Raw genomic sequence first — 57671 nt, 5'->3', positions numbered from 1 at the left:
ATAACACGGGTAATAGCCGCTTTCTATGGCAGCCGTGTACAGGAACGGCTTAAAAGTAGAGCCCGGTTGCCGTGCCCCCTGCTTCACGTGGTCATACTTAAAGTGCTTATAATTGATACCTCCTACCCAGGCTTTGATATGGCCTGTCTGGGGCTCCATGGCCATAAAACCAGTCTGCAGGAAGTGCTTGTAATGCTTGAGCGAATCCATCGGGCTCATCATCACCTCTTTTTCCCCTTCCCAGGTAAAAATGGTCATCGGAATTTTCTTGTTGAGGTAGTAGTTGATGGAATCTTCGTTTCCTTCAAACAGCTGGTGCAGGCTGCGGTAACGCGCCGTACGCTTAATAGCCTGCTGCGGGAAATTCTTGATCTCCTGATTTGTCTGGTCTACCCACGGATTACGGCCCTTCCAGTGCGCATAAAAAGCTTTCTGGCGGTCCTTCATATGCTCTGCCACTGCCTGCTCCGCATACTGCTGCATGCGGGAGTCGATGGTGGTATAAATTTTCAGGCCATCGCCATACAGGTCATAGCCATTCTCGCGGCACCACTGCCGCAGGAACTTGCTGGCCTCGGTGCGGAAGTAAGGTGCCATACCCACGTTCTGGTTCTCTACCTTGTAATCCAGCTCAATGTCCTTTTCTTTCAGCTTATCGTATTCAGCCTGCTCCAGGAAGCCGTATTTCACCATCTGCGATAGCACCACGTTGCGCCGGCGCTTCGAGTTTTCAGGATTGTAGCGGGGGCTATAGTAGGTTGGGTTTTTGAACAGGCCTACCAGCACCGCCGACTCCTGCACTTCCAGCTGCCCTGGTTTTTTGTTGAAGAAGGTTTTAGAGGCAGACTCTATTCCGAAGGCATTGCTCCCGAACTCGAAGATGTTGAGGTACATGACCAGAATCTCGCGCTTGGTATAAGACTGCTCCAGCTTAACAGCCATCAGCCACTCCTTAGTCTTATGGATAAGCGTACGGATGCCCGGCACATCATTCAGAAGGCCATTGTTCAGCTCATCGCCACGGGTTCTGAAAAGATTCTTAGCCACCTGCTGTGTCAGGGTACTGCCACCCCCTTTTGTGCGACCCGTTACAATGGCAGCAGCCACACGCGCCATTGCCTCCGGGTCGATGCCTGAGTGCTCTTCAAAGCGGATATCCTCTGTTGCTATCAGGGCGTTTATCAGGTTCTCCGGCAAGTCTCCGTAATCCACAGGCGTGCGGTTCTCACGGAAGTAGGAACCCAACTGCACGTTGTCGGCAGAGTACACCACGGAAGCCAGTTCACTTTTAGGGTTTTCTAATGCGCGCGTGTTGGGCAACTCCCCGAACAGGTTCAGGAAGTTAATGCTAACGGCGTATAAGTAGAGGATGAAGAGCGCTAAGCCGCCCACAAAGAACAGCCAAAGCGCAGTGATTACTTTAGGATAAACTTTACTTGTAGTAGTGGGTGCAGATTTCTTTTGACGCGTAGCCATTTACTTAATAATTATTTTTAAAGAAGGCTATATAAGCCTCCAGATCTTTCTTCTGCAGGAACTTCTGGTAGTTAGCAGAAGAGATAACAAAGGTAGTGAAATCTACTCCTCTAATTCTACCTACCGGAGCCTGCGGAGCTTTTTGTTTCACGTTGTAGGCCAGTGCCTGCTTCGAATCACCAAAAGGGCCCATTCGTAACATTGTTTTGCCACCTGCCAAAGCCACAGAATCTACCTGCAGGTTCTGATTTTTGTAGTAAGTGCTGTTATACTTCTCATACTTCGGCTGCACATCTTTGAAAGCGGCAGCATCAGAAGGGTACACGAGTACAAAGTAGAAGGCTGAATCTTGCGTAGCCTCGTAAGCCAAAGGGTCTACAACCGGAGCAGCAGGTGCCGTAGGAGCGCTTGCTGAATCTGCTGGTACGGCAGTTGTAGCAACAGGCTGCTGGGGCTCAGCAACCGGCGGTGTGGCAGTGGCAACTTCCGGCCTCTTCTGCTCCACCTGTTCTGCCTGTTGCTGCGGCTTTGGCTCTTCTACCTGGGTTACAGGTGCAGGAGGCAGTGACTGTGGTGTTCCTTTTGCCATCGACGCTGTAGCTGTAGCAATATTTATGCTAACTTTTTCAGGCGAGAGCGCAACGGCAGTCTTGGGCTCTTTTGGCTCCGGAGGTGCAGGCGCTTCCTGGCGCAGCTCATTTTTCTTTTCAAGCTCCTGGTAAGTAGCAAGCAACTGGTCTGCCTGTGGCAATAGCGGGCTTTTCGGATAAGCCGCCTTAAACTGCTGCAGTTGCTGCCGTAGCATTTCCGGTTTCTGCGTCCGTGCTGTTACCATTGCTCTCAGGAAAGCCACCTTGTCCTGGATATCGTTCAGCGGGTACTGGCTGATGACCTTATTCAGCATTTCAGTGGTCATCTCGTATTCTTCCGCATCATAAAAGCTGTAAGCAGAGTCGTAGAGTGTGTGCGCCTTCAGGTTCTCTGCCGCATTCTTCGACATAAAGTTCGAGTCGTCGAGCAAGCGGGCATAGGTTGTATTAGGAAACTCCTGCTTTACTTTATTATAGTAAACCCGCTTTTGCTGTTCATCTCCGGCCTTGCCATACAGCAAATACAAGCTGTAATATGACTCTGCGGCATGCTCTGATCTCGGGAACCGCTCCAGCAAAGCAAGGTATGTCTGGATAGCGCGCTCCTGGTCGTTCAGGCTTTGGGCATAGATATTTGCCAGACGGAAAAGCGCCTCCTCCATCAGTTTTTCTGAGCGCTGCATGTCTGCCGTGGTCACGGGTACGTCTTTCAGATACTGCTGTACCTGAGCCAGCGCACGCTCTTCCGGCGATGGCTGGTTCTCCTCTGGTGCTACCGGAACAGGGGCAAGTGCTACATCCGCCTGGTTGGCCGCCTCACCACGGCTGCGGTTTCGCCAGAAGTCCTGCAAAGGCCTGTCGCCCCAGCGGCGCACAAACTCAGCCCGTGCAGAAGCCATAGCGGTAGGGTTGTCGAAATACCATACGCCGGTGGTGCTGCTGGCTGCTGCAAAAGCATCGGTGTCGTTTTGATTGCGCCTGTTATTGCTTCTGTTGCTTTCTTTCTCGGCTATCAGCTGTTGCTCCTGCTGCCGTGCCATTTCCTGCTGGCGCGCCTCCTCTTCGCGCTGCACCAGCGCCTTTACAAACTCCACCCGCTCGGCCTCGCCCATACGGCCCAGGCGTTGCAGGCTGTCCTGCGTCTGAATAGTGCTGTACTGCTTTGCAAAGTCAGCTAAGATATCCCGCCGCTCGGCCACTGCCTCATACTCCGGCGCTCGCTGCGGGTATACCTGCACGGCGCTGTCGTAATAGGCAGCAGCAAGGTCATACTTGTGCAGCTTATCAAAGTAAATTTCTCCTGCCGACAGGTAACTGTAAGCTTTCTGGTTAGATAGTGTTCCTTTTGTTTTCAGCGACTGCTGCAGCAGTTCCAGTGCCTTGTCGTAGTTTTGCTGCCGGAGCTCAAACTGCGCCATCTCATAATAGATCCTGTCGCGGTACTCCAGGTTCTTATCGTCTTTGAGCATCTTCTTGTAATAGCTGGCAATGCGCTCCTTGTCCTGCTCATCCGATAGCTCTGTTACCTGCCCCAAGTTTAGCCTGCTGAAAAAGCCAAGGTCGTAAGGCGGGTTGCGGCGCAGTATCTTGATGTATTGCGCATAGGCCTCTTTATTCTGTTTTGTGAGTTGGTAAAGCTGCGCCAGTATAAAGCGCGCACGCGACTGGTCATCCTTCTCATCGAAGTTAGGGAGCGAAAGCGCCAGATTCTCTATTGCCTTTGTGGTATCGTTCTGCAGGCGGTAGTACTGGGCACGTGCCAAGTATAGTTCGCGAGCACTGGCCTTGTTCAGGCGCTCCTTGCGCAGGAACTCTGACACCTGCTGGGCATTCTCCATCTCATCCAGCTGCATAAATGCCCGCATGAGCCACACCAGCGCTTCATGCCTGTCAGCGGCATCCTTGCTCGTAGCGTTTACATATTTAAAGGTGCGCACCGCCTCGGCAAAGTTCAGCTGGTAATAGTTCGCCTTGCCTATTTCAATGTAACTATTATCTATCCACTTGCTGTTCTGGTGATACTGAATGGGGTGTGAGGCTTTCTTCTTCACATCCTCCAGGTCAGCTTCAAAGGCCGTGGCTGTGGTAGAGTCTATGAGCGGGTAAAGGGGGAGCACCTGGTTGTAATCGTACTGCATCTGGTCCTGCAGCCCCTTTTCGATCAGGCGCATCTTCTCTCTGGCAAGGAAGTAGCCGTTATAACGGGCAGTGGTGTTGTGGTAAGTCTTGCTAAGCGGGTTGTTGCGCTCCGCAGAGCATGCCGCCAACAGCATACCTGCCAGGATAAAGAGTATGTGCAGTGAAGTTTTATTCAAGGTAGTAGCGTGTGCAGGGTGTTTTAGCACTTTATATATAAGGTATAAACGTTGTAGCCTATGCTTAAAGTATGAAGCAACGCAGCCTGATATGCCTTGATTTCGAGCCAAAAGACAAAGCACCTCCAACAAAAATACAACAATCTGCCAACTTTAAACAAGCGTCTGTTTTACAGCCTGCTATTGAACTAAGCAAAAATGTAAATGGTTTCAGACCGGGCGACACTTTCTATGTTTGCTGCCTTTGTGCGTGCACAGCAGAGATCAGTATAAAATGAGTACTTTTGTAAAAAATCTGTGACAGATGGAGAACAAGCCAGAGCAGAAGCCAAAGCCTTCGCGTGAGGACAGTATAAAGCCCTATGTGAAGTACTCCGGCATGGCCTTTCAGATGATCGGAGCCATGGTACTCGCCGCCCTGGCAGGCAGGTGGCTGGATGGGTACTTCAGCACTGAAAAGCCCTGGTTCACCATTGTGCTGCTGCTGGTGGCAGTAATAGGCACGATGGTGCTGACGATTATATCCATAAGTAAAAAGTAGTATACGTGAAATTCTATAGAGACTTGGCCATCATAACGGCTGTACTTTGTGTTGCGATTGGTGCCTTGCTGCAGTTTACCGGCTATACGGTGGTGCATCCGCTCATCTGGCACACACTTCTTTTCTTCGTCTTCCTTACAGGCTTTACCTATTACCTGATTGAGCTGGGAAACAAAAACGATCCCGGAAACCTGCATGTCTATTACCTGGCTTCGATGGGTTTCAGGATGGTGCTTAGCATAGGAGTGGTGCTACTGTATGTTTACTTCTTCAAAGAAGACCGTTTAATGTTCGTTTTCAACTTCTTTGCCTTATATTTTCTCTTCACTGGGTTTGAAGTTTACAGTTTGTTGAGTAACTTGCGGCCCAATTTGAAAAAGCAGGAGTAACGGTTCAGTGCTGCTTCTAAAACATTACTTCTAAATCATTCTTAATGAAGAGGTTATTCGTTCTATTGTTTTCTTTCCTGACGCTAAATGCGTTTGCTGAGGCACCTGTTGAAGGCGGCGAGTTCAAGCCCGGCGATATGATCACGCATCACATTGCCGATGATTACAACTGGCATTTTGCCGATGGCGTTGTTCTTTACCTGCCGGTTATACTGTTTGACAACGGTGAACTGAAGGTTTTCTCATCCCATAACTTCTATGACGAAAACCACGAGACTGTACCTTACAATGGTTACGTAATGGAGCATGGCCATATCTATAAAGCCAACGCCGCAGGAGAGCCTGTTGAAGGTTACTCTGGCCTGTATGACTTCTCTATCACCAAAAACGTAGCTTCTCTTTTTATTAGTGTGGTGCTGCTGTTCGCGGTTTTCCTGACAATAGCTTCACGTTACAAAAAGAACGCAGGCAAAGCGCCAAGAGGTATACAGTCTTTCTTCGAGCCCATCATCATCTTTGTACGTGACGACATTGCCAAGGGAAATATCGGCCCGAAGTATGAACGTTATATGCCGTACCTGCTTACCGTGTTCTTCTTTATCTGGTTTAACAACCTGCTGGGCCTGATGCCGGGTGGCGCAAATTTAACAGGTAACATCGCGGTAACGCTGATACTGGCCCTGCTTACGTTGCTTATCACGGTTTTCAGCGGAAACAAGAACTACTGGAAACACATTTTTGCTACACCAGGTGTGCCGTTGTGGCTGGCGCCCATCATGATTCCGGTGGAGTTGATCGGTATCCTGACAAAGCCTTTCTCGCTGATGGTACGTCTTTTTGCAAACATCACAGCAGGTCACATCATTATCCTGTCGCTGTTCAGCTTAATCTTTATTTTCCAGAGCATTGCAGTCGGACCGCTAAGTGTGGCCTTTGCCACCTTCATGAACTTCCTGGAGTTGTTCGTGGCGCTGCTGCAGGCTTATATCTTCACACTGCTTTCAGCGATGTACATCGGTGGCGCGGTAGAGGAGCATGACCATGTGGGTGATTTAGGCCATGGTGACGCACATTAATTCTGAATTTTTATTTTTTTAACTATATATACTACAATTATGTTATTAGCAATTTTGCTTCAAGCAGCAGCAGTAGCGACTGATTATGGTCTGGCTATCATGGGTGCCGGTATCGGTGCAGGTTTAGTAGCCCTTGGTGCTGGTTTGGGTATTGGTAGAATCGGTGGCTCTGCCATGGAGTCTATCGCTCGTCAGCCAGAGGCTAGCGGACGTATCCAGACTGCAATGATTATCGCTGCTGCCCTTATCGAAGGTGTTGCACTTTTCGGTGTGGTAGTTTGCTTGCTAATCTCTTTCTTAGGCTAATCAGCTTAAGTCTTGGTCTCACGTCCAGACGAATGGTCTGGACGTTGAGTCCAAAAATGTAGGAATGTAGTTAAATAGTAACTTAGGCAAACGTGCTGCAATGGCAGACAGAGCCGGATAAAAAGGATATCATTTTCAAATTATAAAACAATGGAATTAGTAACCCCGGGTATAGGTTTGATTTTCTGGCAGACGATCACATTCCTGATCGTGCTGTTCCTGCTTAGCAAGTTCGCCTGGAAGCCAATCATGAAAGCGCTGAATGAGCGTGAGGCATCCATCGAAAGTGCTTTGAGTGCTGCTGAACAGGCAAAACTGGAGATGCAGGGCCTGAAGGCTGAAAACGAGAAGCTGTTGGCGCAGGCGCGTCTGGAGCGTGATAAGATATTGAAGGATGCTACAGAAGCAGGCAATAACCTGATTGAGACGGCTAGAGAGAAAGCAAACGAAGAAGGTGCCCGCATGATAACCATAGCCCGTGAGGCGATAGAAAACGAAAAGCGCGCTGCTATCGCAGATGTGAAAAACAAAGCTGCCGCACTTTCTATTGAAATCGCAGAACGCATTCTCAGAAGAGAACTAAGCGATCCGCAGGCACAACAGGCGCTGGCACAGAGTTACGTAAGCGAAGTATCCCTTTCCTAAACATACTAAAGCTTAATGGTACCGGACATTCGTGAAAGGTACCATTTATCATAAAAGAGACTATGTCAGATATAAGAGTTGCTTCCAGGTATGCCAAATCGCTGATTGAACTGGCGGACGAGAAAGGAGTGTTAGAAGAGGTTCATAACGACATGCTGCTGTTCTCCAAAGTCGTTCATCAGAACAGGGATTTTGAACTACTGCTCACAAACCCTATCATAAAGCCATACAAAAAGCTGGCGGTGCTCAACAGCATCTTTGGTGGTAAAGTAGAGCCAATGACGCAGATGTTCTTCGACATTGTAGCGAGAAAGAACCGTGAATCGGTACTGCCTTTTATGGCTGCAGAATTTGAGAAGCAATATAACGAACTGAAAGGCATTCAGGTGGTAACGGTTAAAAGCGCCGCTCCGCTTGCCCCGGCACAAAGAGATTTCCTGATCAAGCAGCTTACTGCTGAAACAGGTAAAATTATTCAACTGAAAGAGTCGGTTGATCCGTCACTTATCGGAGGCTTCGTGCTTCGCGTGGGTGACAAACAAATAGATAGCTCTGTGAAGAACAGTCTTCGCAAGCTGAGAAATGATTTTAAAGACAACTCCTATATTAATAAACTATAATCATGGCAGAAGTAAGACCTGATGAAGTATCAGCCATATTAAGAGAGCAGTTATCTAACTTCCGCTCTGAGGCAGAGTTAGAGGAAGTAGGAACTGTACTACAGGTAGGTGACGGTGTCGCTCGTATCTACGGACTTTCCCAAGCACAGTCTGGAGAGCTCCTGGAATTTGAAAACGGACTTCAGGCACTTGTTCTTAACCTCGAAGAAGACAACGTAGGAGCCGTATTACTGGGTGACTACAGCGAAATAAAAGAAGGTGCTACTGTTAAAAGAACAGAACGCATTGCCTCTATCCGGGTTGGTGAAGGCATTATCGGACGTGTAGTAAACACACTGGGTCTGCCAATTGACGGTAGAGGCCCAATTGCAGGTGAGTTGTATGAGATGCCACTGGAGCGAAAAGCACCAGGCGTTATCTACCGCCAGCCGGTAAACGAGCCAATGCAAACGGGTATCAAAGCAATCGACTCTATGATTCCAATCGGTCGTGGCCAGCGTGAGCTAATCATCGGTGACCGCCAGACTGGTAAATCAGCAGTAGCCATCGATACTATCCTGAACCAGCGCGAGTACTACGAAAGAGGTGAGCCTGTATTCTGTATCTATGTAGCTATTGGCCAGAAAGCATCTACTGTAGCGCAAATCGTGAAGTCACTGGAAGAAGGCGGTGCTATGGATTATACCGTAGTAGTGGCTGCTTCTGCAGCTGACCCTGCTCCAATGCAGTTCTTCGCGCCATTTACAGGTGCTGCTATCGGAGAGTTCTTCCGCGACACAGGCCGTCCGGCACTGGTGGTGTACGATGACCTTTCGAAGCAGGCAGTGGCTTACCGTGAAGTATCGCTTCTGTTGAGAAGGCCTCCGGGACGTGAGGCATATCCAGGAGACGTATTCTACCTGCACTCCCGCTTACTGGAGCGTGCCGCGAAGTTGACTACCTCTGATGAGATTGCCCGTAACATGAACGACCTTCCTGATTCTATCAGGCACCTGGTAAAAGGTGGTGGTTCTTTAACGGCTCTTCCTATTATCGAAACACAGGCTGGTGACGTTTCTGCCTATATCCCGACAAACGTAATCTCTATTACGGATGGCCAGATATTCCTGGAGACAAACCTGTTCAACGCTGGTATACGTCCTGCTATTAACGTAGGTATCTCGGTATCGCGCGTAGGTGGTTCGGCTCAGATTAAGTCGATGAAGAAGGTAGCAGGTACACTGAAGCTGGACCAGGCGCAGTTCCGTGAACTGGAAGCGTTTGCCAAATTCGGTTCAGACCTGGATGCGTCTACCAAGCTTACTATTGAGCGTGGCCGCCGTAACATGGAAATCCTGAAGCAGGCGCAATTCTCTCCTGTAGCGGTAGAAGAGCAGGTTGCCATCATTTACTGCGCTACCAACGGACTGCTGGATGATGTTCCGGTAGAAGAGGTAAGAGCGTTTGAGAAAGATTACCAGCGTACACTCCGTGCACAGCACGCCGATGTGCTGAAGGCACTGAGAGCCGGTAAACTGGATGATGAGATAACAGGCACATTGAGGCAGGTGGCAAAAGAGCTGTCAGCCAGGTACAAAAAATAGTCATAATCAGGGTTAGCGGCTAGGAGGCACATGCTTATAGCCGCTAACTTTATGCTTATATAACAAGATGGCGAGTTTAAAGGAAGTTAGAGGCCGTATTGTATCGGTATCTTCGACACAGCAGATTACAAAAGCCATGAAAATGGTGTCGGCTGCGAAGCTTAGACGGGCACAGGATAACATCATGCGCATGCGCCCTTACGCACAGCGCCTGAGCGGCATCCTAGCAAACCTGTCGTCGCAAACAGAAGGCTCTGTGAATAACATCTACTCTGAAAGGAGGGATGTGAACAACGTGCTGATCATAGCTGTAACCTCAGACCGTGGTTTGGCCGGCGCTTTTAACGCGAACATCGTGAAAAGCGTAGTAGCCCTGATCGAGCGCAAGTACAGCAGCCAGGCAGCTGCCGGCAATGTTACGGTACTTACCATCGGTAAAAAGGGGCTTGATGCCTTCAAGAAAAAAAACATGCCTGTGATAGATGAGTACAGCACCGTCTTCACGAACCTTTCCTTTGATAATGTTCGTCCTGCTGCAGAGCGCGCCATGAATGGTTTTGCGGCAAGAGAGTATGATCAGGTGGATCTTGTTTACAATGAGTTCAAGAACGTAGCCACGCAGGTTGTGCGCCAGGAGCAGTTCCTGCCATTAGAGGAAATACCTGTTGAGGCAACGGATAAGGCTACGATGTTGGTAGACTATACCTTCGAACCGTCTAAAGAGCAGATCATTGAGGAGCTGATACCGAAGTCACTGAAGATACAGGTGTACAAAGCTGTGCTGGAGTCTAACGCCTCTGAGCATGGTGCCCGTATGACAGCCATGGACAAAGCAACCGAGAACGCAGGTGAGCTTCTGAAAGAACTGAAGCTGACGTATAACAGGACACGCCAGGCGGCCATCACCAAAGAAATCCTGGAGATTGTGGGTGGTGCAGAGGCGCTGGCAGCAAAATAAAGAAACAAAGTCTTATACAGCAGCGCCCATCAGAACGGTGGGCGCTGTTTGTTTTTTAGAGAAACCTGTCCAGGTAAAATTATCATTTTGTGAAATAAGCGAACAGGCACATCCCAAAAAGCAGGAAAGACTTATACCTGTTACATTTGTAACAGGAAGAAACTAGATATGAAAGAGCAAACGCTTTTCAGGGGCAGCCTTCTAACAAAAGCAGCAGCAGTTTGCCTGCTGGTTTTGAGTGCATGTGCGGGAACTACCCAAACCAACACGACAGAGGGCAACGCAGCAGGGCAGATTACGCGCAGCGTAACCGTGATGCAAAGGCCGAAACTAGTGGTAGGCATTGTGGTAGACCAGATGCGCTATGACTACCTGTACCGCTTCTGGGATAAGTACAGCGACAACGGCATCAAGAAACTGGTAAAGCAGGGCTTTAACTTCAAGAATAACCAGTACAGTTACGTTCCCACCTACACTGGCCCAGGGCATGCTTCCGTTTATACAGGCAGCGTGCCTGCCATCAACGGCATCATCGGCAATAACTGGTATAGCCGTGAGCAGAACAAAATGGTTTATTGCGTAGAAGACCAAATGGTGAAGACGGTAGGAAGTACTTCTACAGCCGGCGAAATGTCTCCTGCCAACTTATTAACAACCACTGTAACGGATGAACTTCGCCTGGCCACCAACATGGGCTCTAAAGTGGTTGGTGTTGCCCTGAAAGACCGCGGCTCTATTTTGCCTGCTGGACATTTAGGCAATGCAGCCTATTGGTTCGACTCACCAAGCGGAAACTGGATAACCAGTACCTACTATATGGAAGATCTACCACAATGGGTGCAGGAATTCAACAACAAGAAATACCCGGACCAGCTCCTGAACCAGCCTTGGAACACACTGCTGCCAATAAATCAATATACAGAAAGCTCTGCAGACAATGTAGCCTGGGAAGAGACACTGCCAGGGGAGCAGCAACCTACGTTCCCGCACAACATCCCGGCCATCCGGGAGAAAGATTATGAGCTGCTACGCTCCATACCTGCCGGCAACACCATAACAAAAGATTTTGCACTGGCCGCCCTGAGAGGTGAAGAGCTGGGAAAAGGAAAGTACACAGATTTCCTGGCAGTTAGCTTTTCTACCATTGATTACATTGGCCATAAGTTCGGACCAAACTCCGTTGAGCTTCAGGATGCTATGTTGCGCCTGGACAGGGAACTGGCTGAGCTAATAGACGAAGTAGAAGATGAGGTAGGGAAAGGCGAAGTGCTGTACTTCCTGACAGCCGACCACGGCGCTGCCCATGTACCGGGTTTCCTTAAAACAATGAACGTTCCTTCGGGGGTGGCAAACTCCGGCACGGTACGCGACTCTATAGAAACTTACCTGGACAAGATGTACGGCAACGGAGAATGGGTAGAGCGCTATACAAACCAGCAGCTATATCTGAACAGGAGCCTCATCGACGGCAAGAAGCTAGACTTAGCAGATGTCCAGCAACGCGTGGCAAGTTACCTGCTGCGTTTTGAGGCCGTTATGCGGGCTGTTCCTGCGATAGCCTTACAGAGCACCAGCTGGAACCAGGGTTTAATGGCACGCGTAGAAAACGGCTATAATGCCCGGCGCTCCGGCGATGTTATCATCCTACTGCAACCCGGTTGGTTTGAAGGGTACGGAACAGGAGAGCCAAAGGGCACTACCCACGGATCATACTCTAACTACGACACGCACGTGCCACTTATATGGTATGGCTGGAACGTGCAGCCCGGAGAAAGCTCGGTTCCGACTGAAATAGCAGATATTGCCCCTACCATTGCCTCCTGGCTTTATATACAGGAGCCAAACGGTAGCGTGGGCAGGCCTTTACAAGAGTACATGAAATAAACCCATAATGCCTGAAGAAGACAGAAAACAGACGGCGCTTAACAACTAAAGAAAATTAATATGGAGAACAATATGGACAACAGTAACCCCTGGCACAATGTGAGCTACGGTGAAGAGGCTCCAGCAGTACTATCGGCTATTATCGAAATACCGAAAGGCTCTAAGGCTAAATATGAGTTAGACAAAGAAAGCGGCATGCTCAAGCTTGACCGTGTGCTTTTCTCATCTATACATTACCCAGCCAACTATGGCTTTATTCCGCAGACGTACTGCGACGATAAAGACCCTTTGGACATCCTAGTGATCTGCTCTATCGACGTGCAGCCCATGTGCCTGATTGACGCCAAAGTAATTGGTGTAATGCAGATGATAGACAATAACGAGGAAGATGACAAGATCATAGCCGTGGCAAACAACGACATGTCCGTGCGCCATATCAATGATATATCTGAGTTACCGCCGCACACCCTGCTGGAAATGCGCCGCTTCTTTGAAGACTACAAGAAACTCGAGCACAAAGAAGTAATTGTAGAGCAGTTCCTGGGCCGTGAGCATGCATACAAAATCATTCAGGATAGCATTGACCTGTATAACACTACTTTCGGCGAGCCTCAGAAGAAAGCAAGGGCGCTTTAGTAATCTTTATAACCTGTTAAGCCTGGCGTGGATCTTTCTGTGCCGGGCTTTTTGCTTTACGGACAGATAGGCCAGCGATTTTTGAATGTAGGCTGATTTGTTGCGTAATTGCATGTAAGATGAAGCAGTACAGGAGCAGAAGCATAGCAGGAACTGATTTCTATACGCTTTGTGAGCGTATAGCAGGGGGGGTGATGTACAGCCATGTATTCATCTCCTTCTGTGCCTACAGCCTAACCATAGAGACGTACCTGCTGGCAGAAGCATCAGTGTCTTTACCTGTCGCTGCCTTTGTTTTTCTGGCTACCCTGTTTACCTACAATTTAAGCAGTATACAGAGCATACTGCGCTATCCAAGGCAAAAGAGCTACAGAAACAGCAGTGTCTGGAGCCAGCGGAATAAGAAGTTGCTGGCCGGGGTAGGGGCTATTAGCCTAGCAATTGCCGCCATTATATACTTTGGCTTTAGCTTAGAGATAAATGGCTGGTTTCTGCTGCACCTGGCCCTCATTTCGATTGGCTATACCGTTCCCTTCCGGTTCAAAAAGAAAGTGGTAAAGCCGCTACGCAGTGTTCCGCTTCTGAAAGTGTTCCTGATAGCGTATGTGTGGGCGGCTGTCACTGTTTTGGTGCCGCTGATGGATGCAGGTATCCCGTTGTGGGAAGCAGCGCCGCTGTGGCTCTTCCTGCGCCGCTTCCTGTTCATACTCGCCCTCGCCCTGCTGTTCGACATACGTGATTACGCCTATGACCGCAACACCAACACATTGACGTTTCCAGGATGGATAGGCATACAAAACACGCGGCTATTTTCCCTGGGGCTGCTGTTGCTATATGTGCTGCTGTTGCTTATTACTGAAAGCGGATTGGTGCTGTGGGCGCTGATAGGGAGTGTCGTAGGAGCTGCTATGGTCATATCGCTTTCGTCAGAAAGCAAGCCCCGGATATACTACGCCCTGCTGGCTGACGGTGCTATGCTCTTGCATGCAGGTTTAGTATACTTAGCTATGACATAGGCTGCTGCAGGCACATAAATGCCTTTGGCAGGTGGTCTATCAGGTCAGAAGCCGTCATACCGATTTCCCCGACTGTTCGCAGTGCTAAGTCTCCCGCAAGCCCGTGCACATACACGCCCAGGATACAAGCCTCTTCCAGATCATACTGTTGCCCTACCAGTGCTGTAATGATGCCTGTCAATACATCGCCGGTACCACCGGTTGCCATGCCTGAATTGCCCGTGGTGTTGAAGTATACTTTGCCGGAAGGAGTACCAACAGCGGTGTGGCTGCCTTTTAGCGTCACGCAGCACTGATGTTCCTGGCAAAACTCCCGGAGGCGCTGCAGGCGCTCGTAATCGTTTTTTGCCTTCCCTACCAACCGCTCAAACTCTTTTGGATGGGGAGTGAAGATTACCTTGTTCTTCGGAAGCTGCTCTTTCAGGCGATCGCTGCTGGCGATGATGTTGATAGCATCGGCATCTATGACTAAAGGATGAGAAGAGGTGGCCAGCAACTGCCCGATAGCGGTTTTAGTAGGAGGCGCTGTACCGATACCTGGTCCCATACCAATGACATCATATTTATCTATGTCTTCCGGTAAGTCGGAGAGGTGTTTGCGGTTAGGGTCTGTCAGTGTCATTGCCTCCGGTACGGCTGTCTGCAACACGGTATATCCCGCTGAGGGCACCTGTATGGTCAAAAGACCGACACCGCTTCGCAGGCAGGCCCTTGCTGCCAGCACGGCTGCCCCCATTTTGCCGTAGCCGCCACAGAGCATCAGCGCATGGCCATAGTTGCCTTTGTGCGAAAACTTCCTTCGGCGCTTTAGCAGGTGCTGCACATCCCGCCTAGTAGTGAAGAACATGTCCGTATCAACCCCTGAGATAAACTGCTCACTTAACCCAATAGGTACCACGTGCCACTCCCCAACATACTCCTCGTGCTGCGGCAGGAAGAAAGCCTGCTTCGGCAACTGGAAGGAAACGGTATTGTCTGCTTGAATGATGGTGCTCCCCTCCGGTGTCTGGCTGTCGGTGTAAAGCCCGGAGGGCATGTCGATGGAGGTGATGCAGGCGCCGCTGCTGTTCAGTTGCTCCACCAGTTCCTCGTACAGGCCTGTTAGGGGCCTGCTAAGGCCGGTGCCAAAAAGGGCATCTATCACACAGGCTATAAGTGGCAGCTCCGGTATGTCCTTCTCTTCTTCTATCTTCTGTGGCTGCACTTCGTCCGGCAAGCGTTCCATATTTGCCTTGAAGTCTTCGGACGCTTTGGCTGTATCGCCCACTATAAATACCTGCACCTTGTACTTCCGCTCGTGCAGAAGCCTTGCTACCGCCAGCCCATCACCGCCGTTGTTACCGGGCCCACAGAAAATAAAGGCTTCCTCTGAAGGTTGAAATTTATTCTCAAACCAACCGGTAAAGGCCTTTGCAGCACGTTCCATCAAATCCAAAGAAGAGATATTTTGCTCCTGAACAGTAAAAGCGTCGGCTTCCCTGATTTGTGCAGCGGTAAGAAGTTTCATATAGGTTGATTCAAGGTTTCCTCAATATACTAAGATTTGAATATGGAGGTTCGTCTTTACAGGAAGAGAAAACTTTGTTACCGGCGTTAGATCCAAGCTCAGTGCTTCTGCCATAACCTGCAAGAGAGAGTAACAAGCAGTCGAGGCTATTTAGAACGCGAAGGTCAGGGTCATCTTTATTTTCAGGTTATCTTTCGCCTCATCAAAGGCATAGGGGCCATAGCGGTAAAAGGCTCCGACACCAATACCCGTAAAAGGTGAGCTGATGATGTTATTCAGCAGCAACCCTGATTCAAAGAAGCCTTTCTCCATGGTCTGATAACTTTCCTGCAGGATAATATCCTGTAGCGGCTGCTTCAGATTGCCCCATCCCATGTTGGTGACTGCTACTATATCAGGCTTAAAAAAACTGGTACGCAGAAGGCGCTTACCGAAGTTCTGCGAGAATAAGAGGGCGGCATAGCGGTCGGAGAAGAACTCGTAAGGGAGCATCGTCTCAAAGCCTTCGCCAGCATACGTATAGAACTCCGGATTGTAGCTGCCAAAGCCATTGTAGAGGGTTACAAAGGGGGTGTTGCCATCTACCAATCCCCCGGATAAGGTAAAACTGCTTTCGCCAAAGGTACGGTGGCGGAAGGACGCTTCTGCCCGCACATCATACTTATTGTAGCCGAAATCACCATCCAATAACCCGTCAATTCCACGGGTATACTGCAGCCACAACACAGGGTACTCTGTTGCCATAGGCATGAGTTGGTTGAACTGCTGCATGAATTTCTCGCCATAGGCATACCGGAAACCTATCACAGCCTCGGTTAGGTTATAAGCAGGCTGCGGCGCATCCGCAGCAGAAAAGCCGAGGGTAGGACGGCGCTCTTCCTGCCGGAGCATTGCCTGCGCCTGCAGGTAACGGAGCAGCCTTCCTGACAGCGCCACACTTTTGTGAGTGGTATAATCCAGTGCAGGCAGCAAGGCAGGACGTACATCTCCAAGGAGGCTGCGCTGCTGGAAAGGAAAGCGCCTGCCGCCCGGCTCCAGCACATCCTTAAAAAAAGCAGCCTTTAGCTTTAGCTCAGATGGCTGGTGCAACACTATAGCGGCATCCGCACCATACTTTGCCTCTTCGTCCCGGAAACCGTACGCCCAGTAGCCCCCGATTATAAACCGCTCAGAAAACGAAGCATTTGTATGAGCACCTATGCCAAGGCGCAGCCCTTCAAAAGCACCCAAACGGAAGAGCCGGTTCAGGTCCAGGCTGACGGGGCCAATAGGGATTTGCTTCGCCACCAGGTATTCCATCACACGAATAGTACGGTCTAGCTTTTGGGCTTTGCCCACACTATCCATGCGCTCGTAGGTGCGTTGCTCCAGGAGGCTGAGCGAATCGGGGCGGTATCCCTGGTAAAATTTATCGGGCTGCAGGTGGGCATCTGCCTTCTGCTGCAGGGAAATAACACCAAAATCGGATCTACGCAGGCTGGGATTCAGGTCGATGTTGGTGATGTAGGTGCGGATGTGCCCGTATGGCTGGTGCCCTCTTAACGTAACCTGCGGCACGCTTATCTCCACATCCAGCTCAGTCGGAAACCATTGCTGCTGCGGCCCTACCTGCTCATACTGCTGCTGCAGCTTCACGCCGCGGCCTTCTTTATCTGCCGATTGCGCCAGCACATGCTGCACGGCCCAGGCATCACTGTTAATATACAGCAGCCCTTCCAGCCCGTCGAAATTCTTTCCTTCCTGCGGTTTAAAGGAGACGATGAACACCGTGTCCTGCCCCACCACGTTAGCCTCCTGCAGCACGAAATGATACTTATTGGTGCTGCCTGTGCTCAGGGGGCTGAGATAGCGCTTCCCAAAGAAAACAGGCATGTCATCATACACAGAAAAATCACGTGACTCGGCTGCCACCACCCCAAAGCTCGGCTGCTGCAAACCAGATACCCGCGTGGCCAGTATTGTCTCTTTCGCGAAGTTCGGCTGCAGGAAAGCATAATCCGTCACGCTCTCCAGCAGGAACAGGTGCTGTTGGTCCAGCAATTTCTGCATTTTGAGATAAGCAGAATCCTGTGGCGAAAGTTGCTGTACTTCACTTAAATCCTGCTCCCGGGCGTCGGAGGCTGTCAGCACAAACTTATTGTAGGTGCGGTAAGTATAAGCCTGCAGGTTTTCAGGGCGGTGCCGGTCGCGGTTCTCGTTAGCCAGCCGTATAATGCGGTGCGCCGGGTTCCGCCCGGAGCTGAGCACGACCACCTCCTGCAGTTGTGCCGATGATGGCTGCAGAAAAACATGTATACTTTGTGAAGAATCAGGATAGATAATCTGCGGCGCATACCCTACATAGCTGAACCGAAGGCGCGAAATCGGGCGGTTGTGCCGCAGCCTGTATTCTCCGTCCAGATTAGTAGTGGTTCCCGTTTCCCCCTCATTGGCTGCGATGCTTACAAACGGAAGTACTTCACGTGTTCGCGCATCCCGCACCACGCCCTGCACTTCCCGCACCTGTGCGAGTGAGGGAGCACCTATAAAACACAAGAAGCACAGGAACAGGAGAAAGCGTTGTAAGAGCATTTGGTAAAGATAAAAAGAAAAAGGCGCTTCCTCCTGCTACAGAAGAAGCGCCTTTGCTGGTATGTTGTATATCAGAACTGCATATAGAAGCCCATACCCGGGCTGCCGTTTGGCAACACAACAGGTACCACAGCAGTATTCAGGCCGCCGCCTTCGGTTAACTTGGCATGTATCCAGTACACGGTATTCACCGAAAGTATACCTACTCCGGCGCCTGCCAGTACATCCGACATCCAATGGGCATTGTTGAGTACCCGCAGCACACCCGTTCCACCCGCAATACCATAGCTCACTACACTTATCCACGGGCTCTTGTGGCGAAATTCTTTATCCATGAAAGTGGCAATGGTAAAAGCGTAGGCGGTGTGACCCGAGGGAAAAGCATGCGGTTTCCCGTTCGGCCGTTCGATGTCTGTTAGTTTCTTGGTTGGCCATACCATGGCAGAGGTAAGTCCTCCGGCAGCAAACAGCAGGATTGTCTGTCGGCTTAGTTCGTGCCGGTTTTGGGATGATATGATATTAAACCCATACAGACCTGCCAGAGGCGCCAGCATAAGAAAGTCATCGGCATTGGTGGCAAACTCAGGGAATACCCGGGTCCTGTAGTCGAAGATATCCTGGCTGTTTATGATGCCCCGGCCCCCGGTGGTATAAACGCCCACACCAATAAGTACTGCAGCCGGAATAACAGCTCTCTTAAGAAAGCGACTGTTATCGGCTTCCAGGCGCTGCGACTCCGTGAATGGCTTCTTCTGCCCCGGAAGCACCGTATCGGGCGGTACAAACGAATCATCCGATATTACTTTGAGGGTATCGGTTCGGGTATTCTTTTGTGGCTGTGGCTGTACTTGTGCCACAGCTGCAGCAGGACCAAACAGCACACTCAGCCAGAGCAGGTGTACCGTTAGCAGTTTATTCCATCTCATAGGTATGCAGTAGGGTAGGAGGAAGTTCTGCTCACTCCCAATGTTACGTAATTGTTACCTAAAATTTAACGCGTACTACTGCTGTGGGTTATATACTTGTCTTATATCTTGTTATATTATCTGCTCTTAATGAACGTACTTACCGGTCCAGTTCACCCAGCACAATATCCACTGACCCTACAATAGCGATGAGGTCGGCTACCATGCAGCCCTTGGCAATCTCGTGCAGTACCGACAAGTTGGAGAAGCAGGGGGAGCGTCCTTTGCAGCGGAAAGGAACATCGCTGCGGTCTGTTGTCCGGAAAAAGTAGCCTAGTTCGCCACGCGGCGTCTCAGCTCTGAAATACAACTCCTGCGTACCGGTGGTGCGGAGTTTTTTCGGGCATGCTGCCTGCGGGTCGAAATCAGGAGTGCGCTTATAATCTCCCTGCAGGCGGTCGAGGCACTGCTGTATGATTTTGACAGACTCACGGCATTCCAGCGCCCGCACATAATTTCGGTCCCAGCAGTCGCCGACACTTCCTACCAGCCCGGTCCCGGTCGGTACTTCGAACTCCAGTTCCGGGTAAACGCTGTAGCCATCTATGCGGCGCAAATCATACTTCAGGCCGGAGCCGCGCAGCATGGGGCCGGAGCAGCCGTAGTTGATAGCCACATCCAGCGGCAGTATGCCCACATTGGCCGTACGGTCGATGAAGATTTTGTTCTCCAGCAGTACCGTGTCTATTTCATCCAGCTTAGGCTGCAGGTAATCGATGAACTCCTGGCAGCGCTTTTCAAAGCCGATGGGTAAGTCATAGTACAGGCCGCCTACCCAGATGTAATTGTACAGCATACGGGCACCGGAAACCCACTCCAGCAGGCGCTGAATGTGCTCACGGTCACGCAGCATCCACAGGAAAGGCGTAAAAGCCCCTATATCGATGCCGTAAGTACCGATGGCGACAAAGTGCGAGGCAATGCGGTTCAGTTCCGCTACCAGCACCCGGATGTACTCTACCCGCTTTGGTATCTGGTTTGAAATACCCAGCAGTTTCTCCACGCCCATACACCATACATGCTCTGAGTTCATGGCCGCCAGGTAGTCCATGCGGTCAACGTAAGGAATGGTCTGATTATAGGCCATGTGCTCAGCGTGCTTCTCGAAGCAGCGGTGCAGGTAGCCAATGTGCGGCGCTACGTCCGTCACAATTTCCCCGTCCGTTACCACCTCTAGGCGCAGTACCCCGTGCGTACTCGGGTGCTGCGGCCCCATGTTCACAATCATCTCGCCGTCCTTCAGATTATCCAGACTGAACTTGTTCGGCTCTGACTGCAGCAGGTAGTTTTTATAGAGAGTGGAGGTTTCCAATGATGAATGCTGAATTATAAATTATGAATGGGAGCGTACGGCCAAATGGCTTTACTCCGGCTTCTCGCGCTTATCTGAGAAAGGTGTAGGTTGCCCCACCAGTTGCTGCGGCTCGCCTTTAAAACCATTCAGCTCGTTGTGCTGATCGAAAGCCACTTTAATGCCGTGGTAGTAATCCTGCAACTCATAATCTTTGCGGAGAGGGTGGCCTTCCCAATCAGCAGCGCACAGGATACGCCGCATGTCCGGGTGATCTTTAAAATAGATGCCTACCATATCAAACACCTCCCGCTCGTGCCAGTCGGCAGTGCGCCAGATGTGGCTGACAGTGGGCACCTGCGGTATCGGCTGTTCCGGTGTATTATTGCGCTGCACCTGCACCTTTAGCATCAGGTGGTGGTCGTAGGGGATAGAGTACAGGTTATAGGCTACTTCCATGGTGCCTGCCTCCGGGCCGTTATCGATACCGGTGACGCAGGAGAGGAAGTCGAAATACGTCAGTGCGTGGTCGTGCAGTGTGAGGCAAACCTCTGACAGGCGCTCTGTCTGCAGCACGATGTAGGGCTGCAGGTTGTTTGCACTCTCGGTTACTATTACCTCCGCACCGAAAGTAACAACTATAAAATCTCTTAATTCCTCAAAAGACACCTTTTATTTAATTAGAAATTAGAAATTAAGAATTAGAAATTGCTGGTTCTGCCATCTTATCTGCATCAGCTACGAGTTGCCCCTGCTGTGCCCGCTTCGCCATAATCTGCTGCACGGCTCTCGGGGCACGTATGGTCTCTTTTCTGATAACTTCCTGCAGCTGCAAAAAACCACCAATCAAGGCCTCTGGGCGCGGTGGACAACCTGGCACATATACATCCACCGGAATGATACGGTCAACGCCTTTTACCACATGATAGCCGTGTTCCCAGTATGGGCCGCCGCAGTTAGAGCAGGAGCCCATGGAAATAACATAGCGCGGCTCCGGCATCTGCTCGTAAAGGCGGCGTATACGATCAGCCATCTTAAAGGTAACAGTGCCAGCCACAATCATTACATCGGATTGGCGCGGCGAGGCACGCGGAATGATACCAAAACGGTCCATATCATAACCGGATGCGTAGGCACCCATCATTTCGATGGCACAGCACGCTAAACCAAAACCCATCGGGAACAGCGAGGTCAGCCGGGCCCAGTTTAACAGGTCGTCTAACTTCGTGATGACTACTCCTCCTTCTCCAGTCTTTGCTTCCATAATTGGATTGAGTGTATTTAATGCTATCTTGATTTTATAGTACCGGGTCAAACCACCCCTAACCCCTCAGAGCTACGCTCGTTAGCTTGAAACTCACATTTTAGCTAATCCAAGGAGGGGAGTTGTAATCAAGTCACCCGCTCCACCTTATCATTCAAGCTTCAAAACTATAATTCCGGTGCCTTCGGTTCCAAAGTTTTCCGCGCTGACTTACCAGGCCTATACTGCCGTTCGTTTACGCGCTGATACATGTCCATAGGTATTTTAGAGCGGCTTCGTGGTATCACAGGCTCCGGCTTAATCCAGTCCAGATGCCCTTTGGCCCAGGCGTAGGCGAGGCCCAGCACCAGAATGCCGATGAAGATGAACATCTCAATGAGAGAGAACCAGCCCCATACACCATCTGTGGCGTCAATTAACTCGCGGCGGCCAAATACCGTTGCCCATGGGAACAGGAAAGCCAACTCTACATCGAAAATGATAAAAATGAGTGCCACCACATAGAACCGCGGGTTAAATTGTATCCAGGCATTGCCTATTGGTTCCTCACCACTTTCATAGGTGGAGAGCTTCTCCGGGTTAGGCCGCTGCGGACGAATCATTTTACTCGTCAGCAGGCCAATCATCACGAAGATGGCACCGCCAATCAGGAAGAGCAGGATTGTTCCGAAGTCAGATGCATAGGTTTCTGCCATAGCTTACAGCTGTTTATGCAAATTTACAACAAAAAGCCGGGATTGTTTACCTGTGGCCATTTTGGGTGCCAAGGCTGCATTTTTGGTATGCCTGTGAACTTGCTGAAAGGACTATAAAACTGCCGTTGTTCCGGACATCTGTGTCTAGAACAAAACCTAAAATGGACATCCTTGCCCGCATGCCGGGCGGGACAATACACGAGAACAAGGAGATCCCCTGCCCATATACTTTCGCAAGGATGTCCGAAAGAGCAGTAGCAGTGTGATAGCAGTATAGCGTTGTGGCTGAAGACGTACTACCTGTTCATTCTCAAAATCCTGAAAGCCCTGATTCTGTCAGACTGGTCCGGGACGAATGGACAGATTGCAACCTGTCCCTACAAAGCAGCAAAACAAAACCGCCTGCACCAACAAAGGCCCAGGCGGTTATTATCTACTGATATGCTATTTTACTTTACCACTTATAATACCCGTTCTCCTCTCCGTCGTTCAGGAGTTCGGCGGCGGTATCGGGGCTGCGGTGGATGTCTTTTAGCTTACGCTCTTTCCAGACTACGGCAGACTCCCGCACTACCTCCAGGTGAGCATCGGACTTCAGGCGCTCTTCCTCACGCTTGGCATCCACTTCATAATCAGTGCGGGCCGCAAACTTGGCGTTGGCCACCGTTTTACGGGTATCGTACTGCTGCTGTCGCTCGGCCACGCGCTGCATCTCCTGTGTGGTACGCTCGTGCTCTATACCTTTCAGGATATCATCATAAGGGCCTTTGCTGGAGATCAGCTTTGTAAAAATCGGGGCTGTTTCAAGGCAGATAAACAACAGCGTAATAAAGAACACCGGCAGCCATGGCAACTCATTCAGGGCGTTGATGCGGGCCATCAGGCCATCGTAGTTCGAAAAGCTTTCCTGCCCTTCGGCTACGGTCTTGTCATAGTTCTGCATGAGCTCGTTAATGCGCTGCTCCCGCTGCAGGATGCGCTCATTGGCGTTGGCCTGCAACAGCTTCAGCTCCTCGTCTACTTTATCATACTGCCGTTTCTTTTCTTCAAAGATAGGCCCTTTGCCTATTTTGCCTGTTCCGCCAGTACCATCTGCTTCAGCAGCAAGAGCATCATAGAGCCTGTTGCGCTCCTGCACCTTGGCCTCTACCTCCTGCCGGATAACAGCAATGTCTGTCTTGATAGAGTCTACTTCTACAAATTGTCGGGCCACCAGTTGCTTATGGGCGATGGCGAGCTCTGCCTGCTTCTCCTTCAGCACTGCCTGAATTTCTTTGTCGAAGATCTTCAGTTCCAGCGGCTTCGAAATAACCACTGCCAGCACGAGGGCCAGGAAGACACGCGGCATTACCTGCAGCAGCTCTTTCCAGAACTTACCCTCTTTGCGCAGGGTAGAGACAATAAAGCGGTCGAGGTTAAAGATAACGGCACCCCAAAGCAGGCCAAAGGCAGTGGCCATCAGAGCGTCGTCAAAAACGGTGTAAAGGGCGTAACCGCCCGAAATGCTGGCCAGCAGGCCCGTGAACAATACGGTTGCGCCAATACCGGCATACTTTATATGCTCTGACTTTGAGCATTTGTCGAGAATGGTGTCATCGGCACCGGCGCACCACCAAAAAAATCTTTTCATGTGAACGATCAGCTGAATTAGGGAAAAAGGCTTGCAGAGAAGCTGTAAAAACATAAAACGTATGAAAGCTTACGGTTTATACTTCCAACAAGGTTTAATTAGTTAATAATCAAACCCCTACATTTTCCCCTCAACAGGACCGCTTTCAATTAAATTCAGTATTCTCTACCGTTTCGTTCAACTTTTCATACAGCAGCAACAAGGCCATACCGCTGGCCAGCACCATGCGGGTATCGGGCGGGAGCTGCTGGCTTACCCACACCTTACCGTTGTTTACGACCTGCACTGCACCCACCACTTTTCCCCCATCCTTGAACTCATAGCCAACAACATCTGACATAGGCAGCTTTGTGTCCTCGAACTTGTAAACCGGCTCAATGGTATAGGTCGTGCGGCGGTTAGATAGCTCCCCCTTGAACTTCTTACGCTCCAGGTAATTGCCGGGATCTACAGTGAGCAGGTGCCATTGGCCACTTTCCGGAGAGGTAAAGTGGCTGGCGTTGTACTCCATGTTCGGGCCAACATCTATGGTCACACCTGTATTTGACCGAAGAGACTTGTCTTTAAGTTTGCTGGCACCATGAACATACCATTCGCTGCCCTTGCCATCCTGCAGGCTGAACTCGTACCGCTGCCTAACTTCAATGTTGTTATAGCTGAAAATGGAAAAACCGCCAATGTTCTTCCACCCGCGGCGCACATTGGCCACCGTATAATCTCCAATCCGGAAGTTGCCGTTTGGCTTCAGAACTTTACGGCCTTCTATAGGCAGTTCTACTGCGTTCTGCTGAAACTCCGGCGACACAGCCATTTGCGGCAGGGTACAATTGGTGAATGCCAGCATGCAAGGCAGCAATACGGACATGAATAGCTTTTTCATAGTTGTAGGTTAATGCTTAGAGGATAATGGAGTATGCAGTTCTTAAATATAGGCATACCATATATTATGCCAAACCAAAGCTTCCCCTGAACCTAACTTAAATAGAAGCAAGCCTTGGCCAGGCAAAACAATGTTGTCATCTACTTAAGATGACCCGCTACAGCTCCTTACAGTTGCCCGGCCTCTGAAAAATTTTTCATCACCAAATTTCCTGAAAACAAGAAAGGGGCAGAAAGCTTTTGCTTCCTACCCCTTTTTTACCTTCCTCAGCCTTATACCCTACTACACTTCGTCTTCGTCAGGGAGAATATCCACATCCTGCACCAGCACCAGCTTTTCAATTTCACGCGCCCTCGGTGTATTCGCCAGGCCGCCTTCCGCTGTTTCTTTGTACTTGCGCTCCATACTCTCACCGACCTCACCAAGCGCTGCCACACACTGGTCTACCGGAATAACAGCGTTCACACCGGCCAGTGCCATTTGCGAAGAGGAAAAAGCGATGGCAGCCGCACTGGCGTTACGCACAATGCACGGCACCTCAACCAGCCCCGCCACCGGGTCGCACACGAGCCCCAGCATACACTGTATGGTGATGGCTACTGCCGTGAATACCTGATCCACGTTACCGCCCAGGCAGTACACAATCGCGCCTGCGGCCATGGCAGCCGCACTGCCTGTTTCGGCCTGGCAACCACCCACAGCACCAGCCAGAGAGGCATTCTGCTCAATAATCAAGGCAATGCCAGCGCCTACAAGCAGGCCTTCGTGTATCTTTCTGTCCTCCAGCCCATGCAGATCCTGCAGGGTAGTGAGTGTGCCAGGCAGAATGCCCGAAGCGCCTGCCGTAGGGGCCGCTACCACGCGGCCCATGCATGAGTTTACCTCTTTGGCACCGAGCGCACGCGAAATCAGCATCTGAAACTCCGGCGACAGCACTGTAATGGGCGCCTTGGCTACTTTCTTCGCGCTGTTGTTCACCATACCAGAGCGGGACTGCATGTTTTCTGTGAGGCCCGTTTGCACCGCGTCCTTCATCACCTCATAGGCCTTGGCAATGTTTTCCCAGATATATTCTTCTGTACGGCCTTTCTGCTCTATCTCGTATTCCAGCACCGGCTGGTACAGTGGCTCTCCGGTTTCGGCACAATGCTTTTCCCAGCTCTTAAAATCAGTGAATAATAATGACATAGTGTTTCTTTCTCAAGTAAAATCTGGCTGATAAAAAGCCAGGGCGGCCAATATAACTACAATTTCTTTATGCAGTTGCACATCCCTCTCCTATAACAAATACAATTCTAGGAAACGTTCTGGACTCTTTAATTCGGCTTTTGTTTAACTCCTTCTGCCGTAGCCCGTTCAAGCAGATTAAACACCCTACTTATGACAGACTTAACACAGGCATTAAAAGAACGGCTCTTATCGGCGGTTGAAAAGGTAGAGCACAGTATCTCCATGGCAAAGTTTAAGGCAAAAGACAGGCTGCACCTGCTGGAGCCCATCAACATCATGCCCTATTATGGCTTTGGCAACGATACCTATGTGTATGTGAAAGGAAGGGTGCTGGAAGACGAGAAGGTGAAAAAGCCCAGTGAGGACGGGAGTACGCTGACGCACCTAAAAGATACTTACAAACGCTATGAGTCGGATGAAATACCGGGCATCAAACTAACGGCAAGCTTTGCCGGGCAGGAGATTGAGTTGGAGACGGACGAGGAAGGTTTCTTTGAGGTTGAGTTCAGGACAGAGACACCTTTTGACTATAGCACCACAGGCCAGAAAGTGAAACTACGACTCCTGGAGCAGAAGACAGAGAACGACAAGCTGGAGGCAGAAGCTTACATTTTTGTACCAGGCAAAAACAGTGAGTTCGGCATCATCTCCGACATCGACGATACGGTGCTGGTATCCAAAATCACACATTTCCTGGGTAAGCTTAAGCTGATGTTGATGAAGAATGCTACCCAACGTAGCCCTTTTCCGGGTATAGCTGGATTTCTGCGTGCGCTTGGCAAGGGCAGCGACAGCAAAGGAAGTAACCCGCTCTTTTTTGTGTCGGGCAGCGAATGGAACCTGTACGACCTGCTGATCAGCTTTTTCCGCTCACATGATATTCCTGAAGGCCCCCTGCTGCTCCGCGACAAGGGCACGCGCTTTGACAGGGGCGAGTTTGAAACCAGCGAACAGGAGTACAAGCGTGAGAAGATACGCCACATCCTCGACACGTACCCTGGCCTCAGATTCATCTGCATTGGCGACAGCGGCCAGCACGATCCTGAAATCTACCAAAAAGTGGTGCAGGAGTATCCGGGGCGCATTTTGGGCATCTATATCCGGGATGTTACTCCGGACAAACGCGACAGGGAGGTAAGAAACATAGCCAGCCAGGTAAAGGAGCAGAAGGTAGAAATGGAACTGGTCGAGGAAACACTCTCTGCTGCCCGCCATGCCGTTAGAATGGGATGGATTAATGAGGACCAACTGGAGGATGTGCAGCAGGCATGCGAAAAAGATGAGCAGCAGGAGAGCTGAAACGGGGCTATCTGTATGCTTTAGGCTCTTCCGGTGTAAACAACAGGCCTGCTGTCCCGTTTTAACAAAAGGAACAACAGAAAACAAGTTTTGGATTTAAAGCAGAAACTAAACAAGGCAACAGAGCAACTACAGCAGGAACTGAATGCGGGAAGGGAGAAAGTAAAAGAGGATTTGCACTTGCTGCGCCCTATTATGATTCTGCCCTTTTACGGCTACGGCTCTGACTCCTATGCGTTCCTGAAGGGGCGGGTAATGGAAAAAGACAAGAAGCAGGACGATAAAGAGGAAGAGAACTCCGGCGAACAAAGCCTTAGCATGCTGCGTCGTTTTGCTTTAAGCGCCATTCCTCATATTAAACTCTCAGCCTCGTTTGCAGGAATGCACCAGGAGGTAGAGACGAACCAGGAAGGCTACTTCGAGATAGAGTTCAAAACAGATTCACCTATAGATTACCAGAAGGCTGGCCATTGTGTTAAACTGGAGCTACTGGAGTGCAAAACCGGCGAAGACGAAATGGAAACCGAAGGCCACCTGTTTGTACCGGAGAAGGATGCACGGTTTTGCGTGATTTCCGACATAGACGACACGGTGCTGGTTTCCAACGCCACCAGTTTCCTGGGACAACTTAAGCAAAACCTGCTGCAGGACGCCCAGGAGCGTAGTCCTTTTCCGGGCATCGCCGCTTTGCTGCAGGCACTGAAAGGGAGCAACAACCCGCTGTTCTATGTTTCCTCCAGCCAATGGAACCTGTACAGTTTCCTGGTTAGCTTCTTAGAGGCGCACGATGTGCCCAAAGGGCCGCTGCTGCTCCACGACAAAGCCGACAACCACGAGAAAATAAATGAGCGCCAGCATAAACTCAACCAAATCAGCAACATCCTGCGCACCTACCCACACATGAGCTTCATACTGATTGGCGACAGCGGCAAAGATGACCCGGAGATATACAGACAATTGGCGCAGGATTTCCCTAACCAGGTGCTGTGCATCTACATCCGGGATGTAACAGATGATGGCCGCGCCGATGAAGTGCATAAGATTTGCCTGCAGGTAAAGAAACGGGGTGTGGAGATGTTATTGGTTGAAGACTCTGCAATGGCTGCCCAACATGCCTTCCGGCACGGCTGGATAAGCCTCCCGCAGCTACATCAGGTACAGCAAAATAACCAGGAGCAGCAAAACAATGATGAATAGGTCTATAACCAGAAAATCGTATTTAACAGCATGAGCAACATCAGGCATATCTCCATTCGCGTGTATGGCAAAGTACACGGCGTGTTTTTCCGGGCCAGCACCAAAGAAAAAGCGCTGGAACTTGGCATCACCGGCTTTGTGCAGAATGAAGAGGACGGCACTGTTTACATGGAAGCCGAAGGAAGCCCTTCTGCCCTGAAGCAACTGGAGCAATGGGCGCACGAAGGCCCTCGCAGAGCCAAGGTAGAGAAGGTAGAGGTAAAAGAGATGGAGGGGCTGGCTGGGTTTAAAGAATTCAAAGTGAAGCGGTAGGGGGAGACTTAAAGTTACAGCATTAAAAGGGAAATGCTTATCTTTAGTATCAAGCCCATCTATAATGAAGTTTCCGCAAGCCCTGCACCTGATAGAGGATTTTAAGAATTCAGATGATTATACTCTAATTAAGAATATAGAGTCCATAAAGAATTCATACCAAATATTCTCTGGTAATTATGCTGATTTCAAAGCTGCTCTAAAAGAGCATAAAGAGAAAAGCGATGATGGAAGTATGTGGCATGATAAAAAAATACGAAGCGAAATCCAAGACAAGCTAGTAAGATTGATGTATAACTTCTTCTCTTCATCATTCACATTAGTTTACCACACCCGAAATCATAAAAGAAAGTTACATAAACCTAATACTGTTATCGCAATCGAGTACCAGAGCTACTTAAATGAAAACTTTGTCGATAACCCACTACATTGTTTTGTTATTGACTTTAGAAATTTCCTGTGTCATTCCTCGCTACCCTATATCATTTCTGCTAAAAAGTTTGGAAACGATGGAAATACAACAACCTTTAGAATAAAAAAGGCATCATTGCAGAGGTTTAAATGGGCACCAGTAGCTAAAAGCCATATAGAGTCTTTATCTGATACTTTTGATATAGAAGAAATTGTAGACTTATACTTCAATAAAGTAAAGAACCTACATGAATGGTACAGAGTCAGACAAATCCAGTTTTACAAGGATGTGTATGAAAGAGTACTTTTAGAGAAGAAAACTTTGCTAAAGCTAGCTACTGAGGATAGAGTTACTCAAGCCTTACCTTTTAGTCAATCAGATATTGAAAGAGAAGAATTGATTCTTAATTCACTGCATTAGCACTTTCCTCCGTTGTTGGTGAAAACACCAACAACCAAACTTCAGCAACCTTATTGCTTGCTGGTGAAAACACGCAGCAAGGGCGGGAGTAGTGTTACAGTTCAACAGCAAACTCAAGAATAGCAGCTTCACCAACACCTCTAATCTAAGCTCACCTTAAAGCTATGCTCCACACTCTCCTCCAGAAAATTCCATACCTCACACCGGAAGACATCGCCGCTTTTGTGCCGCTCTGGAAGAAGCGGGTACAGCTGAGCCGATATGATTTTTTGATACAGCAGGGGCAGGTGGAGCAGGGGCTGTACTTTGTTATAAGCGGTGCATTGCGCATCTACTTTCCGCTGCCCGATGAAGAGATTTGCGTTGGCTTTTCCTATCCGGGCAACCTGGTCGTTTCTTTTCCATCGTTTGTAGATGGCAAACCTTCGGCATACTATATACAGGCTTTGAAAAAAAGCGAACTGCTAGGCATCAGCAAAACAGATTTTATGCAGCTGATGGTGCAGCACCCGAACATCAGGCGGTTCTGGTATGAGGAACTGGAGAAGGCGCTAGTGGGAAAGATAGAGCGGGAGGTAGACCTGCTGCTGCCGGAGCCGGAGCAGCGCCTGCAGCGTGTCATGCGGCGGAGCCCACAACTATTCCAGCACATCCCCAAGAAATACATTGCTTCTTACCTGCGCATGACGCCTGAAACGCTGAGCCGGCTGAAGGTATAGCCATTCCTTTCATAAACTAGGGCAAGCTCTCAAACTTGTGCTTTAAAATGATGTTGGGTTTGTAACCCGCCTGGGGCAGAGTCCCAAAAACAGCAGGTAACATAAAGCTCCACACGTCAGCTTCCTTTGTTTGCTAAATGAAATCAGAGACAATGGCCAGAGTTAACCCGAACAGGGTGGCAATGAGTTTGGAGCGGTTAAAGTGGTGGTCGGGGCTTGTTTCGAACAGGATAGTGGTGGAGATGTGCAGGAAGTTACCTGCCACTAAACCTGTGAGAGCCGTGTAAATCAGGCCATCTGGTGCCTCCTGCGACAACACCACATTGCTGAAGAAAATACCCAGGGGAGAGCCTACAGCAAAAATCAGCAGCCACAGAAAAGCCTTCCGGAAGTTCTGCAGCCTCGACAGCAGCACCGACATCAGCGCGAAAGCTGCCGGCACATGGTGCAGCGCCACCCCCAGTAATATCACATAAAAGCTGCCGCCGCCATGGGAATGGCCTGTGTGATATTGCCTTTGCTCTACCAGTATACTTCCCTCCAGAAAAGCATGCACAAACAGCGATCCCAGCAGCAGAAAAGGCATAGAGCCGATACGGCCATGGTCGTGCATGTGGCCGTGTTCCACTCCATGCGAAAACAGCTCCAGCACCAGTTGCAGGAAAAAGCCCGCCAGCACCCAATAGCCAACCCCATAAGAGCTGGTGCTGCCGTTCCGGAGCACGTCTGGCAGCAGGTGAATGATGGTGATGGTAAAAAGGTAAGCGCCACTAAAAGCAAGTGCTATTTTCAGCCACCTTTTGTTGTGAGGCGGAAACACCTTCACCAAAAAGGCCGAGAGCACTACTGTAAAAAACAGAACAAGTATACCTACTATCATGTAGAGCCGTTATTTCTTAAGCACAAAAATTGCCCGTTCGCTTTTATCAAGGTCAAAAGGGTTCAGGTGGTAGTCGCCAAACACCTCTACAAGGCGCAACTGTATCATCTTAAAGTACTCTTCAAAGTCCACCTCCCGCAAGGCCCTTACCCGCTCCACAAACACGTACTCCTTCCCCTCGTCATAGAAACGAATGGTTTTAACGATAAAGCCATTTTCTACGCCGCGTGTAATCCTGAAGTTTATAGCATGCACCTCTTTTTCCTCCTCCGCCACCAGATTATTGATTACTTTATCCGTATTCATGAAGTCTATCACCAGCTTCCCTCCGTGCTTCAGGCTTTTAGCGGTGGCATCCAGCGCCACCACATTTTCTGTCTCATTATCGAAGTAGCCGAAGCTGGTAAACAGGTTCAGGATAAAATCGAAGTGCTCCGGCTTGTACACCTTGCGCATATCATGCACGTCAAAGTGCAGGTGCTCGTTCTCATACTGCTTTGCGTGGGCTATACTTTTCCCGGACAAGTCGATACCTGTTACATCAAACCCTTTCTCGTTCAGGTATTTTGAGTAGCGGCCTTTCCCACAAGCCAGGTCCAGGATTTTTTCATGGGGTTTGGGGTGGAGGTAAACCAGCAGCCGGTCCATGAATGCCTGCGCCTCCTGCGTGTCACGGTTGTTGTAGAGTATATGATAGTATGGAGAGTCAAACCAGGTACTGAACCACTCGTCTTCCTGTTGGGCCATGGAGGTCTTAAAAGCAATTAGGTTGCAAATATAGGCGTTTTATACGAACCCCTGCACGGGAGCAACCGCAGGCAGTGGCTACAGTTGTTTCGGCAAAGTCATAAAAAAACCTGCCGTTGCAGCGATGTACAGCAACGGCAGGCCTGTTATTTAAATAAAATGACTACTCTTGTGTAGCACCCAACTCAGTGTTGGTCTCAGTAGCTTCCAATAGGCTATCGGCTTTCTGAATCTCATTACCACCTAAATCCCGGTCCGGCATCACCTCACCATCGTTAGCAGGAGGATATACTTCGTTTACTTTGCCAATATTAAACGTATTGCGTGTTCCTGGCTCTACATAATCTACAGACACTTTAGCTTCTGGTCTCAGATCAGAAGGAGTCTCGCAGGAAGTAACCATGAACAAACCACATACGGCGGCAAATACTGTTATTATGTTCTTATTCATTATTGTACGTTTTTATACTTTCTCTATAGGAGCCTTGCTTACGTTGTGCAAGCAAAGCATTATCTATTAGTTGTTTACGATGATTCTCTCGGATTAGGTTGTGGCACTGGTTGAGACGCTGTTATTCAGTAGGTTCTTTCGGCGCAGAATGCTCTCAAACAGCTTGATGTCATTCGAGCTGTTAAAAATGCGGAAAGGCAGGTGTATGAATATAGGCGTCTGGAAGTTACGGGCAACCCAGCCTTTCCATCCGCCCGGCAACTGCGCGTCGGCGGCTGGCTGTAGCCACAGCAGGTAAGCTTCGGGCTTCACTTCTGCCTTTTGGATCATATCCCAGTTCAGAGCCATTCCCTCGCGCTCATTGCGCTTCATTAGTATCTGGCGGTTGTCAATTTCGTAGTTCAGTTTCTCGAACAGTGGGCTTCCCTGCTCCATCTGCGTTACCCCCATTACCTGGGCCGACCGAAGCAGCACAAACAGGATAGTAACAATGATAGCAATTGCCACCCACCACCAGGAGAAGCTGAAAATAGCTGGTATCAAAAACAACACCAATGGAATTAAGGCATACCACCAGTCATGGCGCCACACTTTTACAAGGGCCATGCGGGTATATTTTTCTTTATCTAACTGATACTTCTTTGTCCGGATTCCTTGTGGAGAAGGTCCCTGTGCGGTCCTAAAACCTTTTTGATTTGGTCGCTGCATATAAATTAATGTCGAAATTCTATTCTCTGCCTACTCTCTCTTCTAGCATCACTCCGCAGAGCGAAATTCTATAACTGAAAATCCCTGCTTTCGCAGCAAAGGTAACCTGATTTTACTTATAAGCCTTCAGGCTGATATCTAAACTCTTCATGGAATGTGTTAGCGCACCCACCGATATAAAGTCTACGCCACATTCTGCCACGGCACGTATGGTTGTTTCTGTGATTCCTCCTGAGGCCTCTACTTCATACCTGCCGCCAATCAGCTTCACCGCTTCCCGCATAGTGTCTATGTCCATGTTGTCTAGCATTATTCGATGGATGCCGCCTGTATCCAGCGCCTCTTTCACTTCCTGCAGGTTGCGTGTTTCCACCTCAATTTTCAGGTCTTTCCCTTTATCCTGCAGGTAACGCTGCGTTGCCAGGATGGCCTCCCGAACGCCACCGGCATAGTCCACGTGGTTGTCCTTCAGCATCACCATGTCGTACAAGCCAAACCTATGGTTATGGCCGCCTCCAATCACTACCGCCCACTTCTCCATCATCCGGAAGTTTGGAGTGGTCTTGCGGGTATCCAGCAGTTTGGCTCCCGTGCCGGCAATCAGCTGCTGCAGAGAGTTGGTATAGGTGGCAATGCCGCTCATGCGCTGCATGCAGTTCAGCACCAGTCGTTCTGCCGTCAGAATAGATTGCGCCTTCCCTTTCACCGTCAGGCCAATGTCGCCATACTTCACTTTTGCACCGTCCTGCAGCAGCACCGCTACCTGCAGGTCAGGGTCCACGGCTTTAAAGATGTAGGTTGCCAGTTCAACGCCTGCCAGTATGCCGTCTCCTTTAATCAGGAGCCGCGCCTGGTTTTGGGCATCGTTGGGTATAGCCGCCAGAGACGAGTGGTCGCCGTCGCCGATGTCCTCGGCCAGCGCGCTGGCGATAAACTCGCTTATACTTTTTTCGGTTAGGTACGTCGGTCTCACGGTTTTCACGGTGCAAAAATAAAAAAAGGCCCGGTATATATACCGGGCCTTCTTAAAAATCTCATTATTATTTGCTTAAAGCATGCAGGAGTCTGGCTTTTAAAGAGATTCATGCCGTTCAAAGTTGTGGCAAAACTCATTCCAGGCGCAATAGTAGCGCTTCCTTTGGAAAAGCAGCTTACGTCAGGTTCTGAAAATGCTCATCCAGAGCTCGCAGTGTAGAGTTAAAGCATTCCCTAGTCTTTTATAAAGTTCATGGAATGGATCAGGTACTTTCCATTGGCCGACTTCATCCGGATCAGCACGGTGTAGGACTCTCCTTTAGCGGCGTAGGTGCCAATGGCATACAGCTGGCCCTTATCAGAGGTGCCGTTGTGGTTCACGCTAAAGTCTACTGGAGCATTCTTGGCAAAGAAGTTCTTCATCACAAATTCTGCCTGTGTATTGCTGTAGCTGGTGGCTTCGCTGCCGTCCAGGGTAATCTCCACCATACTGCTGAAGTTCCTGGACAGGTCTCTGGCCGAGCCCACTTTCATCGCCGACTTTACGCTGTTCATGACATCGCCCTGCGCTACTGCCTGCCCTGCCGGGAAAAAGACGGCTACCATTAACAAAGAAAGTGCTACTGCAAAAAGTTTTAAGTTTTTCATATGACCGTTTGTGTTCTTGCCCTCACATCAGCTAAAACTATGCCAACTAAGGTACTTCTAAATTGTATGTCTAATTTAATAGTATAATCTAAATATACCAAAAACTACATCCCTTGCCGTTGCCGCTTACTTATTTTAATGAAGGATGTGAAAACCTTCCCTCAGCAAAGGCAGTAGCCGCTAGAAGGAGTAATGCAGCTGAACCACCGCCGCACGGGCATAAGCAGCCATAAATAGGCAGCTTTAGAAGATTATGTTATATTTGCGCTATGGATAATAAGGTACTCTTAATGATATTGGATGGGTGGGGTATTGCCACTAATCCGGAAGTTTCAGCCATTCAGAAGGCCAATACGCCTTTCGTTGATTCTATCCTTGCAAAATATCCGACCACCACACTACAGGCCTCTGGTGAGGCTGTTGGCTTGCCAGAAGGACAAATGGGTAACTCAGAGGTAGGACACATGAACATTGGCGCCGGCCGCGTGGTGTATCAGGACTTGGTGCGCATTAACAAAGCGATTGCAGAGCGCAAACTGGCCACCATACCCGTGCTTGCCGATGCCCTTGCCTACGCCAAAGAGAACAAGAAAGCGTTGCACCTGATTGGCCTGCTGTCTGACGGAGGTGTGCACTCGCACATCAACCACCTGAAAGCGCTTTGCTCTGTGGCTGCCGACCACGAACTGCGCGATGTATACATCCATGCCTTTACAGATGGCCGCGACACAGACCCAAAGGGTGGTGTAAAGTACATCAATGAGTTGGAGCAGCACCTGGAGCAAACCACAGGCACTATTGCCTCCATTGTGGGCCGCTACTACGCCATGGACCGCGACAACCGCTGGGAGCGCGTTAAGCTGGCTTACGACCTGATGGTGCATGGTAAAGGCACACCATCTCAGAACCTCATCAAATCGATGCTGGACTCCTACAATGCCGGCGTCAGCGATGAGTTTATACAGCCGATAGTGAAGGTGAATGACAGGCAGGAACCTATTGCCACTATTAACGACGGTGATGTGGTGATCTGCTTTAACTTCCGCACCGACAGAGGCCGCGAAATAACGCAGGCCCTCACCCAGCGCGACTACCCTGAGCAAAACATGTTCAAGCTGAACCTGCGCTATATCATGATGACCAATTACGACGAAAGCTTTTTAGACGTAGCGTCCATCTTTGAGAAAGACAACCTGAACAACACCATAGGGGAGGTACTGGCGAAGGCAGGCAGGAAGCAAATCCGCATTGCCGAAACAGAAAAGTACCCACACGTGACTTTCTTTTTTTCAGGAGGCCGTGAAACTGCTTTCGACGGAGAAAGCCGCATCCTGTGCCCATCGCCTAAGGTAGCCACCTACGACCTGCAGCCGGAGATGAGTGCTTACGATATCCGGGATGCCATTGTGCCGGAACTGGAGAAAAAGAGCGCTGACTTTATCTGCCTGAACTTTGCCAACCCGGACATGGTAGGCCACACCGGCGTATTTGAAGCAGCGGTAAAAGCCTGTGAGGTAGTGGATCAATGTGCTGAAAAAGTGATTACCACTGCCTTGGCAAATGGCTATACCACCATTGTGATTGCCGACCATGGCAACGCCGACTGCATGATCAACCCGGATGGCACCCCCAACACAGCGCATACCACTAACTTGGTGCCATGCGTGCTGGTAAGCGATTCCCTGAATGTGAAGTTGCACGAAGGCAAACTGGGCGACCTCGCTCCAACCATACTGCAACTGATGAACGTTTCAGTGCCTGCAGAGATGGACGGGGTATCACTTATAAAAAATTAATCCCTGTGGCCAGGCATCTATCTACCTTCTTCTTGGTCCTGCTACTGGCCACTACTTCTTGTGAGAGGCCTGCCCCGCCTACTTCTGCCGAGGCGGCGGCTTCTTACAACCTAACCACCTACCTGCAACAGCAGATAGAGCGCCTGCAGGCGGAGCAGCCTATGGTGCTAAAGTCTGTTACCACAGAAGGCAAGGAGACAGAAACCGTTGAGACCTCTGCCGTAGACTGGGAAGACGAGTTAGCTGTGTTTGAGCAAGCCGACCTCAACCGCCCCGCACTGGAGGAGTACTATACCAAGCAGGAGCAGGTGCTGAATAACGGAGATATTGTGGTAGAGTACAACAGGGTAGAGGATGCCGAACCCCTCGTGCACTACCTGCGCCTGGAGCTAACTGCTGATAGAAAGCTTAAACAACTGAACGCCCTGATCCAGGACCAGAATGTACTGTTCTACTCGCGCCGCAACGTGCAGCTCAATGCTGATCCTACCAGCGGCAATATCTCAGGTTACAGAGTAGAAGGAGTCCAGAAATTAGTGCTCTCTGACTCGCTCCACTACAGGGTAGACGCCAACCTATAGCTGCATCTGCCTAAAAACCAACATCTAGCAGGATAAATCTTTTATAATTCACTATCTTGCAAAAGATAACGTATCCTTTCGATCGGATACAGTTTCTTTTACTTTACTCTTGCCGCATGCGCACGTTTACTTTAACGGCAGTGATTTGCATAGGCCTTGCCTGGCATACTTATGCCCAAAATATGAGTTCTGCTGTTAATCGGGGGCGTAGTTGTGCCACCGATGCTTATACAGCATTACTCCAGGCAGAAGACCCAGAGCAGAAAGAGCGGCAGCAGGCATTGCAGCAGGTTGTACAGCAAGCGCTGGCACAGCAAAGGCGGGGGCAAGCGCAGCAACTACGCGCAGACGTTGTGGTTACCATTCCGGTTGTATTTCATGTAGTTTATAATTCTGAGGCAGAAAATGTCTCTGAGGCCGCTTTGCTGTCGCAGTTGCAGGTGCTAAACGATGATTTCAGGAGACTGAATGCAGATACCGCGACCACACCAGAATATTTTAGACCTTACGCCGCCGACACAAAAATTCAGTTCTGCCTGGCTTCTATAGATCCTAACGGAGACCTGACCAACGGCATCACCCGCACCCAAACTACCAATAAGTCCTTCAGCTATGGCAGCGACAATGTGAAGTATGCTGAGAAAGGCGGCGTTGATATCTGGGACAGAGACCAGTACCTAAATATCTGGATATGCAACCTTGGCGGCGATATACAGAGCAATATCCTTGGCTATGCAGCCCCTCCCGGTTCCCGGGCTGTAAACGATGGTGTCGTGCTGCATTATTCCTCTGTAGGTGCTCCGCCAGCCAATAACTTTAAGTGGAACTATAACATGGGGCGTACAGCCACGCACGAGGTGGGCCACTGGCTTGGCCTCGGCCATATCTGGGGCAACGGCTCCTCCTGCACAGACTCCGATGGCATAGACGACACTCCGAACCAGCGGTATGAGAGCGCCGGGTGCCATTCCGGTATCAAAACCTCCTGCAACGACAGCCCATTTGGCGACATGTACCAGAACTACATGGACTACAGCGATGACGCCTGCATGAACCTGTTCACGAAGGGCCAGGCAGACTATATGAATACCATACTTGCCACTTCGCGTGCGAGTATCCTGAATTCACTTGCCTGCACCGGTTCTCTCAGATCCGACTTTGAAACCGCGTCACCCAACGATACGCTGATCATTGCTGGCAACAGCATTATCTACGCTGATGCCTCTGCGGGACTTCGACCAACAGAATGGTACTGGGAGTTTGAAGGAGGTGTTCCGAGTGTCTCTACAGAACGTAACCCAACGATTATGTACCCACGCCCTGGTAAGTACAGCGTGAAGCTTTCCATCTCAAACGGCAGCCTGAGCAGCACAGAGGAAAAAGAAGATTTTGTGCACGTAACGGTCAGCGACCTGGTGGTGTATCCGAACCCTGCAACCGACTTCCTTACTATAGAGCAGCCCGCCCGCATTAAGGTGCTTCGGGTAGAACTAGTGAACAAATTTGGGCAAGTGGTTATAGATGAGGAAACACGGGACCGGGTGCTTCGCCTCGACGTACGCGACCTGTCACAGGGCCTTTACATCCTCCGCATCAAGAGTTCGAACGGCACCGAAGTGAAGCGTATAAGTGTGCTGCGATAGTTTGCCAAGCGCAGATAGCAAATCAAAAGCACCAGATATGCCTGTTCCTGATACCTAAGATTTACTCTCCCTGCAGCGTTACAACCACGGTGCGCTTGGAGGCATGGTTGCGGTGCTCACAGAGGTAAACACCCTGCCAGGTACCGAGGTTGAGTTTACCTTTTGTGACAGGTACGGTTACAGAGTTGCCCAGCAGCGCAGCCTTTAGGTGTGCCGGCATGTCGTCTGAGCCTTCGAGGGTATGGCGGTAGTACGATTGGTTTTCCGGTACCATTTGGTTAAAGTGGCTCTCAAAGTCCTGGCGTACCGTTGGGTCTGCATCCTCATTGATGGTTAAGCTGGCGGAAGTATGCTTGATAAAGATATGCGCCAGCCCCACGTTTATCTCTTCCAGTTCAGGCAGCTGGGCCTCCAGTAAATCGGTGATAAGATGAAAACCTCTTTTTACGGCTGGCAGCCTTACTTCTTTCTGAAACCACTTCATAACTGATTTTAAATAACTGATTGCGTAAATAAATCTAACCTAATCGGTCGTTCGCTCCAGAGCGCCTGCATCAGGCTGGGTTGTGCTGCGGGAGGTGCCTTTCAGGTCTGCTGGTACTGTCGGCAAATATATGGCAGCACTACTGGCAGGAGACAAGGTGTCCAAGCTGAAATCAGCTTGGGCTGGCGCTTTAAATTTAGGCGCTTCGTTTAGCTTGTTCCCATTTAAAGCAAACACCTCTTTATACACCTCTGTCAGCAGCAGGTTGTTGCTTATTTCAGTAACAGCGGCTACAGGCGATACCAGCACCTCGTCTTTTATAGTATAGCTGTCGGAATAGATGATGGAGTTGACAAGGCGCAGCGACGTGGGCTGGTTCTTTATCTCTGTGCCCGGTATAAAGTCTGTCACCACAAACAGCGGCGTTTCGCGCACTGTTTTGCTGTTATAGCTCACGATGGTAGTGTAGAGCACTTCATAATTGCCGCCTCCCAAGCCGCCAAAGCCATACTGCCCACAGTTATGGATTAGCGTGTTCGTTACCTTCACATCCGAGGTAAAAGCAATAATGCCATCTATAAAGGCATAAGCTATCTCACACCCTTCCACTACCGTTCCTGCTTTACCTGGGTTCCCTATGCGCAAGCCATACCGGGTGTTCCTGATATCCGCATACTTTAATTCATTGTTACTGCTCCGGGTTAATATCCGGATGCCCTCCCACTGGCCCGGTGCGGTTTTATAAGCCTCTTCCTGCCTGTAGCCGGCAAACACCACACGCTCTTCCGGTGTACCCTCCACCAGCAAACGCCCGTTTACCAGTAGCACCGACTTATTGCTTCCGTAAATGCGAGCTCCTCTTTTAACAGTCAATGTAGCGCCCTCCTGCACCAGCACTGAATCCAGCAGCACATGAGGTTTATCACTTTCCCACACGGCTTCACCAATGGTTCCTTTCCGGTGGAAGTATGCGTTCTGCCCGTAAGCCACCAGCTTCACATTTTGCTGCCGGCCGTTTGTCTGGAACAGGATGGAGTCTGCTACCAGGAAAGGTAAATTCTCGTCTGTCGGATTAATGTTCACCTTCACCAGCACATACAGGCTATCACCGCCCCGCAGTTCCACATTATTGGCTAGTGGGCTTTGCACACCGTTAATCGTTAGTTGGTAAGGAGAAGCGGCGGCACCTGCCAGTGTTATTTCACTGATGCGGACAGCCTTTTCGTTTCGGTTGTATACTTTTAAGCGCTTCGTAATGCTGCCCCGGCTCACAAAAACAGTATCAAACAAGACTGTATCTGCCGAAAACTCCAGCACCGCAGCAGGGTCTGTTGTGATGGCCTCATCTCTTGGCTCACAAGAGATGAGGCTCAACAGCAGGAGCAGGGGTAATAAGGCGAGGGTGTACTTCAATTATGTTTGATGTAAAAGATGATGCAATGTTTTTGAGAGGAGGGCAATAGCTAACTTATCAAACTATCCCTATCCCCTCCTTGTCTAAGGAGGGGAATGTTTGCTAGAATCTATACAACAATCTAAGCAATTAACAATATAGCAATTAGCAACAAAAAAGGATGCAGCTTCGGCTATTTCGCTTCACTGCATCCTTTACTATAACTTAGTTCCGTTGCTGTTATTATTCTGCTGCGGCACCTTCTTTCAGCCTCTCAGCATTTTCCGCAATACGCAATTCCTCCACAAAGTCCTCGATACCGCCGTCCATCACACTTGGCAGGTTGTATACAGTGTAGCCAATACGGTGATCGGTTACGCGGCCTTGCGGGTAGTTGTAGGTACGGATTTTATCAGAACGGTCGCCACTGCCTACCATGCTCTTGCGCTGCGCTCCTTCTGCCTCATTCTTCTTGGCAAGCTCAATCTCATAGATACGTGAGCGTAAAACGGCCAGTGCCTTGTCGAAGTTCTTCAGCTGTGATTTCTGGTCCTGGCACTGCGCCACAATACCCGTTGGAAGGTGCGTTAAACGCACGGCAGAGTAGGTGGTGTTAACCGACTGGCCGCCAGGTCCTGATGACATAAACAGGTCTTTGCGGATGTCGTTCATGTCGAGTTCTACATCAAGTTCCTCCACTTCTGGCAGCACTACCACAGAGGCTACGGAAGTATGGATACGCCCCTGCGTTTCAGTGGCGGGTACGCGCTGCACACGATGCACGCCAGACTCAAATTTAAGCTTGCCATACACGTCTTCGCCAGACATACCCACAATGATTTCTTTGTATCCCCCGGAAGTACCTTCAGTGGCATCGATGAGTTCTGTGCGCCAGCCCATCTTTTCAGCAAAACGGCTGTACATGCGGTACAAATCGCCGGCAAAGATAGAGGCTTCGTCGCCACCCGCACCTGCACGGATTTCCATGATGATGTCTTTGCTGTCGTTCGGATCTTTTGGGATAAGCAACTCTTTCAAGTGCTCCTCCATCGCATCGCGCTGCGGAATCAGCTCATCCAGCTCTTCTTTAGCCATCTCCCTGAAGTCCTCATCCTTTTCTGTGGCAATCACCTGCTTGGCGTTGTCGATGTTACTCAGGATGTTCAGGTACTTCTTATATTCAACTACTATCTTGTCAAGGTCTTTATACTCTTTGTTGAGCGACTTGAATTTCTTCATGTCGCTGGCCACATCAGGCTGGGTAAGCAACTGGCCCACCTCCTCAAACCGATGATTGATGGCTTCTAACTTATCTAACATTGTTCTTCTAGGGTTTTATCTCTGCAAAGATATAAAATTGCAGTGTAGTTTCTTTAATACAATTCAGGCTAAAAAGTTGTTCAATGGCCGTAAAGTATGCATTTAGATAACCTTGCTGCCTGTCGTTATAGTTTCCGGAGGCATCGTTTAAAACAGCTGTATTACTACCCTGCGGCAGGTATGCCTGCATTAAACAGGTTGAAGGGTGCATGTTTGGTCCTAAACCCTTAATTTTGCACCCGGTATCTTAGCAGAGCCAGATAATTTGATTTCATAAACTGTAATAAACCAATAAGCATATGGCCGTTATACAAGCAACAGACAACGACTTTAACGAAGTACTTAACTCAAACGAAAAAGTAGTGGTGAAATACTATGCCGACTGGTGTGGAAACTGCCGCCTGTTCTCGCCTAAATTCAAACGCATGTCCGATGATGAGCAATTTACGAATGTTGCCTTTCTGGATGTAAACGCCGAGACAAGCCCGGAGGCACGCAAGATGGCTGGTGTAACAAACCTGCCCTTTTTCGCCGTTTTCAAGAACGGACAACTGGTTGACACTGTAGCTGCCAGCAAGGAAGAAGCCGTTCGTGACCTGATACATAAATTATACGCTTAATCATTGACATGAAAATACCAGTAATTAAGAAACTCGTTGAAAATAATAATTTAAAAGAGCTTATGGCCGCAGAGGCAGCCATTGTAGATGAACAGCAACCTGCCATTGAGGTAGAGGGAGAGGATGAAGGCGAGCAACTGACGCACGTGCTGGCCGCTGTTTGGATCCTGAACGAGATGGAAGACAATGGCACTGATTTCAAAACCGCACTGCGCATGTATACTCAGAAGGTGCGTGTTTCCATCAGCTAATAAAATAGCCGCATAAAAAGGAGGGCCCGGAGTTTAAGTAACTCCGGGCCCTCCTTTTTATGCGATTACTTTACCTTGTAATAAGGCAAGATGTCTTATGCCGCTTGACTCATTATCAATGTAACGCAAAACCATGTTTGCTCAGTTTGAGTCCCAGCGGGAAGACCTTTTGGTAGAAATAAATTTAAAAATTCTGAGATCCAGCGAAGAGGTCTGTAAACGTATCCTCAACAGGCTGCTCCGCTGGAGCTAAGGGTGCTCTTTAGCCATCGGGCTATTAACAGGTCGTTCCGCTAAGGCTGTTTCGCAATGTCAGTTAAAATTGTCTTTCGAGAGATACGCTTACGCCATTTTTCCTCCTTTTCTGTGTAATTCATTTCCTGAATTGCTATAGCAGGCTATAGAGACATAGAAAGAAAACCAGTTGCACCAGGTACACGTAAGGCGCCAACCTGTTGCCTTTAAAGAAAGAAGCCTTCTGGAAGTACAGCTGCAGCAAAAAAGCCACACCAAACCAACCCACATAGTTAGAAACAGGAATAGAGCCGCCCTGCCAGCTCCAGAAATCATATTCCATAGCGACAGGCTCTATAAAATAATCCAGCAGTACCATGAGCATTGTACCAATGAGTGCTTTAACCAGCCAGTGCAACTTTAGAGTATTGCTGATAAGGCCGGTCGTATAGACCAGCATCAGCCAGTTCAGGCCAATCAGCAGGGGCACCTCCCACAGCTTTAGGCCCAGCGTGGCACCGTAGGTGTAGTTGCCAAACAGCAGCCCGGTATGAACGCCGAGCACTTCCGACAGAAACCCCACGCAAAAGACTACCACTGCAAAAATCACAAAGGCAGCGTTCCAGTGGCGATGGAAGCTAAAGAGCAGCGCATTCGTCAACAGCAGGTTCATTGGCGTCAGCTGTTGAAAATATTCCGGCTCTCCACTAAACAGCAGCCCCCATAACCCGACGCCATGGAAGATGACGAGCACAGCCACTGCCGCTGACAGTGCATACTTCCTGTACTTCTTTACAGTATCTTTTATAGCAGGAGCTGATTGTGTGGTCTCGGGCATAGGTTTATACTTTCTCGGCCGGTGCTACGTCTGGCACCAGTTCCCCAACAATTTTAGCGGAAAGCAGGCACAACGGAACCCCGCCTCCCGGGTGCACGCTGCCGCCACAAAAATACAGGCCATCTATTTGAGAACTGAAGTTCGGGTGGCGCAGGAAAGCAGCCATCATATTGTTGGAACTGCTGCCGTACAAAGCACCGGCAAAAGAAGAGGTACGGCTTTCGATGAGGAGCGGATCCAGCACCTGTTCCTGCTCTATCAGTTCTTCGATGTTAGTGTGCAGCATGCTGCTGAGCTTCTGCAGCACTGTTTCACGTGTGGTGGCTATCAGCTTTTGCCAGTCCTGCCCCTGGTGGTGCGGCACGTTCACCATTACAAACCAGTTTTCACTGCCTGCAGGTGCATCTTCCGGCTCCAGTTTAGAGGTGATGTTTACGTATATAGTCGGATCAGAGCTGATGGTCTTGCGCTGAAAGATTTGCTCAAATTCTTCTCGGTAATCTGCACTGAAGAAGATGTTGTGCAGGTGCAGCTCCGGGAACTGCTTTCTGATGCCCCAGTAGTAAATGAGCGCAGAGCTGGAGCGTGGTTGCTTCAGTGTTTTCTCCGGGGCCGGGTGGTCGGCAAGCAGCTTACGGTAAGTGGGCACCACATCCATGTTGCTTACCACGACATCTGCATTGTAGTTGTCTTGCGCTGTTTTCACGCTCATCACCTTTCCGGCAAGCGTTACGATCTGCTCCACGGGCTCCCGATACCTGAACTCAACGCATAGTTCCTCCGCCAGCTTCACTAAGCTGGCTGCAATGGCATACATCCCGCCCTTTGGGTAGAAAGCGCCAATATTGTGCTCCAGGTGCGGAATGATGTTCAGTGTGCCCGGCGCCTGGTAAGGGTCAGAACCATTATAGGTAGCGAAGCGATCCAGCAGCTGCACAAACCGTGGGTCCTTGAATTTATTTGCGTTTGCCTGGTGCATCGTCGTTGTCAGGCCCAAATCGGTGAGGCAACCCAAGGCCTTTAGTATGTCCGGGCTCAGGTAAGTACCTGCTTTGTGCAGCGACTTGTTCAGGAACGTATCGGCCGTTCCCCTGTACAACCGCCGGCTCCGGGCCAGCACTTCCCGCACATCCTGCTCCGGCACACCCAGCTGCTGTGCAGCCTCCTGCGCGAATTTCTCCGGGTCAGCATAGGCTTTCAGGTGGCTGCCATCGGGCCAGAAATAGTGGGTAATGGGGTTCAGGCGGGTATAGGTAAAGTAGTCTGCAGGTTTGCGCCCGGCCAGTTCAAAAAGCTCATCCACGAGGCGCGGCAACGTGAACAGCGAGGGACCGGCATCGAAGCGGTAGCCGCCCAGCCAGAACTCATGCATTTTGCCGCCAAAGCTTTCATTGGCCTCATATACCGTTACCTGGTAGCCTTTCAGGGCCAGCCGGATGGAGGCTGCAATACCTCCGATGCCTGCTCCAACTATGGCTGCTTTCTTCATACTTACAATGTACGCAGTTCTAACGTTCTGAGCTCTTAACTAACAGAGCGGAAAAAGGTTTTATCTGGGTAACAGGAGGCTGTTTGGCATTCATCAGGTCAGGTCATACACTTCGTTCTAGCAGGAAGAGCCTGCTCTCTCCTTCAGCTAGCGCGTTCTCCTGAATACCTTTTGATAGATGGGTTTTCGCATGCCAAACTGTGCCAGCATGATGGGGTAAAGCAGCAGGTCCAGCAATTTTTTCCCGGTACTGTAGGTGATAATGTCATGAATAATCGCACCGCTGCCGTTTCTGGTGATAAGGTGCTTGTGCCGCCAGTAGCGCAGGGGAGGAGGAAGCTCCTGGCCCTGGTCTATAAAGTAGGCTTCGGTGCCGGTTATTTCCCTTTCTGTGATAAGGCTGGTCCAGCGGAAGGACTTTATACCTGTCTGCAGTTCTACATCCACCACATCGCCGGGCGCACTGCCATCGAAACGCAGCAGCTTCAGGCGCGGGTAAGGCGGAGACAACTTCCGGAATAGGTGCTCATCAAACGCCTTAAATACGGCCATGTAATCCTGCTGTATGGGTGTTCTGAGATGTAGCTGCATAAGGTGATTATAGACTGTTAGTGGCTGATTGTTTATTGTTGATTGTCTGAAACTGGCGCCGGTATCCAACCGGTGACTTATAATGTGTACGAGTCTCCAGACTCACTTATGAAGTTCCGGGTTAAACCACTCCTGCCCCTTCTTATCTATGGAGGGGAACCAACTTCTTAATTGCGCAAAGGGTCTATTGTATTGTAAACTAAGTTACTTTGGGCTTCACTCATAGGGTTGATCTATGCCTCTACTGCTTAAACCGCGCTTTAAAACTAAAGTTTGCCCCCTCTAAAAGAAAAGCCGCTGCAGTGGTTCCTGCAGCGGCTTTTTCGATGAATTTTTAACAATCAACAACCAGCAATTAACTCAACTCAACAGGCTTTCAATGTCATCTTTTGTCAGGTTCTTGATAACGGCTTCATCGGTGCTGATGAGGTCGGTGACCAGCTTGATTTTTCGGTTCTGAAGCGCAAGTATCTTTTCCTCTACCGTGTCTTTGGTGATGAACTTGTAGGTAAATACGGTGTTCTGCTGCCCAATGCGGTGCGCCCGGTCAACAGCCTGCGCTTCTACGGCCGGGTTCCACCACGGGTCCAGGATGAATACATAGTCTGCAGCCGTCAGGTTGAGGCCCACACCACCTGCTTTGAGAGAAATCAGGAACACCTGTATGCTTTCATCTTTCTGGAAACGCTCTACTTGCTCCTGCCTGTTCTTTGTATTTCCATCTAAATAAGCGTAAGTGACCTTCCGCTCGTCCAGCACCTTTCTAATAATCTCAAGGTGCTTTACGAATTGGCTGAAAATAAGCACTTTGTGCCCTTCTCCTACAACGCTCTTGGTCATGCGCAGCACCTCCTTCAGTTTACCGGACTCTCCTTCGTAGCCAGGGTCCGTCATCAGCGGGTGATTGGCTATCTGCCGCAGCTTTGTCAGGCCCTGCAACAGCATGAATTGGGTGTTCCCCGGCCCGTGCTCTTCCAGGTTCGTCAGAATCTTGTTGCGGTAAAAGGACTTCGTTTCTTCATAGGCATGCTCCTGCTCTTCTGTCATTTTACAGAAGGTGGTATGCTCTATTTTCTCCGGCAGCTCCTTCGCCACCTGCGATTTGTGCCTGCGCAGAATAAACGGCTTGATGAGTGCGTGCAGCCGGCGCGTTTTGTGCTCATCCTTCTCCTTCTCAATCGGCTTCAGGAACTCCTTCCGGAAGAAATGCTGGTTGCCCAGTAAGCCAGGGTTTATAAAGGACATCTGCGCCCACAGGTCCATGGTGCTGTTTTCGACAGGCGTACCTGTCAGTATAAGCCTGTGCCGCGACTTTAAAGAACGCACGGCCCGGGAAGTGCTGGAATCCGGATTCTTGATAGCCTGCGACTCATCCAGAATGATATAGTCGAAGTAGTAGGTTTTCAGCAGCTCTGCATCAAGGCGGACAATGCCATAGGAAGTCAGAATTACGTCGTAGTTCTGAAACTGCTCCACGTTCTTGTCGCGGTAGGTGCCGGTGTAAGTCAGGATGCGCAGGTCGGGCGTAAATTTCTGGGCTTCGTTCAGCCAGTTGTATACCAGTGAAGTCGGCATGGCCAGCAGTGAAGCAGATTCGGCACCGTTTTCTTTGCGGTGCTGTAGCATGGCTAGTGTCTGCACGGTTTTTCCCAGACCCATGTCATCTGCCAGACAGCCCCCGAACTTATAGTTCTGCACAAAATGCAGCCAGTTGTATCCTGCTTTCTGGTAAGGCCGCAGCTCTCCAACAAAACCTACCGGCAGCGGCTGGTCTTCTATGGCTTCGAACTCCCGCAGCTTTTCCAGCTTTCGCGTCATGGTGACGGTAGCGAGGTTGCCCTGCTGCAGGTCGTTCACCAGTGCCATGTGGTGCTTCTTCAGCGTCAGGTGGTCTTCGCCCTCTGAAAAGGCAAAAAGCTCAATATACTGCGTAAACCACTCTTCCGGAATAACTGCAATTTGCCCATTGGGCAGCAGAAACTCATTGTTTTTTGTGAGGATGTGGTTCTTGAGCCGGATAAACGGAATCTCGAACTCCCCGAAGCGAACGGTTCCATAGATATCAAACCAGTCGTTTTTCTCGGTTATGCCTACGTCCAGCGTAATTTCCCCGATAAAGTAGTTCTTACCGCTTTTCTCCGACTGCCGCACAGTAAAGCCGAGCTCTTCCAACTCTGTCAGGTTGTTGTTCAGCCACGAGAAGGCGTCACTTTTATCAAGCACTGCCTGCCCGTTCTTTACCTCCAGAGCGCGTTTGCTCAGCTCTTTCACAAAAGCCTTCTCATGGTTCAGGTCACGGATAAGCTTATGAAAGATATAAGAGTCCGGCGTCTTCTCCATGCTGACGCTGATACGCTTGGCCTCCTGCGTCTGCACCATATAGCCTCCGTACTGGAAAGCTAGGCTAAAGAGAATCTTTGTATGCTGGGCAGCACCTCGCTCTGTTTTGGCGTCGCTGCCATTGCCATTCACTTTCACGGCAGGTGCCTCAGCGGCGGCAATTTCAGAGAAGGTGATATAGGGGAATGGCTCATACTTCTCAGCACGTATATCAAAGCCTTTGGCATGCACATCAAACGACTCGACGAGGGGCGCCACGAACTTTTTATAGTAGTTCTCCTCTACCGAGCGGGGCACTACAATAAACTTCTTGTTCAGGAATGGCTGCAGCTTCTTGCCATCTACATCTTTCTCAAAGCTGTACACCACATTGTTGAGCAACAGCCAGGCAGGCTCATAGCAAATCAACTCTGCATTCCGGTACTGGAACTCTATTTTTTGCCCGGCATACTTTATAGTAGGGAAGTAGTGGGTGTTGTCAGCGTTTCGCATGAAATGAAATAGCACAGAAGCACGCTCCGGGGCAATTTCAATGCGCTTCCAGGTAGGCTCGCCGTCTTTTCCCATTATAAAGGTCATCTTACTGCGAAGCAGCTCCAGAATTTTACCCATGCGCCCCTGAATGTAGTGGCTGATGGTTTCCTGCAGCACTTTATCGCCTTTCTCCGGGTCGTAAGCCTTCAGAAAGAAGTCGACAGGTGTCATTCTTTTAGAGGAGAAACGCTTCAGCACGGCATCCTGCTGTATCTGATCGATGAGCGTGATAAGCTTGAAATCATCGGCATCGAGCCGGGAGGCAAACTCATCAGCATTCTTTGCAGAGATGTTCTGGTGTTGCAAGGTAAGCTGGCCTTTAGAGTTTACCTGCACCACGAAAGATTCAAACAGGTACCCCAGGTACTCATGCTCAAAGAGCGAATAAATAACCTGAAAAGGCTGCGTGGTGTAGACTTTCATGCCAAAAACAGTTTTAGGGCTCCGAATTTAGTTTTTCTACTATTTATTTCCTACCAAAAACGTGCTTTTTAGCCTTTAATATGAACATGCAGGATTTGAAAGGTACAATTATGCATTGTCTTTCCCAGTTATTTGTCCCAATAAAGAATTTGAGGGAGGGAAAACTGAAAAATCTTCCCTGTTAAATATTCTCTGTTACTGACATGGCAGCAGCTTTGCGGGCGGGCCGCACCGAAACAAGCAGCGTGATGACGATAATGGCTAGACCCGTCAGCACAAAGTCCTGTACCTGCATTTTAACCGGGTAAGCCTCTACCACTGAAGTAGACATACCCATGCTCACTAACCCAAAGTTCTGCTGCAGGTTGCAGATCAACATCCCAATTGACAAGCCGTAGGCTGCCCCGATAAAGGCAACCAGGGCTCCCTCCATCAAGAAGATATTCCGGATAGTTTTAGCTGTAGCGCCCATAGAGGCAAGTATGGCAATGTCTTTCTTCTTATCAATGACGAGCATGGAGAGAGAGAAGAAGATGTTGAGGGAGGCAATACCCAGTATAAAAGCAAAGGTAATGAAGACGAACAGCTTCTCTACCTTCACGGCGCGCAGCAGGCTGGTGTGTTGCTCATCGCTGTTCTGTATCCTGAAGCTTTCTCCCAGTTCCTGCTGCAAGGCATTTTTCACCTGCTCTATCCGCGCACCGTTGGCCACCTTGATCTCAATGGCTGTGCGGCGGCGGCCATATTCCAGCAGTTCTGCAGCAAAGTTGAGCGGCACAAACACGTAGGCATCGTCATATTGCCGCTCTATGGCAAAGATGCCTCCAGGCGCTATATCCAGGGAATTGAAGGCGCCCTCCGGGTTAAGCGGATTAAACTTAGTGTTGCGGGGATACAGAAACTGCAGCGGCACAAACTGGTTGTTTGGCCTGATGGAAAGCTGGTATTGCACGCCACGGCCAATCAGGGCGTGGTAGGCATCGTTATGAATCAAATCGCTGCGGCCTTCCACCACGGACGAATCTATCTCGTTCTGCTCAAAGAAATTCTCGCTCACGCCTTTCACCTTCACTACCATCTGGCGGTCGTTGTAGCGCAGCAGGGCATTGTCTTCTATCACCTCCGAGACCACCGCGACGCCCGGCATTTGCCGGATGCGGTTCATGAACTCTGTATCGGTCTCAAAAGATTTTCCTTCTACGGCAGTAATTTTCAGGTCAGGGTCGAAGCTGGAGTAAATTTCCCGGATGAGGTCTTCGAGGCCATTGAAAACAGAAAGCACAATAATAAGCGCAGCCGAACCAACCGCAACGCCGATCATGGCAATGTTGGAGATAATGCTGATGATGTTTCTCTTCTTCCTGGAGAAAAAGTATCGCTTCGCTATCAGAAAAGGAACATTCATCTTTGATTGCTAAGTGGTTATCTCTGCTTGTTCAACTGTCTGACTATTGATTGTTACACGTTCTGAGACAACAATCGGACAATCATCAATCTAACGATTTATTATTTCCAGGCTTTCACGATCAGGCCGGTGCCCGATTTGTGGTTTCCGTTCACGTCCATCCAGTTCAGCACGAGGCTTACCGGGAAAGTGATGAGGTAATAGAACGGCAGAAGTAGGAAGAAAATTTTAGAGGCGTTCAGCATCAGCAGCGGATACTTCATAGACAGGCGCCACGATAGCTGGCCTGGCTTGCCATAGGAGTAGCGTGCCTTCACTTTGCTGAATCCAGCCAGTTTTAGCTTATCCTGTATCTCCTGAATGTTATACCCATCGCGCACATGCTCTTCTATAAAGGAGGCCTCATCATCGCCATTCACATCAGAGCCTCCCTGGTCGGATGGCGTGGAAATGACCAGCATACCGCCCGGACGCAAAGAGGCCTGGAAGTTACGGAATACTTCCACATCCTCCAGAATATGCTCCATCACGTCTACAGATAAAATCAGGTCGTAGCTTTTAGGCTCCCGGTACTGCACCAGGTCTGCTATCCGGAACAGCACGTTGTGGCGCCCTATGGCCCGGATAAAGCAGTTGCTGTCGGAGATCTGCTCTTCTTTCACGTCCACAGCCAGTATGCTCCACTTGCGACTCATACCAGACAAATAATACGTGTACTGGCCAAAGCCGGAGCCTGCGTCTAATATATACTGCTCTTTGTCGCGCCGGCCTTCTGCCCACTCGCGCAGTTCTTTGTGCACGTGCCAGGTACGCAGCAAAAGCAGGTCCAGGAGTTTGTAAAATACGCGGCGCAGGAAAGGCGTCTTGTTAAACGCATCGCCAAGCACCCGCTTTATCGGGTCGTACTGCATAAGGGGAATAAGAAACTATAAGCCTGGGTATGTTTCCGGGTCATCTTCGGTGGCAGGCGGTATGTCAATATTATTAAACAGCTTATCGATGTGCGCAGCATACTCGGCGCTGTCATCTAAAAAGAACGCCAGCTCCGGCACAATTCTTACCTGCTTTCCTATACGCTGAGCCAGCAGGTGGCGTATAGTTTTGGTATTGGCACGTACTTCTAAAAGGAGCGCTTCTGAATCCTTCGCCATCATCACGCTGATAAATACCTTGGCAAGCCCCAGGTCAGGTGAAACCCGCACCACGCTGACGGATATAAATGCACCGCCAAAAAGATGCGGCACCTCCCGCTGAAAGATGTCTGCTAATTCTTTCTGAATCAGGCGCGAAAATTTCTGTTGTCTTTTACTTTCCATATGAAGCTGCAAATATCATATTAATTTCGCATTTTTACCCCAAAAGCGCCTTACTCATTTCAGGATTAGGCCTTTTGCATTGTTTTGGGACGAAAGCAATTGCCGGTTAAGCCTTAAAGAAGAGGAGCATTCGCTTGTATTCTCTAAGGATCGTCCGGCCTTTTTTGTCCTTCATTGTAGTTTCTTCTAACTGTGTCTTTACTTGATTAGTTACTTCCGAAGCATACTGCCTTCCCGACTGATCCTGTTGGTTTTGCTTTTTCTCGCTGTTCAGCTTCCACTCATTTTATGGAATTTATCGGCCACTGCGCCCGAATTGCTGCACATGCTGGTAGGGGAGCGCCTGGGCGACGGATTTAGTATGTACCGCGACATTTACGATAACACAGCTCCGGTCTCCGCGCTGGTATACTGGGCGGTGGATGTACTGGCAGGGCGGTCTTTCCTGGCTTACCGGCTCACTGCCATGGCTTTGCTGCTGCTGCAGGCGTTGCTGCTGAACATTACGCTTAACCGCCACAACGTTTACGCCTCCAAGAATTACCTGCCTGCGCTGCTGTACCTCATTCTGGGAAGCCTGTCGTTTGAGTTTAACATGCTCACGCAGCTGCTCATCGGTAATACCTTTATTATCCTCTCGCTGCCATACATCATCACACTGTCGCGGGAGGGCTTTGACAATAACCGCCTGTTTGTGGGCGGGTTCATGCTAGGCCTGGCTGCCCTGAGCTATCTGCCCCTGGCCATGTTCCTGCTGATAGGGATATTTGCTGTAATCTTTTTTGCCTCCAGCACTTTCCGAAGTATGCTGCTGATGCTTTGCGGCTTTGTTTTTCCGTATGCTGCCCTTATCACCTATTACCTCTACACCAATAGCACGCAGGAGTTTATAGAACTGCACCTGCTGCGCCCCTGGCAACTGCAGGTAACTTTCCTGCGTCCGCCTGCTGATGTGGCGAAGTTGATGGCCATACCGGCCATTTTGCTTATGCTCTCGCTGCTGAGCTCAGCCTCTCTTCCGCAGCGCCTCGTGTTCCAGGACAAGTTTAAGCAGCTGATGTGGGTATGGCTCTTCACCAGCTTTGTAGTCATTTTTACAAGGGAGGAGATTTCGGTGGCGACTTTCATCCTACTGCTGCCGCCCATTGCTTACTTCAGCGAGTTCTTCTTTACCTCAAACAGAAAAAAGTGGCTGCTGAACCTGGTCATCCTGCTGGTGATTGGCTCCATGTTAATGCTGCGCTATCGGCATGTGCTGCACATAAACAGGTTTCTGCTACTGGATGAGTCGCCGTTGCTGTTGCCGGAAGAGCAGGATTTGCCTATGCAACAGGCTACTGTGCTGGTTTTAGGAAAGGATGTCAGTTACTATACTCAAAACAAACCTGTAACGCCCTATGTGAACTGGAACCTGGCCCAGCGCCACTTCGGGAGGCTGAATGAGTACCAAGCGGTATTTGAAATCCACCAGAACTTCAGCAGGGAAATGCCTGCCTATATTGTAGATAAGGTGAACCTGATGCCGGAGCTAAGCTATAAGCTGCCTGATATCTTCGGGAAGTACAGCGCCACCGGCACTAATGGAGTTTACAGGCTAGAGAAGTAAGGCTGCTCTCCACTCCATCAAAAATGTCTTCTGTTCCTGTTATCCTGAGAGGGAAGAGGTTCAAGTTTGTGCTGTAATCAATAGTATGAATACAAAAGGGCGCTGCAACCTTATAAGTGCAGCGCCCTTTGCTATGCTTTAAATGATGGCAGCCTTAGCAGGCTTCAATCTTGTCAACGCGGGTCTGGTGGCGGCCGCCTTCGAAACCAGTTGAAAGAAACACTTTCACCATCTCCCGCGCCACGTCCTCTGACACAAACCGGGCTGGTATACATAATACGTTTGCATTGTTATGCTCCCGTGCCAGTTTAGCCAGCTCTGGCTTCCAGCAAAGTGCCGCACGTATGTCGTGGTGCTTGTTTGCCGTGATGGCCACCCCGTTACCGCTGCCACAGATAAGAATACCGTAATCAACCTCCTCACTTGCAACAGCATTTGCCAGCGGGTGCACATGGTCCGGGTAATCTACGGAAGCGTCAGAATGAGGTCCAAAATCTTTTATCTGGTGGCCAAGCCCCTCCAACACAGCTTTTACCATACTTTTGTAGGTAAAGCCGGCATGGTCTCCTCCAATTGCGATGTTAAGTGCCATTATATCGTATTGTTTTCGTTCAGTTTCTTCAGATCTCTTTTACGGATTGACTGCGAGATGTTTATACTTACCTCATACAGCAGCATCAGTGGCATGGAGATAAGCAGCTGGCTGATAACATCCGGAGGGGTAATGATAGCACCTACAATGAGTATGACTACAAAGGCGTGGCGGCGGTACAGCTTCATTGTCTCAGCCGTTATCAGTCCTGCTTTTGTCAGAAAGAACACGATTACTGGCATCTCAAACATAAAAGCGCAGGCCAGGCACAGCGTAGTAAGGGTAGAAATGTAAGACGACAGATCGAACTCATTTATAATCGTCGGGTCTACCTGGTATCCTGCCAAAAAGTTAATAGAGATTGGAGACACCACATAGTAGCCAAACAGCAGGCCCATTGCGAACAGGATAGATACAAAGAAGACGGCTCCCTGCGAGTTTTTCTGTTCCTGCGGGTAAAGGCCGGGCTTTACGAAACGCCAGATCTCCCAGAAGGCATATGGGAAAGCACAGGCAAGACCCAGAATAACAGATACCAGCAGGTGCATCGTAAACTGCCCGCTCATCTGCCGGCTTTGGATAGTAAAGCCCATTTCTTTGATGCAAAGCACATCCGATCCTATTTTCTGCCCGACTTCGCACATTACCCGGTAACTCAGGAAGTCGGTGCGGGAGGGGGCCAGAATAATATCATGAAACACAAAGCTCTTTGCTAGAAAAGCAATGGTTCCGAATACAAGGATAGAGGCTAAGGCCCGGATAAGGTGCCACCTCAGCTCCTCGAGATGGTCCACAAAGGACATCTCCTGCGGCTGCTCTTCTCCTAGCTGCTCTTCCCCTATCTGTGGTTGATCCATCATCACAATTGTGGCCCTGTTCTATATGTATTAGTAAGCGAAAAGCGGATACTCCTGCATCCAGCTGTTAATGTCTTTGCGTGCGGCGCTGATCCTGCTTTCGTTCTCATTGTTGGTCAGCACATCGTCTATCAGCTCTACAATGCGCGCCATATCGTTCTCTTTCAGGCCACGTGTCGTTACGGCTGCTGTACCTACGCGCATACCTGACGTTACGAACGGTGACTTATCATCGAAAGGCACCATATTCTTGTTGATGGTGATATCAGCCTTTACCAACGTGTTCTCTGCCAGCTTACCTGTCAGGCCTTTGGAGCGCAGGTCAATCAGCATCATGTGGTTGTCGGTACCCCCGGAGATGATGTTATAGCCTCTTTGGATAAATGCCTTGGCCATTGCCTGTGCATTTTCCTGCACCTGCTTTACATAACTCAGGTAATCATCAGAAAGCGCCTCATAATAAGCTACTGCTTTCGCCGCTATCACGTGCTCCAGCGGACCACCCTGTGTACCAGGGAAGACAGCACCATCCAGCAGGGACGACATCATGCGCGTTTCGCCTTTAGGTGTCTTCAGCCCGAACGGGTTTTCGAAGTCTTTGCCCAACATAATCATACCGCCTCTTGGGCCGCGCAGCGTTTTATGCGTGGTGGTGGTTACAATATGGCAATGCTCAAACGGGTTATCCAGCAAGCCGCGTGCAATCAGGCCGGAAGGGTGGGAGATGTCTGCCAGCAGCAGGGCACCTACCTCATCGGCAGCGGCACGAAGTTTTTTATAGTCCCAGTCGCGGCTGTAGGCGGAGGCACCACAGATAATCAGCTTCGGACGCTCCTTACGGGCTGTATCCACAACTTTATCAAAGTCGATGAGGCCTGTTTCCTGCTCCACGCCATAAAAGGACGGGCTGTACAGCTTACCTGAGAAGTTCACCGGTGAGCCATGGGTCAGATGCCCGCCATGCGACAGGTCAAAGCCAAGAATCTTGTCGCCGGGCTGCAGCACAGCCAGCATCACCGCCGCATTTGCCTGCGCCCCCGAGTGCGGCTGCACGTTTACCCACTCCACGCCAAACAGCTCTTTGGCACGGTCAATAGCCAACTGCTCCGACTGGTCTACTATTTCGCAGCCGCCATAATAGCGCTTGCCCGGCAAACCTTCCGCATACTTGTTGGTCATCACACTGCCCATAGCCTGCATCACCTGCTCTGAAACGAAGTTCTCGGAGGCAATTAATTCAAGGCCATGCGTCTGGCGTGCTTTCTCTTTCGCTATAAGGTCAAATATGGCTGTATCTTTTTGCATTGCTCTTTGGTTGGTTTATCCCTTTCAAAATTAAAGTATGCTTCGGAATAAACCAATGTTTCAGAAGTTTATATACGGCGGGGCAGCAGCTATCAGATTTAGATGGTGCTGAAATCAGCAGCAGAAAGTTGAGTAAAAGCAAAAGCCCGGCACCATGTGGCACCGGGCTTTGCACTAATAGGGTTTATGCTGTTACTGCTTTACTACTTTTAACTGGCGGTGTAAACCGTTTACTTCTACTGTCAGGATGTACAGGCCGTTGGTCAGTTGGTCGTATAGCGGCAGTTGTACTTCAGTCTGCCCTTCTCTAACGTCCACCGTTTTCTGGTAGATACGCTTTCCGGACATATCGTGCAGCGTTACAGCTGCTTTGCCGCTTTCCTCTACAGTGATGTACACTTTAGAGTTATAGTTGAGTGGGTTCGGAGCCACCAGTACCTGCAACTCCAGCCCCTGGGCTCTTCCTGTAACAGCTACCACTTTGCTGTAAGCATAAGTTCCGTCTAGGTCCACCTGCTTCAGGCGATAGTAGCGGGTGCCACTAGCATTGCCCATGTCATGTGTAAAGCCATATGAAGTACGGGTGCTGCTGTTGGTTGTCTTGCTCTCTACACGCCCTACTTTCTCAAAACCACTTACACCACTCAGCGATGTCTCTACCTCGAAGTGAGAATTGTCTTTCTCAGAAGCCGTTACCCATGTCAACAGTGCCTTGTTTCCTTGTACGGCTGCTCTGAAAGAAAGCAGTTCAACCGGGAGTGGGGTTACTGAGCTTCCGTTAACCGCTAGCCTTACATCTGTTGCGTTTAGCGAGGTATGGAAGATTTCTCCGCTATGAGTACCTGCTGTTGTAGGGTTGTATCTTACATATATAGTTGTTGCCCCTATACTTGTTCCACCTGCAGGTAAAGTCACTTCCACTTGTGGATAAAATCTACCATTATCTAGAGACACCTCAAACTCAGCCGGTGCTGCTGTAGTTATTTTGCCCTCCATGTTTGTACCACTTACGGTATAGCTTTGTGAAGCTGACGGAGTACCTACCTGGGCAGAAAATGCTGTAAGGGATGCGGTAACGGTGATGGTAGGTCTAATTACAGTATAAGTCGGGGTGCTGCCAGAGCCGTTTGCGTTAGACACAGTGACAGGGCCAGTCTCGGCGCCCGCCGGCACCTGGGCCTGCAGTGACACTGAACCATCGCTGTTGGTGATAGGTG

The 57671-nt window shown here is 49.8% G+C and carries 54 protein-coding genes (1 of these 54 cut by a window edge); 22 read left to right on the top strand and 32 right to left on the bottom strand.

Features of this window, described 5'->3' with window-relative positions; genetic code table 11:
* Both ACFS7Z_RS06220 and porW read right to left on the bottom strand, forming a co-directional pair.
* Positions 1-1476, bottom strand: the 5' portion of a protein-coding gene (locus ACFS7Z_RS06220) for a penicillin-binding protein 1A (protein WP_377482423.1). Its footprint begins 846 nt before the window's first position; 1476 of the gene's 2322 nt are visible here — the first part of the coding sequence; the start codon lies at positions 1474-1476; the stop codon falls past the left edge of the window.
* Positions 1477-1480: 4 nt separating this feature from the next.
* Positions 1481-4381 carry a type IX secretion system periplasmic lipoprotein PorW/SprE gene (gene porW, locus ACFS7Z_RS06215; protein WP_377482421.1) on the bottom strand — a complete coding sequence of 967 codons (2901 nt, stop codon included), beginning with the start codon at positions 4379-4381 and terminating at the stop codon, positions 1481-1483.
* Between the two features lie 304 nt (positions 4382-4685).
* On the opposite strand from porW, the gene ACFS7Z_RS06210 reads away from it, so the two are divergent.
* The 11 genes from ACFS7Z_RS06210 (at position 4686) to ACFS7Z_RS06160 (ending at position 14035) form a co-directional block, all read left to right on the top strand.
* On the top strand, positions 4686-4922 hold the full coding sequence (locus ACFS7Z_RS06210; protein ID WP_377482419.1) for an AtpZ/AtpI family protein: 237 nt from the start codon (positions 4686-4688) through the stop codon (positions 4920-4922).
* A gap of 5 nt (positions 4923-4927) precedes the next feature.
* The gene (locus ACFS7Z_RS06205; protein ID WP_377482417.1) at positions 4928-5311 is read left to right on the top strand and encodes a hypothetical protein; all 384 of its coding nucleotides are present in this window, start codon (positions 4928-4930) and stop codon (positions 5309-5311) included.
* Positions 5312-5355: 44 nt separating this feature from the next.
* Positions 5356-6387 (top strand): F0F1 ATP synthase subunit A, encoded by a 1032-nt coding sequence (gene atpB / locus ACFS7Z_RS06200; protein WP_377482415.1) that lies wholly within the window; start codon positions 5356-5358, stop codon positions 6385-6387.
* A gap of 39 nt (positions 6388-6426) precedes the next feature.
* Positions 6427-6693, top strand: coding sequence for an ATP synthase F0 subunit C (gene atpE, locus ACFS7Z_RS06195; protein ID WP_115568153.1), 267 nt, complete (start codon positions 6427-6429; stop codon positions 6691-6693).
* A gap of 150 nt (positions 6694-6843) precedes the next feature.
* Positions 6844-7338 carry a F0F1 ATP synthase subunit B gene (locus tag ACFS7Z_RS06190; protein ID WP_377482413.1) on the top strand — a complete coding sequence of 165 codons (495 nt, stop codon included), beginning with the start codon at positions 6844-6846 and terminating at the stop codon, positions 7336-7338.
* 62 nt (positions 7339-7400) lie between these two features.
* Positions 7401-7958, top strand: coding sequence for an ATP synthase F1 subunit delta (atpH, locus tag ACFS7Z_RS06185; RefSeq protein ID WP_377482411.1), 558 nt, complete (start codon positions 7401-7403; stop codon positions 7956-7958).
* Positions 7959-7960: 2 nt separating this feature from the next.
* Positions 7961-9541: a F0F1 ATP synthase subunit alpha gene (gene atpA / locus ACFS7Z_RS06180; RefSeq protein ID WP_377482409.1), complete on the top strand. Its 1581-nt coding sequence runs from the start codon at positions 7961-7963 to the stop codon at positions 9539-9541.
* A gap of 67 nt (positions 9542-9608) precedes the next feature.
* Positions 9609-10499, top strand: coding sequence for an ATP synthase F1 subunit gamma (gene atpG / locus ACFS7Z_RS06175; RefSeq protein WP_377482407.1), 891 nt, complete (start codon positions 9609-9611; stop codon positions 10497-10499).
* A gap of 168 nt (positions 10500-10667) precedes the next feature.
* The gene (gene pafA, locus ACFS7Z_RS06170) at positions 10668-12383 is read left to right on the top strand and encodes an alkaline phosphatase PafA (protein ID WP_377482405.1); all 1716 of its coding nucleotides are present in this window, start codon (positions 10668-10670) and stop codon (positions 12381-12383) included.
* A gap of 60 nt (positions 12384-12443) precedes the next feature.
* Positions 12444-13019, top strand: coding sequence for an inorganic diphosphatase (locus ACFS7Z_RS06165; protein ID WP_377482403.1), 576 nt, complete (start codon positions 12444-12446; stop codon positions 13017-13019).
* Positions 13020-13138: 119 nt separating this feature from the next.
* Entirely contained in the window at positions 13139-14035 is an 897-nt protein-coding gene (locus ACFS7Z_RS06160; RefSeq protein ID WP_377482401.1) for a hypothetical protein, read from the top strand.
* Here the strand turns inward: ACFS7Z_RS06160 and ACFS7Z_RS06155 are convergent.
* The 10 genes from ACFS7Z_RS06155 to sdaAA all read right to left on the bottom strand — a co-directional run bounded on the left by ACFS7Z_RS06155 (position 14025) and on the right by sdaAA (position 26026).
* Positions 14025-15542, bottom strand: a complete 1518-nt coding sequence (locus ACFS7Z_RS06155; protein WP_377482399.1) for an NAD(P)H-hydrate dehydratase — start codon at positions 15540-15542, stop codon at positions 14025-14027. The two genes, ACFS7Z_RS06160 and ACFS7Z_RS06155, sit on opposite strands and share 11 nt — an antisense overlap.
* 150 nt (positions 15543-15692) lie before the next feature.
* Positions 15693-18113, bottom strand: coding sequence for a DUF5686 and carboxypeptidase-like regulatory domain-containing protein (locus tag ACFS7Z_RS06150; RefSeq protein ID WP_377482397.1), 2421 nt, complete (start codon positions 18111-18113; stop codon positions 15693-15695).
* A gap of 71 nt (positions 18114-18184) precedes the next feature.
* A complete protein-coding gene (locus ACFS7Z_RS06145; protein WP_377482395.1) occupies positions 18185-19039 on the bottom strand; it encodes a phosphatase PAP2 family protein in 855 nt (284 codons plus the stop codon).
* Positions 19040-19178: 139 nt separating this feature from the next.
* Positions 19179-20390 carry an NADH-quinone oxidoreductase subunit D gene (locus ACFS7Z_RS06140; RefSeq protein WP_449301445.1) on the bottom strand — a complete coding sequence of 404 codons (1212 nt, stop codon included), beginning with the start codon at positions 20388-20390 and terminating at the stop codon, positions 19179-19181.
* Between the two features lie 51 nt (positions 20391-20441).
* On the bottom strand, positions 20442-21038 hold the full coding sequence (locus ACFS7Z_RS06135) for an NADH-quinone oxidoreductase subunit C (protein WP_377482393.1): 597 nt from the start codon (positions 21036-21038) through the stop codon (positions 20442-20444).
* A gap of 25 nt (positions 21039-21063) precedes the next feature.
* Positions 21064-21633, bottom strand: a complete 570-nt coding sequence (gene nuoB, locus ACFS7Z_RS06130) for an NADH-quinone oxidoreductase subunit NuoB (RefSeq protein ID WP_377482391.1) — start codon at positions 21631-21633, stop codon at positions 21064-21066.
* 167 nt (positions 21634-21800) lie between these two features.
* Complete coding sequence (locus tag ACFS7Z_RS06125; RefSeq protein WP_377482389.1) at positions 21801-22328, bottom strand: NADH-quinone oxidoreductase subunit A; 528 nt, start codon at positions 22326-22328, stop codon at positions 21801-21803.
* Positions 22329-22782: 454 nt separating this feature from the next.
* On the bottom strand, positions 22783-23958 hold the full coding sequence (locus tag ACFS7Z_RS06120; RefSeq protein ID WP_377482387.1) for a DUF4407 domain-containing protein: 1176 nt from the start codon (positions 23956-23958) through the stop codon (positions 22783-22785).
* A gap of 145 nt (positions 23959-24103) precedes the next feature.
* Complete coding sequence (locus tag ACFS7Z_RS06115) at positions 24104-24838, bottom strand: hypothetical protein (RefSeq protein ID WP_377482385.1); 735 nt, start codon at positions 24836-24838, stop codon at positions 24104-24106.
* Positions 24839-25120: 282 nt separating this feature from the next.
* A complete protein-coding gene (gene sdaAA / locus ACFS7Z_RS06110; protein WP_377482383.1) occupies positions 25121-26026 on the bottom strand; it encodes an L-serine ammonia-lyase, iron-sulfur-dependent, subunit alpha in 906 nt (301 codons plus the stop codon).
* Between the two features lie 192 nt (positions 26027-26218).
* Between sdaAA and ACFS7Z_RS06105 the strand changes: the two genes are divergently transcribed.
* The 5 genes from ACFS7Z_RS06105 (at position 26219) to ACFS7Z_RS06085 (ending at position 30427) form a co-directional block, all read left to right on the top strand.
* Complete coding sequence (locus ACFS7Z_RS06105) at positions 26219-27367, top strand: App1 family protein (RefSeq protein WP_377482381.1); 1149 nt, start codon at positions 26219-26221, stop codon at positions 27365-27367.
* 90 nt (positions 27368-27457) lie between these two features.
* On the top strand, positions 27458-28564 hold the full coding sequence (locus ACFS7Z_RS06100; RefSeq protein ID WP_377482379.1) for an App1 family protein: 1107 nt from the start codon (positions 27458-27460) through the stop codon (positions 28562-28564).
* 30 nt (positions 28565-28594) lie between these two features.
* Positions 28595-28876 carry an acylphosphatase gene (locus ACFS7Z_RS06095; RefSeq protein ID WP_377482377.1) on the top strand — a complete coding sequence of 94 codons (282 nt, stop codon included), beginning with the start codon at positions 28595-28597 and terminating at the stop codon, positions 28874-28876.
* A gap of 64 nt (positions 28877-28940) precedes the next feature.
* Positions 28941-29708, top strand: coding sequence for a hypothetical protein (locus ACFS7Z_RS06090; protein ID WP_377482375.1), 768 nt, complete (start codon positions 28941-28943; stop codon positions 29706-29708).
* Positions 29709-29872: 164 nt separating this feature from the next.
* Positions 29873-30427 (top strand): Crp/Fnr family transcriptional regulator, encoded by a 555-nt coding sequence (locus ACFS7Z_RS06085; RefSeq protein WP_377482373.1) that lies wholly within the window; start codon positions 29873-29875, stop codon positions 30425-30427.
* Positions 30428-30560: 133 nt separating this feature from the next.
* Here the strand turns inward: ACFS7Z_RS06085 and ACFS7Z_RS06080 are convergent, their stop codons facing one another.
* The 6 genes from ACFS7Z_RS06080 to ACFS7Z_RS06055 all read right to left on the bottom strand — a co-directional run bounded on the left by ACFS7Z_RS06080 (position 30561) and on the right by ACFS7Z_RS06055 (position 34836).
* Complete coding sequence (locus ACFS7Z_RS06080) at positions 30561-31307, bottom strand: ZIP family metal transporter (RefSeq protein ID WP_377482371.1); 747 nt, start codon at positions 31305-31307, stop codon at positions 30561-30563.
* Positions 31308-31316: 9 nt separating this feature from the next.
* Positions 31317-32054, bottom strand: coding sequence for a class I SAM-dependent methyltransferase (locus ACFS7Z_RS06075; RefSeq protein WP_377482369.1), 738 nt, complete (start codon positions 32052-32054; stop codon positions 31317-31319).
* Between the two features lie 163 nt (positions 32055-32217).
* Positions 32218-32505: a hypothetical protein gene (locus tag ACFS7Z_RS06070; protein WP_377482367.1), complete on the bottom strand. Its 288-nt coding sequence runs from the start codon at positions 32503-32505 to the stop codon at positions 32218-32220.
* Positions 32506-32598: 93 nt separating this feature from the next.
* Positions 32599-33213, bottom strand: coding sequence for a hypothetical protein (locus ACFS7Z_RS06065; protein ID WP_377482365.1), 615 nt, complete (start codon positions 33211-33213; stop codon positions 32599-32601).
* Between the two features lie 112 nt (positions 33214-33325).
* Complete coding sequence (nadC, locus tag ACFS7Z_RS06060) at positions 33326-34186, bottom strand: carboxylating nicotinate-nucleotide diphosphorylase (RefSeq protein ID WP_377482363.1); 861 nt, start codon at positions 34184-34186, stop codon at positions 33326-33328.
* 236 nt (positions 34187-34422) lie between these two features.
* Entirely contained in the window at positions 34423-34836 is a 414-nt protein-coding gene (locus ACFS7Z_RS06055; RefSeq protein WP_377482361.1) for a DUF4783 domain-containing protein, read from the bottom strand.
* Positions 34837-35105: 269 nt separating this feature from the next.
* Between ACFS7Z_RS06055 and gpmI the strand changes: the two genes are divergently transcribed.
* The 3 genes from gpmI to ACFS7Z_RS06040 all read left to right on the top strand — a co-directional run bounded on the left by gpmI (position 35106) and on the right by ACFS7Z_RS06040 (position 38856).
* Positions 35106-36632 carry a 2,3-bisphosphoglycerate-independent phosphoglycerate mutase gene (gene gpmI / locus ACFS7Z_RS06050; protein ID WP_377482359.1) on the top strand — a complete coding sequence of 509 codons (1527 nt, stop codon included), beginning with the start codon at positions 35106-35108 and terminating at the stop codon, positions 36630-36632.
* A 5-nt stretch (positions 36633-36637) separates the two neighbouring features.
* Positions 36638-37213, top strand: coding sequence for a hypothetical protein (locus ACFS7Z_RS06045; RefSeq protein ID WP_377482357.1), 576 nt, complete (start codon positions 36638-36640; stop codon positions 37211-37213).
* Between the two features lie 182 nt (positions 37214-37395).
* Entirely contained in the window at positions 37396-38856 is a 1461-nt protein-coding gene (locus tag ACFS7Z_RS06040; protein ID WP_377482355.1) for a M43 family zinc metalloprotease, read from the top strand.
* A 61-nt stretch (positions 38857-38917) separates the two neighbouring features.
* On the opposite strand, the gene ACFS7Z_RS06035 is transcribed toward ACFS7Z_RS06040, so the two are convergent.
* The 3 genes from ACFS7Z_RS06035 to prfA form a co-directional block, all read right to left on the bottom strand.
* Positions 38918-39340, bottom strand: coding sequence for a secondary thiamine-phosphate synthase enzyme YjbQ (locus tag ACFS7Z_RS06035; RefSeq protein WP_377482352.1), 423 nt, complete (start codon positions 39338-39340; stop codon positions 38918-38920).
* A 39-nt stretch (positions 39341-39379) separates the two neighbouring features.
* Entirely contained in the window at positions 39380-40753 is a 1374-nt protein-coding gene (locus ACFS7Z_RS06030) for a hypothetical protein (RefSeq protein WP_377482350.1), read from the bottom strand.
* Between the two features lie 223 nt (positions 40754-40976).
* A complete protein-coding gene (prfA, locus tag ACFS7Z_RS06025) occupies positions 40977-42053 on the bottom strand; it encodes a peptide chain release factor 1 (RefSeq protein ID WP_377482348.1) in 1077 nt (358 codons plus the stop codon).
* A 299-nt stretch (positions 42054-42352) separates the two neighbouring features.
* On the opposite strand from prfA, the gene ACFS7Z_RS06020 reads away from it, so the two are divergent.
* Complete coding sequence (locus tag ACFS7Z_RS06020; RefSeq protein ID WP_377482346.1) at positions 42353-42673, top strand: thioredoxin family protein; 321 nt, start codon at positions 42353-42355, stop codon at positions 42671-42673.
* 8 nt (positions 42674-42681) lie between these two features.
* Positions 42682-42924 (top strand): DUF6952 family protein, encoded by a 243-nt coding sequence (locus tag ACFS7Z_RS06015; protein ID WP_377482344.1) that lies wholly within the window; start codon positions 42682-42684, stop codon positions 42922-42924.
* A gap of 388 nt (positions 42925-43312) precedes the next feature.
* Here the strand turns inward: ACFS7Z_RS06015 and ACFS7Z_RS06010 are convergent, their stop codons facing one another.
* The 7 genes from ACFS7Z_RS06010 to rbfA all read right to left on the bottom strand — a co-directional run bounded on the left by ACFS7Z_RS06010 (position 43313) and on the right by rbfA (position 52094).
* Positions 43313-43996: a carotenoid biosynthesis protein gene (locus ACFS7Z_RS06010; RefSeq protein ID WP_377482342.1), complete on the bottom strand. Its 684-nt coding sequence runs from the start codon at positions 43994-43996 to the stop codon at positions 43313-43315.
* A 4-nt stretch (positions 43997-44000) separates the two neighbouring features.
* The gene (gene crtD, locus ACFS7Z_RS06005) at positions 44001-45485 is read right to left on the bottom strand and encodes a 1-hydroxycarotenoid 3,4-desaturase CrtD (protein ID WP_377482340.1); all 1485 of its coding nucleotides are present in this window, start codon (positions 45483-45485) and stop codon (positions 44001-44003) included.
* A gap of 147 nt (positions 45486-45632) precedes the next feature.
* Complete coding sequence (locus ACFS7Z_RS06000; RefSeq protein ID WP_377482338.1) at positions 45633-46076, bottom strand: SRPBCC family protein; 444 nt, start codon at positions 46074-46076, stop codon at positions 45633-45635.
* A gap of 360 nt (positions 46077-46436) precedes the next feature.
* Entirely contained in the window at positions 46437-49373 is a 2937-nt protein-coding gene (locus tag ACFS7Z_RS05995) for a DEAD/DEAH box helicase (protein WP_377482336.1), read from the bottom strand.
* 181 nt (positions 49374-49554) lie between these two features.
* Positions 49555-50778 carry an ABC transporter permease gene (locus tag ACFS7Z_RS05990; protein ID WP_377482334.1) on the bottom strand — a complete coding sequence of 408 codons (1224 nt, stop codon included), beginning with the start codon at positions 50776-50778 and terminating at the stop codon, positions 49555-49557.
* 101 nt (positions 50779-50879) lie between these two features.
* Positions 50880-51689, bottom strand: coding sequence for a class I SAM-dependent methyltransferase (locus tag ACFS7Z_RS05985; protein ID WP_377482332.1), 810 nt, complete (start codon positions 51687-51689; stop codon positions 50880-50882).
* A 15-nt stretch (positions 51690-51704) separates the two neighbouring features.
* Positions 51705-52094, bottom strand: a complete 390-nt coding sequence (gene rbfA / locus ACFS7Z_RS05980; RefSeq protein WP_377482330.1) for a 30S ribosome-binding factor RbfA — start codon at positions 52092-52094, stop codon at positions 51705-51707.
* A 202-nt stretch (positions 52095-52296) separates the two neighbouring features.
* Here rbfA and ACFS7Z_RS05975 point away from each other — a divergent pair, with 202 nt between their 5' ends.
* Positions 52297-53700, top strand: coding sequence for a hypothetical protein (locus tag ACFS7Z_RS05975; protein WP_377482328.1), 1404 nt, complete (start codon positions 52297-52299; stop codon positions 53698-53700).
* A gap of 154 nt (positions 53701-53854) precedes the next feature.
* Here ACFS7Z_RS05975 and rpiB read toward each other — a convergent pair whose 3' ends face one another.
* The 4 genes from rpiB to ACFS7Z_RS05955 form a co-directional block, all read right to left on the bottom strand.
* On the bottom strand, positions 53855-54292 hold the full coding sequence (rpiB, locus tag ACFS7Z_RS05970) for a ribose 5-phosphate isomerase B (RefSeq protein ID WP_377482326.1): 438 nt from the start codon (positions 54290-54292) through the stop codon (positions 53855-53857).
* Entirely contained in the window at positions 54292-55149 is an 858-nt protein-coding gene (gene tatC, locus ACFS7Z_RS05965) for a twin-arginine translocase subunit TatC (protein WP_377482551.1), read from the bottom strand. The genes rpiB and tatC overlap by 1 nt, the downstream gene beginning before the upstream one ends.
* A gap of 30 nt (positions 55150-55179) precedes the next feature.
* Positions 55180-56454, bottom strand: a complete 1275-nt coding sequence (glyA, locus tag ACFS7Z_RS05960) for a serine hydroxymethyltransferase (RefSeq protein ID WP_377482324.1) — start codon at positions 56452-56454, stop codon at positions 55180-55182.
* Between the two features lie 192 nt (positions 56455-56646).
* Positions 56647-57671, bottom strand: a 1025-nt coding sequence (locus tag ACFS7Z_RS05955) for a T9SS type A sorting domain-containing protein (protein WP_377482322.1), incomplete at its 5' end; no start/stop codon positions are given.

The organism is Pontibacter toksunensis, assembly GCF_042686245.1.
Taxonomy (GTDB): Bacteria; Bacteroidota; Bacteroidia; order Cytophagales; family Hymenobacteraceae; genus Pontibacter; species Pontibacter toksunensis.
This window is presented reverse-complemented; position numbering and strand designations above follow the sequence as displayed.

Coding starts and splice junctions, on each gene's coding strand:
- ACFS7Z_RS06210 (WP_377482419.1), top strand. CDS start 4,686: ATGGAGAACAAGCCAGAGCAGAAGCCAAAGCCTTCGCGTGAGGACAGT.
- atpB (WP_377482415.1), top strand. CDS start 5,356: ATGAAGAGGTTATTCGTTCTATTGTTTTCTTTCCTGACGCTAAATGCG.
- atpE (WP_115568153.1), top strand. CDS start 6,427: ATGTTATTAGCAATTTTGCTTCAAGCAGCAGCAGTAGCGACTGATTAT.
- ACFS7Z_RS06190 (WP_377482413.1), top strand. CDS start 6,844: ATGGAATTAGTAACCCCGGGTATAGGTTTGATTTTCTGGCAGACGATC.
- atpH (WP_377482411.1), top strand. CDS start 7,401: ATGTCAGATATAAGAGTTGCTTCCAGGTATGCCAAATCGCTGATTGAA.
- atpA (WP_377482409.1), top strand. CDS start 7,961: ATGGCAGAAGTAAGACCTGATGAAGTATCAGCCATATTAAGAGAGCAG.
- atpG (WP_377482407.1), top strand. CDS start 9,609: ATGGCGAGTTTAAAGGAAGTTAGAGGCCGTATTGTATCGGTATCTTCG.
- pafA (WP_377482405.1), top strand. CDS start 10,668: ATGAAAGAGCAAACGCTTTTCAGGGGCAGCCTTCTAACAAAAGCAGCA.
- ACFS7Z_RS06165 (WP_377482403.1), top strand. CDS start 12,444: ATGGAGAACAATATGGACAACAGTAACCCCTGGCACAATGTGAGCTAC.
- ACFS7Z_RS06160 (WP_377482401.1), top strand. CDS start 13,139: ATGAAGCAGTACAGGAGCAGAAGCATAGCAGGAACTGATTTCTATACG.
- ACFS7Z_RS06155 (WP_377482399.1), bottom strand. CDS start 15,542: ATGAAACTTCTTACCGCTGCACAAATCAGGGAAGCCGACGCTTTTACT.
- ACFS7Z_RS06150 (WP_377482397.1), bottom strand. CDS start 18,113: ATGCTCTTACAACGCTTTCTCCTGTTCCTGTGCTTCTTGTGTTTTATA.
- ACFS7Z_RS06145 (WP_377482395.1), bottom strand. CDS start 19,039: ATGAGATGGAATAAACTGCTAACGGTACACCTGCTCTGGCTGAGTGTG.
- nuoB (WP_377482391.1), bottom strand. CDS start 21,633: ATGGAAGCAAAGACTGGAGAAGGAGGAGTAGTCATCACGAAGTTAGAC.
- ACFS7Z_RS06125 (WP_377482389.1), bottom strand. CDS start 22,328: ATGGCAGAAACCTATGCATCTGACTTCGGAACAATCCTGCTCTTCCTG.
- ACFS7Z_RS06120 (WP_377482387.1), bottom strand. CDS start 23,958: ATGAAAAGATTTTTTTGGTGGTGCGCCGGTGCCGATGACACCATTCTC.
- ACFS7Z_RS06115 (WP_377482385.1), bottom strand. CDS start 24,838: ATGAAAAAGCTATTCATGTCCGTATTGCTGCCTTGCATGCTGGCATTC.
- sdaAA (WP_377482383.1), bottom strand. CDS start 26,026: ATGTCATTATTATTCACTGATTTTAAGAGCTGGGAAAAGCATTGTGCC.
- ACFS7Z_RS06105 (WP_377482381.1), top strand. CDS start 26,219: ATGACAGACTTAACACAGGCATTAAAAGAACGGCTCTTATCGGCGGTT.
- ACFS7Z_RS06095 (WP_377482377.1), top strand. CDS start 28,595: ATGAGCAACATCAGGCATATCTCCATTCGCGTGTATGGCAAAGTACAC.
- ACFS7Z_RS06090 (WP_377482375.1), top strand. CDS start 28,941: ATGAAGTTTCCGCAAGCCCTGCACCTGATAGAGGATTTTAAGAATTCA.
- ACFS7Z_RS06085 (WP_377482373.1), top strand. CDS start 29,873: ATGCTCCACACTCTCCTCCAGAAAATTCCATACCTCACACCGGAAGAC.
- ACFS7Z_RS06080 (WP_377482371.1), bottom strand. CDS start 31,307: ATGATAGTAGGTATACTTGTTCTGTTTTTTACAGTAGTGCTCTCGGCC.
- ACFS7Z_RS06075 (WP_377482369.1), bottom strand. CDS start 32,054: ATGGCCCAACAGGAAGACGAGTGGTTCAGTACCTGGTTTGACTCTCCA.
- ACFS7Z_RS06070 (WP_377482367.1), bottom strand. CDS start 32,505: ATGAATAAGAACATAATAACAGTATTTGCCGCCGTATGTGGTTTGTTC.
- ACFS7Z_RS06065 (WP_377482365.1), bottom strand. CDS start 33,213: ATGCAGCGACCAAATCAAAAAGGTTTTAGGACCGCACAGGGACCTTCT.
- ACFS7Z_RS06055 (WP_377482361.1), bottom strand. CDS start 34,836: ATGAAAAACTTAAAACTTTTTGCAGTAGCACTTTCTTTGTTAATGGTA.
- gpmI (WP_377482359.1), top strand. CDS start 35,106: ATGGATAATAAGGTACTCTTAATGATATTGGATGGGTGGGGTATTGCC.
- ACFS7Z_RS06040 (WP_377482355.1), top strand. CDS start 37,396: ATGAGTTCTGCTGTTAATCGGGGGCGTAGTTGTGCCACCGATGCTTAT.
- ACFS7Z_RS06035 (WP_377482352.1), bottom strand. CDS start 39,340: ATGAAGTGGTTTCAGAAAGAAGTAAGGCTGCCAGCCGTAAAAAGAGGT.
- prfA (WP_377482348.1), bottom strand. CDS start 42,053: ATGTTAGATAAGTTAGAAGCCATCAATCATCGGTTTGAGGAGGTGGGC.
- ACFS7Z_RS06020 (WP_377482346.1), top strand. CDS start 42,353: ATGGCCGTTATACAAGCAACAGACAACGACTTTAACGAAGTACTTAAC.
- ACFS7Z_RS06015 (WP_377482344.1), top strand. CDS start 42,682: ATGAAAATACCAGTAATTAAGAAACTCGTTGAAAATAATAATTTAAAA.
- ACFS7Z_RS06010 (WP_377482342.1), bottom strand. CDS start 43,996: ATGCCCGAGACCACACAATCAGCTCCTGCTATAAAAGATACTGTAAAG.
- crtD (WP_377482340.1), bottom strand. CDS start 45,485: ATGAAGAAAGCAGCCATAGTTGGAGCAGGCATCGGAGGTATTGCAGCC.
- ACFS7Z_RS06000 (WP_377482338.1), bottom strand. CDS start 46,076: ATGCAGCTACATCTCAGAACACCCATACAGCAGGATTACATGGCCGTA.
- ACFS7Z_RS05995 (WP_377482336.1), bottom strand. CDS start 49,373: ATGAAAGTCTACACCACGCAGCCTTTTCAGGTTATTTATTCGCTCTTT.
- ACFS7Z_RS05990 (WP_377482334.1), bottom strand. CDS start 50,778: ATGAATGTTCCTTTTCTGATAGCGAAGCGATACTTTTTCTCCAGGAAG.
- ACFS7Z_RS05985 (WP_377482332.1), bottom strand. CDS start 51,689: ATGCAGTACGACCCGATAAAGCGGGTGCTTGGCGATGCGTTTAACAAG.
- rbfA (WP_377482330.1), bottom strand. CDS start 52,094: ATGGAAAGTAAAAGACAACAGAAATTTTCGCGCCTGATTCAGAAAGAA.
- rpiB (WP_377482326.1), bottom strand. CDS start 54,292: ATGGCACTTAACATCGCAATTGGAGGAGACCATGCCGGCTTTACCTAC.
- tatC (WP_377482551.1), bottom strand. CDS start 55,149: ATGGATCAACCACAGATAGGGGAAGAGCAGCTAGGAGAAGAGCAGCCG.
- glyA (WP_377482324.1), bottom strand. CDS start 56,454: ATGCAAAAAGATACAGCCATATTTGACCTTATAGCGAAAGAGAAAGCA.